This is a genomic window from Legionella qingyii (assembly GCF_003990155.1).
GTDB lineage: Bacteria > Pseudomonadota > Gammaproteobacteria > Legionellales > Legionellaceae > Legionella > Legionella qingyii.
On record NZ_RZGX01000023.1, the window covers coordinates 1 to 57,671 of the forward strand.

Below are 57,671 nucleotides of genomic sequence, written 5' to 3' on the forward strand. Positions count from 1 at the left end.
GGAAACGTAGGTGCCTGATTTTTATCACTTCTTATTTAAAGTGTCTATTTAAAATTCAATAAACATCTGGGAATTCTCATATCAATCTGTTCTATTCTTAAACTTTGATGAAATCGCCCTGTGATTTATCTTTGTGCCGGACAAAAAAACTGAGATATAGGAATAGATGTGGAATAACTCGCTGATAACAAAAGAATTTCATATAATCTTTTTGTCTAGAAAAGGTGTGAATATGAAATATATCAGCGAGTTACGAGAGATATTAGGTGAAGAGCTCCTTTGGCACAAGTCCCGAATAGATTGTTTTGCTCAGATGTTATTGGCTTTATTCACTGTACGAAGTGTTAATTTAATTGAAATTGCAGTAGCCATGCAAGGAGGGACTTTGATTGAGTCGCGTTATAAACGTGTGAAGCGGTTTTTTTCAGGCTTTAAATTTGATTTTACGTGTATTTCGCGGTGGATATATTATCTATTTTTTTCCGAAACCCAGCCTGTTTATCTAGCGATTGATAGAACGAATTGGTACTGGGGAAAATCAAAAATCAATATTTTTATGCTATCAGTCTGTTATGAGGGCATTGCTATTCCTTTATTTTGGGCGCTGTTAAATAAAGCAGGCAATACCACTGCCAAGGAGCAAGTTGCTCTGCTATCAAAATTTGTTAATACCTTTGGCAAACAGCAAATTCAAGGAGTTCTGGCGGACCGTGAGTTCCCTAATAAGAGGCTTATTGCCTGGTTGGTGGAAGAAAATATCCCATTTTATATGCGAATTAAAGGTAACATGGATGTGTGTATTGGTCGAAAAAAGTTTAAAAAATCAGCCCAGTTATTTGCTCATCTTGCACCTTATCAACAACACGTATTCGGCATGAAAGTACAGATGTTTGGCCCATCGTATTGGTGAGTGGAAGGCCGCTTTAAAACCCATTCCATTAAAAAAACTCCGAAACCCAAAAAGACCGCAATCGAGTTTCTTCCGGTTGGGGCTAGATTGTCTCAGGGATCTTCTAACCAATTCCAAAATTAAAATTAAATTGTTTTCAAAGCTCTCAAATTGGATTTTGTTTGACCTTTAAAAGACTCTCTTCTAAAAAATTGTCCGGCAAAAAGTGATTTATTTGCTTGTCTATATAATTAGAGGTCACGCGCCGCTAATATACTTACCTGCATCGTTCGTAGTTGAGGGAGGAAAAAAACTCATGTTTGATCTTAAAACTGAAGTAATTAAAGCAGAACATAGAATTCGTGCCTATATTCGTGAAACTCCTTTGGATTTCTCTGTCCCACTAAGTAAACTAACTGATGTAAATCTTCATTTAAAATGTGAGAATTTACAGTATACAGGTTCATTCAAAGTACGTGGTGCGTTTAATGCGTTATTGTCTTTAAATAAAGAGCAGCAAAATGGCATTGTAGCAGCATCAACAGGAAATCACGGTGCAGCGGTTGCCTATGGATTACATCAACTCAAACTTCCTGGAGTTATTTTTGTTCCTGAAAATGTATCTCCAGTAAAAAAAGAGAATATAGGTTTTTATAATGCGTCATTTAAACTCTATGGGCAGGATTGTGTAGAAACTGAGTTACACGCAATAGATTATGCAAAACAACAAGGCATGGTTTATGTATCACCCTATAACAATACGCAAGTAATTGCTGGCCAGGGCACCATCGCTGTAGAACTCATGCGCCAACTGGATTCAATTGATGTGATTTTTATACCCATTGGCGGAGGTGGATTAATTGGAGGGATTGCTGGATATATGAAAGCCGTTTCACCAAAAACCAAAATTATAGGGTGCTTACCAGAAAACTCTCCAGTGATGTCCGAGTCGATTAAAGCAGGAAAAATTATTTCCATGGAAACATTGCCAACCCTTTCCGATGCTACAGCAGGCGGCATAGAACCTGATTCAATTACTTTGGATCTGTGTCGCGACTATGTGGATGATTTTGTTTTGGTTTCCGAAAATGAGATTCAATCTGCAATCGTAACAATCATCAACACACATCATTTATTAATTGAAGGTGCTGCTGGTGTTGCCTTGGCTGCCTGTTTAAAATGTGCCAAATATTATCAAGGAAAAAATGCTGTAGTTGTTTTAAGTGGAGCTAATATTAGTCTGGAAACATTAAGAAAAGTAATTCAGTAGTTGATAAAATAACTCTGCTTGAGTTTGGCAAAGTACTCATCATCCCACAGATAAGCACTGCAAGATGATGAGTCAGAACAATTATGTTTTTAACAACCTAGCGACCAGCGCCCCCTTCTCCGCCATAACCTTTTTCATCACTTGTTGAAACGGGCTGATTTATATTGCAGGAACTGACAAATACAGTAACTCCTACCAAACAAAAAGCAAGGATCACTCTTTTCAATAGTTTAATTGTTGACATGGCTTTCCTTATTCATTATTTATTCCATAAATCGTTTATATGCCGATGTATTTTTAAAATCCTACTTTGTAGACTTAAAATTCATGCATCAATAAAATCTTAGTTGTCATTATTATAATCTGCAATTATCTCCTCAATTACCCCCCAAGATTTTGCAATATCCAGTGGATTAGTACCTGGTAATGCCGCACATACAATCAATGCTTTCCACAAGGCCCATCCTCGAGCACGCGCCCACGTTGCATTATCAAGTTGAAGTATCCTACGAAAAACTTCCCTGCTTTGCGCTTTTAAAAAGGTCCATGCAATCACCAAATCACAGGCAGGATCACCAATCGCCAATTGACCAAAATCAATTACAGCACAGAGACGACCTCCTTGAATCAATAAATTGCCTACAGCAATATCCCCATGAACCCAAACAGGATCTTTTTGCCAGGTTTGAGCTAACGCCTCAGACCATATTGAAGAAAGAGTTACTGTATCTGTTTGTTCCGCCAAAATTTTAATTGCCTCTTGAACTTCGGCATCATAAGTAATCAGTGGTCCTCCACGATAGAAACTGTGCTCACCTGCTAATGGACCACCTGCACTATCAATCGTTTGAAATTCCAGCAAAAATTTTGCAAGATCCTCGGCAAAGAGGCTCAGATCCTTAATGCGTTCAACTGATGCTGTTTGTCCCTCAATCCATCGATAAATTGACCATTGCCAAGGATAGCCCTCTGCTGGCTCTCCCTTAGCTATAGGTGAGGGAATGGGCAAAGTTAAATGAGGAGCAAGATAAGGTAGCCAGCGCTGCTCCTTTTCTACTTGAAGAGCATAAAACGCATCGCTTGGGAGGCGAACCGTCATTTCACTGCCCAGATGAAAGGTTCTATTATCCCAACCGCTGAATGCTACAGGTTTAATGGGTAAATTAGCCCATTGTGGAAATTGTGAATCAATTAAGCTGCGTACAAGTGAAACATCAATATGTACCGTCATCGCATCCCCCAAACAGTTGCAGTCTCGTAGTCACAAATTGAAAATCGTGGGGAAAAGTCTACACTTCAACATCATGCGCCAGTAAGCGTCTATTCGCACGGAAATAAGTTACTGGAGAGTATTCCAATAAATCCGACAATTTTTCCATATATATACACGCAAAGCGATCAACTTGATGGGCAAAATAGCTTTCCTCTGCCCCAGCGCGGAAAATACGTTCCCATTTTGGATTAAAATAAGTTTGTTGCTCTTTTAACAATTTGGTAAGCTGGGCATCAATTCTACTGATTTGCGCTTGCAATTCTTGTATTTCATGGCTGTATTGTTTTGAACCCTCATCAACCATTTTGGTATACAAATTGACGTATTTTTTTTCCAAATCCTTTTTTATGTCCATTGCCTTGCTGATTTCTTTCTCTATAGGCATGGCACGTGCTTGTGCCGCTATTTCCTCTCCAAGCTCTTCTACAACTAAAGCGGTGCGCCAATTGCAATCTTTTTTCAACCTTAAGATATCGCCATAAATGTGATCCCCGATATAAAGAATCTCATCACCACGGACATGTAAATCTTCGGTAAATTTTTTGGCATTCCCTCCTTGGTACACACCTGGAACTATTGGACCTATTGTATTAGTCATTGTACCAATAGCTGGATGAATTGATAAAAAACGAAGATTATCGTAAAAAAAACGTGGCTTATTGGCTAAAGTAATAACAAATTCAAATAAATTAATCCAACTCTCGCCCTTCTTTAGAAAGGGATTAATTGCATATTCCAGCAAAAGCTTTGTATAAGAAAAATCGGAGTTTGTTAGAATAAATATTTTTTTTCCATGATGAATGAAGTGCTTCAGCCCCTCAACTAAGGCGCGCTCTTTAATTACATATGCAGGCAAATTTTTGCTAATGATTGATTTTAAACTGCCATCAGAATGGACTTTATCCACACAAAATTGTACATCCTGCGCTATGGTTTGATAACTGGGTATTTCTTCAGGATACAAAGTATCCTTCAAATGAACCAATTGGCCATATAAAACACAAAACGCAATCGAAAAAGCGGTATCTATGGCCATGTAATTCGGATCACTTAAATCAACATAAATACTTCGATAAATTTTCTGTTGTTCAGCATAATCGATAGGTTTCGTGCCATGATAGCTTTGGCGAATTGCACCATATCGACTTAGCTTTAAAATATTGCCATTTTTGCTATCAATAACCAAGCCACGAATTGCATCATGATAGTTAAAATTTAATTTTTTAATCTGCTCAGGATAATGCTTTACTTCTACCAATTGCTCTTTGACAAGCTGATAAACCAAAGACTCAAAATTCTCAGAATTATAACGAATCAAGGTATGGTCCATGTCCAGGCCGATCAGCTTGATTTTTTTCATATTTAAAATTCGGTTTACATAAACTTTATGTTCATTCATTAGCCTAAAACCTATTTAGTTATAAAGTAGTAAGAGTAAAGTAGTGTTATTGTCATTAATTTAATGATTTTTGTCATTCCCACGAAAGCAGGAATCTATTCTTATACTAGCACTGTGCCTCGCTAGAAATAGGTTCCCGCCTTCGCGGGAACGACAGTGTTTTTCTTAAACGATTTCTGGACTCCATCGACAAGCCATAGAACATAGAGATGCTTGGTTCCTTAACTTGATGGTATTGAAACAAAGCATAATCCGAGAATATTCCAGTCGCCACATCATCCAGGAACCTTCGATTTAATCTACTTTATTTGCTTAACACCATCTGGAGAAGCAAGCAAAATAATATCTGCTACTCGATGCGCAAAAATCCCGTTTTCTACAACTCCAGTTATTCGGTTAATGCGATCTTCCATATCCATAGGTTCGTTGATTGTTAAATTAAACACATCAAGAATAATATTACCATTATCGGTAACAAAGCCTTCCCTATACTCAGGATCTCCACCCAATTGGACTAATTGTCGAGCAACCATACTGCGTGCGAGAGGAATTACTTCAACAGCTACAGGGAAATTTCCCAAATGCTTCACGAGCTTTGAATTGTCGACGATGCAAATAAACTTTTCTGCTACTTGGGCTACAATTTTCTCGCGCGTGTGAGCGCCGCCGCCGCCCTTAATCATTTCGCCATGCTCAGTCACCTCATCGGCACCGTCAATATAAATCGGTAAATCCTGTACCGAGTTTAAATCAATAACAGGAATACCTTCTTTCCGTAATAAAGCCTCTGTCGCCTTGGAGCTTGACACACATGCATCAATTCGATGTTTTATGGTAGCGAGCTCTTTAATAAAGAAATTCACTGTAGATCCTGTGCCTACGCCAACCACCATATCGTCTTCGATGTATTGTAACGCGGCTTTCGCCGCGTTTATTTTTAATTCACTCATTAAGAACCGCTCCCCTTTCTTTGCCTTATAATTTCATATAAAGAAACACCAGTGGCTACAGAAACGTTTAAACTTGTTACACTGCCTGACATGGGCAAAGAAAATAAGCCATCACAATGTTCGCGTGTCAGGCGGCGCAGCCCTTCACCTTCAGCCCCCATCACGATAGCGACATCACCAGTGCAATCTATTTGATATAGAGAACTGGTTGCCTCGCCAGCTGCACCATAAATCCAAACCCCATGCTCCTTTAAAAGCTTCATGCTACGGACCAAATTTGTCACCCTCACCAAGGGCACAGATTCTGCCGCACCACATGCGACTTTACTCACTACCGGAGTAATACTGGCACTTTTATCTTTAGGAATTACCACAAAATCAACGCCAGTTGCATCTGCAGTGCGCAAACACGCTCCTAAATTATGGGGGTCGGTCACTCCATCTAGAATAAGAATCAAGGTAGGCTGTTTACTCGCTTCCAATAATGCAAGCAAATGGGACTCATTATAATCAGGCAGCAAAGAAGCACTTGCAACGATTCCTTGATGGGCAAAATCAGCGAAGCGCTGATTCATTTTTTGGGTGCTTAATTTTTCAATATTAATATGCGCTTGTATGGCTTTATCAATAATATCCTGTAATCGCTTGTCTACACGGTCTTCACTTATATAAAGTTTTTTAGTCACTCGATGCGGATTAGTTAACAAAGCAGAAACCGCATGTACCCCATAAACATACTGCTCACTCATGACTTGCTGTTTCCTCTACCGGCTCAAAATCAATTTTACGCTCATCCAGATCAACACGGGCCACTAATACGGTCATCTTGTCCCCCAAGCGATACACATGCCCACCTCGTGTCCCAATCAAACGATGTTTTACAGAGTCAAAAGTATAGTAATCATTTTTTAATGAGGTCACATGGACTAAACCTTCGACGTAAATTTCATCAAGTTCGACAAAAATTCCAAAACTTGTCACTGCAGAAATTCGCCCTTTGAATACTTGCCCTAATTTATCTTGCATGTACTCACATTTTAGCCAAGAAATTACTTCCCTTGTTGCTTCATCTGCTCGACGCTCGGTCATTGATGCATGTTTGCCCAATCGGTTCATGTCTTCATGGGTGTAACTAAATTCATCTACAGGATTATTATCTAACAAATGACCAATTGCACGATGGATCAATAAATCAGGATAGCGTCTTATGGGTGAAGTAAAATGAGTGTACGCAGAATAGGCGAGACCGAAGTGTCCTTCATTCGCTTCAACATAGAGCGCTTGTTTTAAAGAACGGAGCATTACTGTTTCAATCAAGTGCTTGTCAGGCCGATCTTCTATGGCATTCATCGTGCGCTGAAAATCTTTGGGTCCAGGTTTTTTACCGCCGCTCAATTGCAATCCCAATTCGCCTAAAAACTGCCTTAATGCAGTAACCTTATCCTCTTCAGGAGCAGCATGCACCCGATAAAGAGTAGGAATCTCTGCTTTTTCCAAAAATCGTGCCGTAGCAACATTCGCAGCCAACATACACTCTTCAATCAATTTATGCGCATCATTGCGAATCACCGGGATTATATATTGAATTTTTTTATGTTCATCAAACTCAATTCGCGTTTCAGTGGTCTCGAAATCCATTGCGCCCCGAAGTTTACGGGTAACCAATAAAACGTGATACAAATCATGAAGAGCTTGCAAAGTAGGCCATAGGGAAACATGTTGTTCGTCTGTGGCACCCTGCTCAAGCCAAGAACCAACCTGCGTATAGGTCAATCGGGCGTGGGAATGAATCACCGCGCGATAAAATCGTGACCGCGATATTTTACCTTCGTTACTAATCGACATTTCAGCAACCATGCACAGGCGGTCGACATGAGGATTTAACGAACATAAGCCATTGGATAAAGCTTCAGGGAGCATGGGAATGACTTTGCCAGGAAAGTAAACCGAGTTGCCTCGACGCGCAGCCTCTTTATCCAATGCAGAATCTTGCATTACATAATTACTGACATCCGCAATTGCAACATATAACTGGAAACCGCCTTTGGGCTTTTTGTAACAATAAACCGCGTCATCAAAATCTTTAGCATCTTCACCATCAATCGTCACAAAAGGAAGACTGCGGAGATCCGTGCGTCCCTTGACTTGCTCTTCGGTGACATGCTGGGGAATTTTTGCAACTTCAACGCTCACATCTTCAGGCCATTCAAAAGGAATTCCATGTGCATAAAGTGCAACTTGAATTTCCATGCCTGGCGCCATGTGCTCACCTAACACATGGATCACTTTACCTATAGCTTGCGCTCGCTTACTAGGAAATGCAATTAATTCGACTAAAACGATTTGACCATTTTTTGCGCCGTTCACCATTTCTTGTGGAATAGAAATGTCCTGAGTCAAATGTTTACTATCTGGCAAGACGAAACTAACCCCATGATCTGTAAAAAATCGTCCCACTACAGTGGCATTAGCATGCTCAATTACTTCGTGAATTTTGGCTTCTGGTCTTCCACGTCGGTCTACACCAACTTGATAAGCAAGAACAACATCTCCATGCATCACCGCCCGCATTTCTTTAGCGGACAAAAACATATCCTCTGAACCATCATCAGGAATAAAAAAACCAAATCCATCAGCATGCCCTTGAACAATACCTCGAGATAAATTAATCCGTTGCATCAGACAAAAGCGGTTGCGCCGATCTTGCATAATTTGTCCATCACGCAACATGGCCTTTAGTCTAAATCCCATAGACTCTTGCTTGTGTTCATCACTTATCTTTAATTTGTCAAATAATTGATTGCGCGACATCGGTTTCCCGTATTCATTAAGAATTTCCATAATGAATTCGCGACTGGGGACTGGATCGGTATATTTTTCACTTTCCCGTTTATAAAAGGGATCTTTTGATTTTTTACTCAACGCTTATCCTGTTTATATGTTGTTGTCATATTTAAGTTATATCATTTGCCAAGTTCTAACACTTATCTATGAAAGTAGCAAGATAAGTAGTCCTTACTTAGGCACAGGAATCACAAACCCGCGAGCTCCTACCGCAGCTGTTAATGCAGATAACGACATATCTTCTGCGGCCCAAAACGTACTGTCTTGCCCATTGGCAGGAATTTTCACTCCTTTCCATTTACACACAGCAATGAGTCCTTCACAAGGAGCTTGTTGTTCATGACCAGGCTTAGATTCAATGCAATTTAAAGCAAAGGGGCCTTTATTCAAGGCTAATGCAGACCAATTTCCACCTTGTAATCGAGTTGTCCAACCTGCGCTAGCACTCGGATTAGTAACGGGATGGGTAATCCATAAATCGGCAGAAGTGAGGTTATGAATAAAAACCAGACTGCTTTTTTTGGCTTGCAGGGTCACTGATTCACCTTGAACAGCAACAGCCTGACACCCAACAGGCAAGGTTGATTCAGCAGCAACATAAAAAGATAACAGTGAAAAACAAACAAAAACCAAAATTCTCATTACTTTCTCCCAAAAAATAGAAAATTTGATTGTTCAAATCATGAAGGCAGCTTGCAAGGATAAAATTATATAATTAGCCTATATTACTTGTCAGCCTTACTTGCTAAAATCATTCTAACTTTCGCCTGACAATTTAAACAATATGCATATCTGGGTAGATGCCGATGCGTGCCCCAAAATAATTAAAGAGATCTTATTTCGCGCTGCAGTCCGTACAAAAACACGACTCACCTTAGTGGCTAATTCCTATCTTAATTATCCTAACTCACCTTTTATCGATGCAGTGCAAGTCGTGAAAGGCTTTGACAGTGCAGATCATTATATCACAACTCATTTAAAACCTTTCGATTTAGTTATTACCGCTGACATCCCTTTGGCAGCAGATGTTATTGCCAAAAAGGGATTGGCGATTAATCCTCGTGGAGAGGAGTACACTGAGAACAATATCAAACAGCGTTTAAATTTAAGAGATATGAACGAACAATTACGAGCCACAGGCCATTATGCTGGTGGACCTGCTGCATTAAGCATTAAGGAAAAAACTGCTTTTGCCAATGCCTTAGATAGGTGTTTAGCAAAGAACATATGTAAGTAATCATTAAATTCATATAGTTAAGTACAATTTGAACGCCATAACTTTTATGGCAAAAAAATCATCCTATGCGATGATCAGTCACTTGCAGTTAATTTATTAATTTGACAAATAATTATCAGCAACCTAGATTTTAAATAGGCTCAAGATGAAATGGTACAACGGCATGAAGCTGATAAGGCATTTCCTTTTTTTTATTCTGTTAGCAGGTACTACACTCGTTTATAGCAACAGCATTATAGTAGGCGTTTCAAAATCAGCCCCTCCTTTTTCTGCAGTAGATGGCAGCAATCACTATTTTGGTTTTTGTATCGACCTGATGAATGAAATTTGTAAACGTCTCAATATCATATGCGAATACAAACCAATTACCATGAAAAACCAACTGGATCAATTAAATGCAGGGAGCATTGATATTACTTTTCCGCCAAGCCCCATACCCCAAACCATATCACAAGATTATGTTTACAGTTTGCCCTTTATGACAAGTGATGGACAATTTTTAACCATGTCCTCAAATATAAAAACCATTGCAGATCTTAAAAACAAAAAAATAGGCACTCTAGAAGCAAGCCACCTTGAAGATACTCTTGCACTTTATACCAGCAGAGATAATATAAAAACCTATCCAAAAATTTCTTTAATGATTACGGCTTTACTCAATAATGATGTTGATGCAATTGTGTTGAACATCAATATCTTTAAGTATCTTACGATTAATAAAGTGATTAACTTTCAAACTGTAGGCAAACCGATCATTCTGGGAAATGGATATGGAATCCTGGCACTCCCCAAAAATACGGCGCTCATCAACAGCATCAACAAGGTTTTATTACAAATGGAAAATGATGGGGCTTATGAAAACATCTATAATAAATACTTCGGCTCCAATTTGTAGCGCTATGCGGTATAGGTTAAACTGGCATCTCTTATCAAAGAGACAGGATAAAACATGTCAGATCGTATTAATAGCGAAGAAATCATCAATCTACATAAAAACTCCATCATCCAATGGAAAGCCTCAGGTATAGTGCATCAACACCAAGAATTTTATCGCCTAGTTGAAGAAAATCATGCATTTAACTATCAGCTCTGGCATGCAGAAGATAGGGCGCGCCGTGATGATCAAGGGCATGAATTTGTATACCAGGCAAAGCGAGAAATTGACCGCTTCAATCAATTACGTAATAACCGTATGGAAGCAATGGACGAATGGCTTTTCAACCAATTGCAACCAGCAGATTATAATGTTTGTCCAGTCAACTCTGAATCACCAGGAATGATCATAGACAGGCTTTCTATTTTGTCTTTGAAATCTTATCACATGGGGCTACAAACCAAGCGCGAAGATGTTGCACAAGAGCATCGGAACAATTGTGCCCATAAATTAGAAATTATTGATCAACAATTAGAACAATTAGCCCAGTGTTTCAAAGAATTACTTGAAGAAGTACAAGCAAAAAAGCGTACGTTTAGAATCTATCATCAATTTAAAATGTATAATGATCCTACTCTAAACCCCCAATTGTACTCCCGGGAGAAGAATGGTAACGATTTAAGTTAGTCTCGCTCTTTGAATGAGGCAGTGTGGCGTCTTGTGAGGTTGTTTTATGATAAAAGAAATTCCAAAATGAAGAACCGCGTTTCGATAGGGAATCAGGGGCTTGGGGTTTCACAGGCTCACTTGATTCCCTTTGAGACTGGGTTTTCATTTTATCCATCGACACTTCGGCACCATCTGATTCTTTAGTTTTCGTAGAACCAACCTGGCCTAGAGGTGGACGCCCTAAGCCTTTTGCCAAAGCCCGAAGACCTAAAACTACTGAAAATAAGACGCCACTTGCGATTGCCAATACCCCCATTACAGGAGTATCGTGATAATGCCCATCAGAATCAGCCTCTTGGGAAAAAGTCATTGCAAAATTGGAGAAATTATTTCCCTTGGATAGACCTGAAGCAAAAGAGCGGAACACTTCAAACCACTCTTGGAAAAAAGTCTGTGGCGAAGGATCCAGTTTAAGACCATCTTGTAATGATGTTGCAAAAGTATCTGCAGTTAAAACATCCGTATCTGGGTTCGCCTCGATATGCTTCTTCATCTCCATGATTTGAGTGTAAGGAGATTCCTTTTGAACCTGTTCTTTGCGTCTCTGCATATGTTGATAATGAGCATTCAAGGTGTAAACGGTCATCCCTATCATAAGCACCAGGCCAGAAACGATAATTACTGCCAATAAAGCAGGAGGAAAGCTACTTGCAGTAATTAAAGAAAGCGAAGAAGCTGTAAATAAGATACTGGTCAAAACGCCATAAGCAAATAAACCATACTTCATGCCTAACAGACCGGCTGTTAAATAATTGTGGGTTGTTTGGTCTTGTAAGAATTGACGTTCTTCTGCAAATTTCTCAATTAAACGACAAACCTCACGCTTCAATCTACTGATTTCCTCTAGGTCTTCATTTCTAATGCTGTTACGTGCTTGTAACTCAAGTAATTTAGCATAGGTTAACTCCAATTCTTTAGTAGTTAACGCCAACTTACAGCGTGTTTGGGTAACCTCTAGACGCAACTGAAAATCATATTCTTCATAAATTCGTGAAATAACACAGGATAGCGTGTACAAAGCGCCAATAATTGTCAGCGCAAGAAGAAGAGGCGGCGAAAGGACCGAAAGACTCACTACACCAATATAAAGATATAACCCATCTAGAAATCCCCCGGTCGCTACAGCTAAATAGGCATAAACGCGAGTATCTATATCCTGATATTCAATTTTTGATAAATAGGATTTGTGGTCTAAGTGTGTTACGGAGCTCAACTGTTGGATTTCAAGTAAAAGCTCTTTATTCTTATCCATTTGCATTTTACGCCGCTCAACCATGCTGCGTATCCAAAGACGATTGGCAGCAGCAAATATACCTAATACCAATCCCACGGGGATGACCATATATTTGAGGTCCATCCCACTTAACAGGCTTAATACTTGCACTGTACTTCGCCATCCTTTATATGCGTTCTTTAAGCCTTTCATCAAATCACGAAAATAGGGCCATGCAGACGATATAAATTTTTTTACAGAATCCTTATCCTCTTTATCATAAACACTTGCTAAAAAAGAAAACGAAACTAAAAAAATTGCTTCTGCAGCAACCGCGGCGATTCCTTCGGGGGAAGTCAGTACTTTATGAATTAAATCAGGATCAGTCTTGGCGATAAATACTTCAAAAAAGTATTTAAACATACTGTAGGATGAGCTCAGAGAATCCATAACGGCATAAGCATGATAAATGTAACGATCTTTATCGAGCTTTTGAGCGAGAAGTCTACTTTGCGCGTCAATACGGCCGGCGATCGCCAAGAGAAAAACGAGGTCTTCAGATTTTAACGATGAATTTTCTTCGGCCTTAATAGTCATTCTTACACACAAAAATGGCCACCTGTTAGGATGCGCGAAGTATATAGATTATTGCTCTTGATGTCAATAATCGTTTCATCATGGGCTAAATAAGTACAATTTTTGGGTGGTTTATCATGATATCACATTCAGTTCGTACAAAAAATATTTCATTAACCCCACTTACGGGTTGTGACTTAGGATGCAAACCTGCTACGATATTGTCCTCATATAAAAACAACTCAGGAAAGAGGATTCAATGAGATCAATATTTGCTCTCTTTATTTTTGCAGCACTAATGACCGGACCCGTTATGGCATCGAATGAAGTACAAATTTATGGTTATGTCGAAAAAGTTTCGTTTCCCCAAAAAAATTTGACTCTATCAGCTAAATTAGATACTGGGGCTAAATCAGCATCTTTAAATGCAACCAACATTACTGAAATTACCAAAAATGGGGTTCCTTATTTACATTTTACCGTTCCTACCAAGACTGGCGATTATATATTTGAAGCCGAATACAAAGGCCGAGTAAAAATTAAAGTTCGCGATGGAGAGCATGGTTCAGAAATCATAGCACACGCCCCCATCAAACGCCCCGTTGTACTGCTTGATCTACAACTTGGAGATAAGGTTAGAACAATTAAAGTGAATTTAACCAACCGCAAACGGTTCCTCTATCCTTTGCTTTTGGGAAGAGATGCAATTATTGCCTTTAATGGTGCAGTTAATCCAGCACTCACATTTACGTTAAGAAATCAGAGTCTTAAGAAACAATGAAAAACAACACGCGTCATGTTTATGGATTAATCATTACACTATTTATCCTTGGAGCAGGAATTTTTTTGTATCGACACTTCGTACTCGATGTGCCATTAACTGATACTGAAACGATAAACAGTTGGATGGTTGAATCCAACTTACGTTTCGTTGCGGACCCGAATACGCCGATTAAAGCGAGTTTTAATATCCCTTATTTACCACCGCATTTTGCTATTCTGGATGAGTATTTCGTATCAAGAAATTATGGGGTAACGACTAACTTAAATGGCGATAACCGGGAAACCGTTTGGTCAATCCGGCGAGCGCATGGCGCGCAATCTCTGTACTACAGGGCAATTTTTCGCCAAGCAGAGGGCAATGAATCACCTTTAGCGACACCTCCTGCCGCCAAAACACAACCACTTGAAGAAAGTCAAAAATCCGCTGTTGAAACCATTACCAGTCAGGTACGACAATCTTCAGCAGATATTAAGACCTTTGCTCAGAGCACGATTAAAGAACTGAATAAAAAAGATGGGAATGCCAAGTTATTAACAAGTAATGACTTTAGTGATGAACACATTATTAATGCCGCCATTTTAATTTTAAATCAGTCTAAAATTTCTGCAATTCCAGTAAAGGGTATTTATTTATCTCAAAAAAGCAAAGCTGAATTAAGTTCATTTTTGGCTGTATTCAATGGTAAAAACTGGATTTATATTAACCCTAAAACAGGCGGGGCAGGCTTGCCTAAAGATTTCCTTATTTGGCAATATGGCAATGAGCCTGTATTTAACGTTGTGGGTGGCAAAAAGGCGCAATTTAATTTGACTGTATCGCCTACGCCCATTAATGCCTTAAGTATTGCGAAATCGCGAGGACTGCAATCCGATTCGCAACTGTTGCGATTCTCATTATTGCAACTGCCTGTCAATGCTCAGGCCACCTATAAGATTTTATTAACTGTGCCCATAGGTGCTTTTATTATCTTAATTCTACGAAATTTTATCGGACTTAAAACGTTTGGAACTTTTATGCCTGTTCTAATCGCTTTAGCTTTTAGAGAAACCCATGTAGTCTGGGGAATTTCCCTCTTCGTTATTATTGTATCCTTTGGCTTACTGGCTCGTTTTTATTTGGATCAATTGAGGTTGCTTTTAGTTCCTAGACTCGCGGCAATTCTTACTGTCGTGATTTTGCTAATGATCTTTATTAGTATCATCAGTCAAAATCTTGGACTTGATGCAGGGCTATCAGTTGCTTTATTCCCTCTGGTTATTTTAACCATGACTATAGAACGTATGTGCATTACTTGGGATGAACGAGGTGCATCAGAAGCCATCAAATCAGGCATAGGCAGTCTAATCGCTGCAGTTATCTCTTATTGGGCAATGAGTTATGAACCATTACAATACCTGGTGTTTGCTTTCCCAGAATTGATATTAGTTCTGCTCGCTTTAATCTTATGGTTTGGTCAATATCGGGGATACCGATTATTTGAATTGAAACGCTTTAAATCACTTGCGGGACACGTAAAATGATTACTCTGTTTCGCCGTTTAAAAAACCACGGAATATTAAGTATTAACCAGCGTAATTCAGATTTTGTGTTACGCTATAATCCAAGAAAACTATTCCCACTGGTTGATGATAAGTTAAAAACAAAAAAGCTGGCCCTAAAAGCAGGTATTGCGGTCCCACCTTTATACGATATCATTGAAACAGAACAACAAATAAAAACCATAGAGGAACGTTTAGAACCTTATAATGACTTTGTTGTTAAACCAGCTCGTGGTTCTGGTGGAGATGGTATTTTAGTTTTTAAAGATAAAGTTTATGGCCGTTATCGACAAATTAATGGCAAGCTCACCACAACCCAAGAGCTTAGCTACCATCTATCCTGTCTCCTTTCAGGAGCATATAGCCTCGGTGGTTCCTCAGATTATGCAATTATAGAGAAACGGGTTGTAGTAGACCCTGTATTTGCCGAAGTAAGTTATGAAGGCATCCCTGATATTCGCATTATTAGTTTATTGGGTTATCCCGCCATGGCCATGGTGAGACTCCCAACTCGTTTATCTGGTGGAAAAGCGAATTTACATCAAGGTGCTATTGGTGTTGGAGTAGATCTGGCCACAGGTAAAACCCTTGGTGGTGTATATCATAATGACATCATCGATTATCATCCGGATACCCTGAACACCATCGTAGGCATTGAAGTACCCTATTGGAATAAAATACTTGAGATTGCCTCCAGCTGCTATGATCTAACAGGCCTAGGCTATCTCGGTGTAGATATAGTTCTTGATAAAGAACACGGACCGTTAATGCTTGAATTAAATGCCCGACCCGGTTTAAATATTCAAATTGCGAACAGGGAAGGCGGATTAAAACGATATCGAATCATTGAAGCCCACTATCAGGAGCATCCTAAAGAATCAGTTGCTGAAAAAGTAGCTTTTAGCCGTGAACATTTCGCTCGTTTAAAGTAGAGCGTGCTGACTCTTACCTCGCTTGCCTGGTGCCTCGGCCTATCACTAAAATCCAGCTCGGCATCACTCTCTTGGAGATCGCCCCACGTTCGGGACGAGCGCATATTATATTCGGATTAACGTCTATTTTTCGAGATAACTTCTCCTGGTGAGCGCTTAATAATAAGCCCTCACCGTTCATAATGCCAATAGCAAAGCCTGGCTAATTAATGGAGGCGTAATTCTGTATCCAAAAGAGTTCCATCCTCTTTATATTCACCCGGTTCCATTTCTGTAATTTTCCTTTTTTTATGCCCGCTATTTTCGCTAAATTGAAAAGATGGACTCCAAGTCTTCCTTTTTTCATGGAGGCGTTCTTCATCTATTTGAAGCTCCTCCTCCGAACCACGAGAGAGGTCGGTGTCCACTACATCAACGCTATAACCAGGAGGGAGGATTTTTTCATCTTCTTCTAAATCATGACCAGGTGTTAAAATGTGCACATCTTCATCATAATCAGTTAGCGGACTCATTTCATTTGTATACTCTTGATCAGAAAACTCGGGGTAGATTGAGTCATCAACCTCATCTAAATTATAACCAGGGGTTTTGGGTATCACGTGCTCCATAACGACTTTATCGTTGCTCCAGGTAGCTTGGTAATAATATTGTGACTCATTAAAATCAGTGAACACTTTAGCCAAAGTCGTCGGGGAGGCTCCGAAATCATAACTCTGATAAAACGCCAAAATTTCTTCACCGGGTAGAATTTGTCGTGTCGTTATATAAGAATTTGTTGCAAAATCAAAGCGAACATTCATTTCATTTCGGTACTTTGCTCCTTCTATGCAATAGGCTTCTGATGCCTTGTCTTTAGTATAAAGATATCCGCCCTCGCCTGATTCCACTAAATAATTCGTATCAATATTACGCTGGGCCGCCCACAAGAGCATCTCTTGATTCTTTACCGGCACGCCTTCCATTTTCTGGCCAACTAGCTCGCATAGGGTTTTCTTCGCAGGAATTTTCTGACCACTAAATAATGAATAACGATATTCCCCATTCCCGCGTACTGTAGGAGCTATATATAAATGGTAAGGCGAGTTTCGCTTCAGCTCAATCTTTTGCTCTTTTTGAAAGCGCATTACATCTTCGAGGTTTCTCAAATCATAGATTTTAGGATCTAAATTTTTATCTAGATACATTCGTTTTTTTTGTTCTTCTTTGCTTAACATGGCGGCTCTTAATAAAGTGAAAAAATCTTTTATTTCATAACGAGTACTTATCTTACTTACTTCAACTGCTTGTGTTTTAGCAAGTTCATGAAGGATATCGACCAAAGTTTGAGGTTGACACATAACTTGAGGTCGCTCCACGGAAAAATAATCATCTCCATAAGAAATAGTCAGCTCATCAGCAAATGCAATATTTTTGACTGCAACATAATAGGCATGATAATCAAATAAAATTTGACCATACTCATCTTTACGTTGCTTGCAAATCACTTTTACTTCTAAATTAGGTTTATTTGCGTGGTTAACCCAACGAGTACCGGATCCTTCTTTCAACAAATCAATTAATACAGCATATTTGTCTTTATCATCTAAATTTAATTTCCAAACATAAGAGGAATCCTCTTGATACGCTTCGACCTTCCTGTCTATCTCAGCATTAGGCCGTATCCCAAATAAATCAGTGCCTTTTATTTCTCCGACAATGTCTCCAGCCTTAAATGATTTAGCAGCATAGACCCCTAGTTGCTTGGGGCCAAGATTGGGATTAGCGGCTATAATTACATCCTCATCATACTCTGTACATTGATAATTAAAATCTGGTTGGCTGCAATTATTTTTTACATAATTACATAACTTTATGCGAGAATCTTCTTCGTCAGGAAAAAAAATCAATTCCTCTTTTAGCATTTCCTCCATGGCTTGTACTCTGTCTGAGTTTTTTAAAAATATAATGGGTTTTTTCATATTGATTCTTCATAGTTCAATGATGGATGAATTTTAATAAAAAAAAGTAACCTGTCCAGCTACTTTTTAGACAAAAACACGGATTGGCTTGCAATTGGGGTAATTTCTTTCCATTTATTGAAATAACAATTAAATGTGTAATCGTATCTATCCCTAATAATAGAATAATGGATCATTTACTCATCAGATAAATAGCAGTTTTTTTAGCATAAATAATCGTGGAAAAAGAGGCGCTCCTAGTGTTACCCGCCTTGTGCATGTTGAATAAATAATCGTTTTATAGGCATCAATCGATTACATAAATTTAAACCTAAACCACGTAAGGTAACAACCGGCATAAAGGAATTACTGAATAATCGTTTGAAACCTTCCATCATCATAATAATTTGCCATACTGCATGTTTGCGCTCACGTTGATAAGCACCTAACGCTTTTTTAGATAACAGCTTATCCTGTACGGTATCCAAACATTGAATCCATGAGCGTACATCAGCCAGGCCAACATTTAAACCCAAACCAGCTAAAGGATGGATCGTATGTGCTGCGTCACCAAGAAGCAACCACCGGTCACCTGCATATTGTTTCACATGACGCATCTGTAAAGGGAACTGATGGCGTGTACTTATTACTTCAACCCGACCCAGTTTTTTAGCAAAAGCCCGGGTTAATGATTCATTAAACTCCTGCTCCGAAAGATTCATCAATTTTTTTGCATGTACTGGATCAGTAGACCATACGATAGAACATTGATGTGCATCGGCAAGTGGTAGAAATGCCAAAGGCCCATCAGCACGAAATACCTGATATGCGGTTTGTTGGTGCGGTTTCTCTACTGATACGGTGGCTACTAAAGCATGTTGTTCATAAGACCAGCTGTTTAATGGCACCTTAAGTTTTTGCCGTGCTGGTGAATTCGCTCCATCAGCAATCATTAACAGATGTCCTTCCCAAGTTTGCTGATTGCTTGATACTTTAACCCCAGCTTCATCACTAAAAACCTCTTCAACACGGCTGTCAGGGAATAAATGAATGGAACGCTGAGTTGAAACCTGGTGTAGTAAAGCCTGTTTCAACACAGATTCTTCAATGATATTCCCTAGATTCTGTTTGCCTATATAGCGTGAATCAAAATCAATATGAGCGTTACTTTCAGCATCCCAAACATACATACTACGGTAAGGAGAAAGACGTGGCTTATCTAAATGTTGCCAGGCGTTTAATTGGTGCAACAGTGTTTGTGATGCAAAATTAATTGCATAGACCCGAGTATCAGGTTGTGAGCTATCAACTTTTAATGAGCCTGCATCAATTACTGCTACAGAGTGACCACGCTGCGCCATAGCTAGAGCAGCAGTTAAACCCACAATGCCACCGCCAATTACTAATACGTTAAATTGCAGACTCATTTTTTTTCCTTCATAACTATTTTATCGCTTTGGCAATGCGATTTCACAAACCAAATCAGGAACCACTCCCCCAAACCCTCGTGCATATCGTGCTAAAAGGTTCTTCAATACAGGAATATTATCAAGAGCAATCAAGCCCAACCCTCGTGCCACCCCAAATCCTGGTAAACGACTGGTAAATACGTGAATTAAACCATCTGTTAAACGAGTAATAGCTTTTTGATCGTGGGCTCTTAATTGCACATAATGTTGCAACATCGCCGCGTTAATTCCTTGCTCAGCAATACATTGCGCTAAAGTCGCCACATCTCTAAGCCCTAAATTAAATCCCTGTCCCGCTACTGGGTGCAGGGTGTGCGCCGCATTACCTACAAAAACTACTGGCCATTTGGTTTGTATTGGCATTAAAACTTGCTGTAAAGGATAAGAAAAGCGCTTACCCACTTTGGCAAAGCGCCCCAAGCGATAGCCAAAAGCCTGTTGTAATTCCCGTAAAAAATCAGTCTCAGATAAAGACAATAAGTGCTCTGCTTCCTTAGGAGGAACGGCCCAAACTAAAGACATGCGATTATCTTGCATGGGTAAAAGTGCCAAAGGGCCATGCATTGTAAATCGTTCATAAGCACGGTGGCCATGGGACTTAAGTAACCCCACATTCGCTACAATTGCATGTTGACCATAAAGTTTGGTCTTGGCAGGTAATGAACAAAAACGACGTGCTGAGGATTGCGCACCATCTGCAGCAACAATTAAACGTGCAACAACATTAATTTCACCAGAATCAGTAAGAATTGTTGCCGAATGTTGTTCATAATCCAGGGACTTTAGGCTTGCTGGTGCAATAATCTGGTTATGCGGTAATAATTGATGCAAAGCCTGATTTATATGCTGCATTTCAGCAACATAGCCTAAAGGAGCATCTGCCCCCCCTTGCAGGCGTGATACCCCAAAATGATGTTGATCAGAAACATGGATCGTGTCTATAGCAGTTGCATGGTCTTTAAGAAGATCCCAAACGCCAAGCATGGTTAAAATACGCCGACTCGCTGGAGATAAAGCTAAAGATCGCGCATCAAAATCAGGGTTTACTTTGTCACTAAAAGGTTTTGCTTCTACCAACAAGGTGCTATAGCCCAATCCTTGCAGAGCAAGCATTAGGGTTGCCCCCGTCAATCCCCCACCAATGATCAGTATATCAATTTCTTTATTAATCACGCATTAACGCCTCAATTTCATCTACCTCTACAGGCAATGCCGCAGTTAATACTTCATGGCCTGTTTTCGTTACCACTACATCATCCTCAATACGCACACCAATATCCCACCAACGTTTATCAACCCCAGGAATATTTGAACTAATGTACAAACCTGGTTCAACAGTTAAAACCATTCCTGGTTCTAAAGGCCGCCACTCACCATTCACTTTATATAGGCCGCAATCATGAACATCTAATCCCAGCCAATGCCCTGAATTATGCATATAAAAAGGCTTATAAGCCTCTATTGCAACTAACTCATCCACATCACCTTGCAAAATACCCAACGCACAAAGCCCTTCCGTTAAAATGCGTATCATTATTTGTTGTACCGCATTCCAAGGAAGTCCAGGTTTAACTGCTGCAATTCCTGCTTTTTGTGCCTTGAGCACCAGTTCGTAAATGCTTTTTTGTTCCGGGCTGAATTTGCCATTGATTGGAAATGTTCTTGTGATATCCGCAGCATAATTCTCATACTCACCGCCTGCATCAATAAGCACTAAACTACCTCGGTGCAGGGGTTTATTGTTGTCTGTATAATGCAGTATGCAAGCATTTTCTCCACAGCCCACAATCGGATCATAAGCGACACTCCGACAGCCATGGCGGCTGAATTCATAAATCAGCTCGGCTTCCAGCTGATATTCATGCTCCAAATGCTTGCAACGACGCATTGCATGTTCATGAGCTTTAACAGAAATAGTTGCTGCTCGGCGCATTAAATCCAGTTCTGCATCACTTTTAAATAAACGCATCTCACCTAATATAGGCTCCAAATCACATAAATGGCCCGGTACTTTAATTCCACGCCGAACTTGACCTTTAAGCGCCACCAATGACTGCATGATGGTTTTTTCCAGATCTGAATTTCGCGCAAGAGCATAATAAACTGCTGATTTACCACTTAATAATTTAGGTAATTCTTCAGCAACACTGTCTATAGGAAAAGCCGCGTGCATGCCTAATACCGCTAGAGCCCCATCTTGTCCCAGGCGTTTTCCAGTCCATTGTTCCTCTGCCGGATTACGAGTACGGCTAAATAAAATACTCTGTGTATCCGCACCACAAATCAGAACCAACAATGCGTCAGGCTCGTTAAATCCAGTTAAATAATAGAAATTGCTGTCCTGACGAAAACGATAATGTGTGTCACCGTTACGTAATACTTCGCGAGCAGCAGGAATGATGGCAATGCTACCTTCGGGCAGTTTCTTTGCCAGTTGGTTTCTTCTTGTTAGATATTCTTGTTGAGAAATCATATTAACATCCTTATTAATGGGTCATTCCAGTATGGCCACCACGTTCATTTTCATTCATAACTAAATCACTGTATAAACGAAGCACTGCCATTCGTGCATATTCACTGACTTCCATTAATGCACGCTCATCCTCTTCGTCTACATCCAAGGTATCACAATCGAGCTCGGCAAATTCAACAAGATGTTGAAATGCATCTTGCGCTTCATCTTCATGAAATCGATTGGCAGTAACACCAGCTAAAGTCAACGCCTGAGTAAAACCTTCACACCATTCACTAAAAGCTTGCGCGCGGATCAACAGGGATTCCTCATCATCAGGGAGCAACATTTCAAACTCAAAATCCATAGTATTAATTTGCTGCTGACTTATAGAAAAAACAGAAAACATAGCTAAAACAGCATTACGACTGGCCTCATCTTTTTTATTATTTAATAAAGCACGTAAATACGCTTCGCCTTGACTGTCAGCGCCAGCACACAGGTAGCCACACATCATTCCATGTAATAAACTGGCGGATATATGCAACATCAAAATAGAAATCGTTGCAGAAAACTCATCATAATCGGGCAAATGCAAATGTGCTCTTTCTTCGGACATATTCAACTCATTTATAGAAAATACTCCATGATAACCGATTTAACGTAAGCGTTCACCCTACTAATTGCTGCTTGCGAGCAAAATTGTTACTATTCACATAGGCTCCCTATGGAATTGCAAAGGTCTTATTATCATGACGCAAATGAAATCGTGTACTGTTAAATTATTAAATAAAACTTATGACATAAAATGCCCTGAAGGCGAGGAACCCAATTTATTGCTTGCGGTGCAAAAATTAAACAACCAAATAGGGATTAATAAAAAGAAATCGAAGCAACTAGATGATTTCCAAACTTTATTACTTGCGGCCCTCGATATCAGTCATGAATTAATATTATGCAAAAACAAACAAGCACATCAACAGCATCAAGTAACACAATTTATTAACTCACTGGAAAATAAAATTAACAAAATGGTAGGTGGTGAGATGGTGGAACGATTTTCCGAAATAGATTAGTTTTATTGTTCATTTTATAAAAGAGACCTCCTCGTCTTTCGCGAGGAGACAATATATTTAGTGTATGCGCTCTGAACAAGAGAAAGCGAACCAATTTTGATTAAAAGGATTTAAAATGAGACGCCAATGGTATGTAGGCTTTGGAATAGCTTTATTAATTATACTTGCCTTCTTTGCGATGTTTCATAGCATCAAATGGTTTATCGCTTTTCTTATTCCCATTTTTGTGATTTGGATCTATGACTTGATTCAAAAGGAACATTCCATCCTACGCAATTTCCCGGTCTTGGGCCATGCACGCTATTTTCTCGAGTTTCTTCGCCCAGAGATTCAACAATATTTTATTGCCACCGATGAAAGTGAACTCCCCTTTAATCGTGAAACACGCTCTCTTATTTATGCACGTGCAAAAAATACTCGTGATACTGTACCGTTTGGTACGGAACGCGATATTTTAAGTGTGGGGTATACTTGGGCGCTTCATTCTCTAGCCCCAAAACATCATTCAGAAGTCGAACCAAGAATTACCGTTGGGGGACCCGATTGCCTGCAGCCTTACTGTGCCTCACGATTTAATATTTCCAGCATGAGCTTTGGCGCACTTTCTGGCAAAGCAATTATGGCCATGAATAAGGGCGCATTGATTGGTGGTTTTGCCCAAGCCACGGGTGAAGGGGGGTTAAGTACCTATCATTTACAAGGAGGCGATTTGATATTTCAATTTGGAACCGCCTACTTTGGTTGCCGCGACGCCCAGGGAAATTTCGATGATAAGGAGTTTGCTGCTGAAGCCAATCGTAAAGAAGTAAAGATGATAGAGATTAAACTGTCTCAAGGAGCAAAGCCCTCGCACGGGGGTATTTTACCTGCTGCCAAATTAACTGAAGAAATAGCTAAAGTAAGAAAAGTCTCCATGGGCAAGGACGTCATCTCCCCAATGGCCCACTCTGCGTTTAGTACTCCTGTAGAATTGCTCTATTTCGTAAAAAAATTACGCGACTTATCCCATGGCAAACCCATTGGGTTTAAATTATGTCTGGGGCGTAGAGATGAATTTCTGGCTATCTGTAAAGCCATGTTAAAAACCAATATCTTACCTGATTTTATTACCGTTGATGGAGCCGAAGGAGGAACAGGGGCGGCACCAGTAGAATATGTTAACTTTATGGGAACTCCTCTGGAAGCAGGATTAGTCTTTGTGCATAATGCATTAGTAGGGATTAATGTACGCGACAAAATACGCATCATCTGTAGCGGTAAAGTCGCGAATGGCTTCGATATACTGACCAATATCGCTTTAGGTGCCGATATGTGCAATTCTGCAAGAGCCATGATGATGGCGGCTGGCTGTTTGCAAACCAAACAATGCAATGCAAATACTTGCCCCACAGGAGTAGCAACACAAAACAAAAGGTTACAATATGGCTTAGTCGTCGATTTGAAAAAATATCACGTTGCCAATTTCCATAAAAATACCATGAAAAGCTTTTTGGAAATGGTAGGATCCCTCGGCTTGGATAACCCCAGCGATTTGAAACCCAGCCACATCATGAGACGAATAAGCTTACAAGAAGTTAAATGCTTTAATGAAATTTATGAGTATCTTTCACCTGGGCAACTACTAGGCCCTGATATCCCTGAGAGTTATAAAGCACATTGGGACAAGGCTGATCCGGACAAATTTTAATTTGAAAATCGTAGGGTAGCCTGGGTGAAGCACAGCGAACCCCGGGTTACGGTCCTTCAGACCGCCACCCAAGCCAGTTGTCTTATTTCCACTTAATATTACATCCCAGGCTTGGCTTTTGCTCTGGACTTACTGGCTTACCAGCGAGGATATTGTCCAGCGCATTTTGTAAGTGAGAGCCAGTCACGGGTTTATTGTTCCCAGGCGTTGACTCATCCAAACAACCACGGTAGACACAAAGCAGATCCTTATCAAAAATATAAAAATCAGGGGTGCATGCCGCATGATAAGCTTTAGCTACTTCTTGTGATTCATCATATAAATAAGGAAATGGATAATGAAATTTTTCTGCCTCAATCCGCATATTTTCCGGACCGTCTGCTGGATATTTTTCTGCATCATTAGAACTGATTGCAATGAATTGAAGTCCTTTTTTCTGATACGTTTCCGCCAACTCCACTATTTTTGTCTGAATATGTTTGACATAAGGACAATGATTGCACAAAAACATAATAACTGTTGCAATGGGTGATTTGATCTGTGCCAGGGAAATCCCTTGATCGTTGCGTGTATCAACTAAAGTAAAATCAGGTGCCTTACTTCCTAAAGGAAGCATGTTTGATGCAGTTGCTGCCATAATTACCTCTCGTTAATCAAAATATGTGCCACATCGACCTCCATTCAATCATGCAGCAGAATATCTATAAAATAGAACTTAGTGTAGGTTCATTGATTGTGTCGTTGCTCTTAATCTTGAATACAAATTCAAAAAAGAATTGGGGTAACCTTTAGTGATGACATGTTAAACGAAAAATTATGGGTAATCAAACGAGAGGCTGAATGCTCATCAGCATTTGCTATCTACTTCATCTAAGCTCAGGCTGAGAATGAGTCTCATTTTGCGGTTCTTCTTGCTCTTGAGATATATGCCCCTGCCGCAGTTGAGTTAATTGTTGCTTAAAATTGCGAGCAACAGCTTGCGGCGAGTCTTTCTTATAGCTTGTATATGCTATCGGTTGATCACGCAGTTCCTTATCCTTCATTTCCATTGGTTCAATAGGCTTATTGTTGCTTTTTATAACCGGGCTATCAAGTGTTACCATAGATTTTCGATAACTACTAATGCGTGTATCATTCGTTCGTTCTACCACTTGAGTTTTCGGACTCAATTCCGACATTACTACATCTTCTGTTGCTGACGATTTCATACGAAGATCGCTAAAAAATTGTTTAACACCCTGCCATGCGCTTTTTAGCCAAGATTGAACAGCTCTTTTTTCCAATTGCTGCTCTTTTTTTAAATTACCCAAGAGGGAATCTTGTTTTTGCTCGGGCGTTACCTCCTCTATAAGATCTTTATTTTTTTCATTAGTGAGGTAATTTTCAATAGTCCTTAATTGTTCTTCTAATTCTTTTTGTCTTGTTTGCATCTGCGAGGCTAAACTGAAATCTCCAAAATCTTGGAACATCTTAAAGTTGTGCTCGCATGTATTAATTCTTTCCCGCAAGTCGCTAACTTTCTCTTCGAGCTCTTTGGGATTGAGCGAAGGCAAGAATTGATATTTTTTATCATGATCTAATGCCTCAATTGGATGTTCTTCTCGAGCGATCGGAACCCGTATTTTATTTTGCTTTTCTAAAAGGTCCTCATACTCTTTTACTGCTTTATCTACTGCCTTTGTCGCTTTTGTTCGCCCCAATAAGAAATCAAGAAACGACACTTTTGCTTGCAACCTTTCTATCTCCTCACTCTTTGCTTTTAATTGCTCTACTAATGCTTCGCCTCGGATGGTATTGAATGGATTTGTATAACCATATACGTTTATGCTCCCATCCAAACGTACTCCAACAATCATATTCTGCAAAGTAGTTGAATGCCGATTAGTAAATGCGCTTAAATTTAAATGATATCCTTGCAGGGCGAATTCATTGGCCATCTCTTGCGCATAACAATTACCCTGCTTATTGATCAAACCTAACTCACAGCCGAAACACCGTAATCCTTTGATAACTCCTTTTTTTAATCCAGCTATTTCTCTAGCCTCATCAAAGGCTCTTACAAATTGTTTTGGGGAAAAATGAGATTCGCCGTAACTTTTAGAACCAGCATGTCCAACTACGGTTATTCGCGTAACATCAGCCGGACTTAAGCCAATCAAGCAATTCGGGGAAAAACGCTTTATTTCACTATTTGGGAGCTGCTTGGCGATACTTTGAGCCGAACTAAGAGTGGCCGAATCATCACCTAAAATGAGTATAATGTTTTTTGACTTCATTAAATAAATGGAAAACCAAAGGACTAATAATGTTAGTATAGTTCCATTTGTTTATTTTTTAGTCTATTTACTATAATTGAACTACACGGACTATAGAGAATACGATGATAGTATTGATGAGCAACAGCAAAGAGAATAGAACGGCTGCGACGAACTTACAACAATTGACTCATTTTGATGTTGTAACGTTAGATCAGCTAACTGACTTAAATAAAGCCAAAGAACCGCTTCTATTAGTTGATGTGGATGCTAATGATAAATTTTTACGTTACCTTGAGCCGGTTAGTTTCGCCAAAGCACTATTAAAACAACAGTTATCGGCTCAAATTCAATCCGTTGTTTTTCTCATTTCTGATAATAATAAACACAAAAACTTGTTTGAATTTGCCAGACCTTTTCTTGCCTGCTTGGAACAAGCCTTTAATCATCCAGTAATCGCTTATATCCCCTCCGATTTAAATTACTATGCCACCGTGCTCGTAGCGCCAGAGGAACAGAACTCAAATTGGCAAGTCTACGGCATCGACATTGAAGACTTCCCCAAGGGGGCATCGTTAAATTTAGAATTATTTCAAGGAATAAAAGGCAAACATCTATTATGGGAAGGACCCAACATATTAGAATGGATAGTCACCGACAACAAAGCCATTAGCAGCAGCCCTGCAGTGGCGGAAAATCTCCGCTTTCACTTGTGAAATAGAGCCAAACAGCGCCATTTCTTGACTTTCATCGAGAAGACCATGGTATAATTAACTTAACCCGATAGCGAGAGATTTTAGAACCAATGCTAACAGCATGGGAAGCATCCTGAAGTCGGCGTTGTGCAAGCCCACCCTGTAGTGGGAAGCCTGAACCGACTCATCCGCTACCCACTTGAACCCCAGGGTTCATAATCCATGTCTGTCGGGCTATCCTTTCATTAGTTGCTCTTTTAACAAAAGATATTCATCTCGAACCTTGGCTGCTGCTTCAAACTCCATATTTTTCGCATGCAAATACATTTGTTTTTCCAACGTATTGATGTGTTTCACTAATTCCTGAGTTGACCAATGTAAATATTCTGGGCTTGGTTCAGCAACTGCCGCATTACGTTTTCCTGAATAGGCGCCTTCCATGATATCTGTTATGGATTTATTAATCCCTTTGGGGATGATTCCATGTGCCTCATTGAATGCTTTTTGTTTTTCACGCCTTCTGCTGGTTTCATCCAAAGCCCTTTGCATGGAGCCAGTAATTTTATCAGCATAAAGAATAGCGCGTCCTTTCACGTTACGTGCTGCACGCCCTATAGTCTGAATCAGAGAACGATCAGAGCGTAAAAAACCCTCTTTATCTGCATCAAGAATCGCAACCAAAGCGACCTCTGGCATATCCAAACCTTCACGCAATAAATTGATCCCAACCAAAACATCAAAGACCCCCAGACGCAAATCACGGATAATTTCAACGCGTTCAACCGTGTCGATATCCGAATGCAAATAACGAACTTTAACACCATGCTCGTTCAGATAATCGGTTAAATCCTCTGCCATTCGTTTTGTTAAAGTGGTTACTAAAACCCGTCCATTTTGTTGAATCACCAAGCGAATTTCTGACATTAAATCATCGACCTGGGTACGCACCGGGCGAATTTCGACTTCTGGGTCAACAAGTCCTGTAGGGCGCACTACCTGTTCCGCAACATTATCAGAATGCTCTTGTTCATAAGGGCCAGGAGTTGCTGAAATGTAAATGGTCTGTGGAGAGCGTCCTTCAAATTCTTCGAACCGTAATGGCCGGTTATCCAGCGCCGAAGGCAGTCTAAAACCATACTGGACCAGTGTTTCCTTACGAGCTCGATCACCTCGATACATGCCACCAATTTGGGGTACAGTAACATGGGATTCATCGATAATAAGCAACGCTTCGGCTGGCAAATAGTCAAATAAGGTTGGCGGGGGTTCACCGGCTTCTCGCGCAGATAAATAACGAGAATAGTTTTCAATACCAGAGCAATAACCCAATTCCAGCATCATTTCTATATCAAAAAAAGTACGTTGCTCCAAACGCTGGGCTTCAACCAATTTGTTTTGCGCTTTAAACTCCGCCAAACGTTCTTGCAACTCTTCCTTGACCCAATCTACCGTTTGTAAAATACGATCACGAGGAGTGACGTAATGCGTTTTAGGGAAAATAGTCACCCGCGGCACCCGCCGCAGAATTTCGCCGGTAAGCGGATCAAACTGAGCAATATTCTCCACCTCGTCATCAAAGAGTTCAATGCGTATGGCTTCTCGTTCCGCATCAGCAGGGAAAATATCAATAATGTCGCCATGCACTCGAAATTGGCCACGCTCCAGAGCTAAGTTACTGCGTGTGTATTGCATTTCAGCAAGTCGTCTTAAAATTTTACGCTGATCGGATTGTTCTCCGCGGGAAAGATGTAATACCATACGCAAATAGGAATCAGGATCACCCAAACCATAAATTGCAGAAACTGTTGCGACGATAATCGCATCTTTACGTTCAATTAAGGCTTTGGTGGCAGACAAACGCATCTGTTCTATATGCTCATTGATGGATGAATCTTTTTCAATAAAGGTATCCGAAGCAGGCACATAAGCTTCCGGCTGATAATAATCATAGTAGGAAACAAAATATTCTACCGCATTATCGGGGAAATAGGCTTTAAATTCGCCATAAAGCTGGGCAGCAAGCGTTTTGTTAGGAGCCATAATTAAGGCAGGCCTGCGCATGGCTTGAATAACATGTGCTATAGTAAAAGTCTTGCCTGAGCCAGTAACCCCTAAAAGGGTTTGTTTGGATAAGCCTGATTTCAAGCCGTCAATTAATGAGGCTATGGCGGCCGGCTGGTCACCAGCAGGTTTATAATCGGCATAGAGTTTAAATAAATCTTTCATATCTTTTATAGTATATCTCACAGGAGCAACAAATGGATATCGCATTAGCAAAACGCGTGCAAAAAGTTAAGCCTTCACCTACTTTGGCCGTAGCAGCAAAGGCCACCCAAATGCGTGCTCAAGGGCATGATGTCATTAATCTGGGTACAGGCGAACCCGATTTTGACACACCCAATTACATTAAAGAAGCAGCTATCGCTGCCATTCATCAAGGTTACACCAAGTATACGGCTGTTGATGGCATTCCTGAACTTAAAGAAGCCGTTAAAAATAAATTCAAAAACGATAATAATCTTGATTACCAGGCCAATCAAATTCTAGTTTCAGTAGGAGGCAAACAAAGTTGTTACAACCTCTGCCAAGCCCTGCTTAATCCTGGTGACGAAGTCATTATTCCGGCACCATACTGGGTTTCTTACCCTGATATGGTCTTATTGGCTGATGCAATCCCTGTTATCATTTCTACAACTCCAGCACAAAGATATAAAATTAATGCCCAGCAACTCGAAGCAGCCATCACCCCCAAAACCAGGATGATCTTTTTAAATAGTCCATCCAATCCATCCGGAGTCGCCTACACGCTAGATGAATTAAAATCTTTAGCCGAAGTCTTGAAAAAGCATCCCCAGATTATTATTGCCACGGATGACATGTACGAGCATATCCTTTGGAGCCAACCCTTCGCCAATATTCTTAACGCATGTCCTGAGCTCTATGAGCGAACCATTGTCTTGAACGGCGTATCCAAAGCCTATGCGATGACTGGTTGGCGCATCGGTTATGCAGCAGGCCCTGCTCCATTAATGAATGCGATGAAAACCATCCAATCCCAATCAACATCAAATCCCTGTTCCATTGCCCAAAGAGCAGCTGTAGCAGCACTAACCGGTGGCAATGAAAGTGTATTGGAAATGGTAAAGGCTTTTCGCCAACGACACGATTTTGTAGCATCTCGATTGCAGGAAATGCCAGGAATTGAAGTCATTCCGGCTGATGGGACTTTTTATATTTTCCCAAGCGTGCAAGCAATCATAGAAAAGCGTGGATACAGCAATGACCTTGAATTTTCTGAAAAACTGTTAGTTGAAGCAGGGGTTGCCTTAGTTCCCGGCTCCGCATTTGGCAATGAAGGCTGCATTCGTTTATCCTTTGCGACCAGCATGGAAATATTAGAAGATGCTTTAAATCGCCTGCAACGTTTTTGCAGTTAACACAAAAAATCCCTTCTCCCCAATGGGGAGAAGGTGCCCACAAAGGCAGAAGAGGTATCCTAAAATAGGATAAAAAATAAAAATTTCCCAATAAATATTAAATTTTAAAAAATTATTACTAAATCTACTTGACCCCCAACCAGAATCGTTTTAAGATTCCGACCCTATTCCCCGGTAGCTCAGTCGGTAGAGCGGATGACTGTTAATCATTAGGTCACAAGTTCGAGTCTTGTCCGGGGAGCCAATCCCAGTCTGGGTTTTGGCGAAAATCAATCAAACCTTAAATTTTACGTGTCGAATATGTGTCGAAGTTTGGGATGACGTTCGGAGATAACACGCACCTGTGGTTTCCAAGTTTTTTAGGCTCTTCCCCCAACCCGGGCACTAATCAAGAACACAAAACTTTAAAGCTGCCCCTTATTTGGGGTAGAGCCGATATCATTATTTGAAAAATTATTCCATCTGTTTTCTAATGAATTTGTCATATAAAATTTCCGCTGTTTCTTTAGTTCTTTCATCGAGTGAGCTCAATAAATCGGCATAAACCAAAATGAAGGGTACATGGTTTTCTTTATGAGTTTTGGTATCAAAATTCCAGAATTTTTTTATTAGCTCTATATTCCCATTGTTATCTTTTTTTAACCTGCATTTATATTGTAATAGTGGTAATGCATCGTCTGCATAAAGTGTAATTATTTGGGGGCTTAGATAATGAGTTAACTTTGCAGCAGCTATTTCTCCTCCCCAAAGAAAATTAAATTCACAGGGATTTGTTTCTTTAAACTGTGCCAGATTATCTGTTGAAAATTTATCGATCATTAATTTTGGACGTAATCTCTCAGCATAGCCAATACACCATTTACTTAATAAGATATCTTTATTAACCAAATGCTTTTCACCACGATTTTTTTCTACGATATATCCATGCTTTTCTAAAATAAAAAGTGTTTTGCTAACACTTCCTAATGCCACATCACTCATTTTAGCAAGCTCACGATAGGTATGCTCTAACGTTTTTTTAATGACAAGCAATGTAAAAATAAGTTTTATACTGGCAACACTCAGTGTGAATTGGGTGATATCCGATAGACTTTTCTTTTGAGGCGTTTCTCCTTTAATAGAGATAAATACAGGGGGAGAATTTATATACATATTGCCAGAGAAATCAACGTACTCAATATTCGCCTTTTGCAATTTATCAGCCAAAACATTTATTAATGTGGTTGCTAATTAAAATGCTTTTTTTATTTAAATGTTGCATATATTGAACGATGGCACCAATATTCGAATTATCGATATTGCCAACGAGTTCAGGGTTATAGATTAGCTTATTATTCTTTTCAATTTGAAGGGTTAATTGATTTCGTTTTTCATCAAATTTACATTGAAGCTTTGATCTATCCTTTATGATCGATAATAGTTTATCTATACTCATCACAATATCCTCTTTGCCATGTTCATAATTATTGCTTGTTCAAATAAAATGAACAACATGAAAAAATGAACAAAATGAAAAAATGAACAAAATGAATGTACAGATTTGTGTTGAATAGCGGAATAATATATACCGTAATTATTACGCCTTCCATGCATTACTTGATGCTTGTATGATACAAAAAAAATCAGCCATGAAAGCTTAATATGAAAACAATCTGCGTGTACTTAGGAGCTAGTTTTGGAAACAATGTTGCATTTAAACAAGCTGTTAATAAGCTTGCTCATGAAATTGTTGATCACGGACTTACACTTGTCTATGGTGGCTCTAGTCTAGGGATGATGGGTTTATTAGCAACTACAGTTAAAGAATTGGGAGGCAAAGTAATAGGAGTTATAACTACTCATCTTTTAGACAAAGAAAAGCCGTTAGATACTCTAGATGAGCTTCATATAGTTGATTCAATGCAAGAACGTAAAAAAATGCTTCAACAATTGGCTGATGCATTTATAGTTATACCTGGTGGGCTAGGAACACTAGAAGAAGCAATTGAAACCTGGAATGCAATAAAAATAGGTGAACTTAACAAAAAGATAGGATTCCTTAATATAGATGAATATTTTGTAAAACTATTTAGTTTTATTGAACATTGTCAAGAAAATGGATTTATACACGCTAAGCAATCTACTATACCTATGATACACGCTGATCCTAGTAGTTTACTTAATAATTTAATTCAATCAGAAGAAGTTCTTGTAATGGATAAGAAACCTGAATTGGTTTGAAAATGTAATAGGTATCTTATGGATGGTATAAATTTAGAAAAACATCATGCTTTTCACTTTGAAATAGGCTAATTTTAAAGAATGTTAAAATTTGTGATGATCAATTTAAGTGAAGGAAGATCTCTTTTAATCAAATGCCAATGGAATTTGAATAATAAATCAAAATCAAACTTGATAAGGTTTAAACTATTATAACCCCATGCTAAAATCAAAATTTAATCTGTGAGGGATCTACTATGGGCATCATATCGCTTTTCGAACAACTGGCTAGCACAACTCACCATAAAATAAATCTTGATGAGCTATTAAAAGAAAAAGATGTTAACATACAGCAAGTATTTGCTAATAACGATGCCTCGTTTCTAAAAAACCTTTTCAATGAAAAAGCAATACTTGCTGATAGAACCACAATTTTTGATCTCTAGACCTTCTAAGTCTTTTAGCATTAGATATGCAAATTAATCCAAATACATCTTCACTGGTTGTTGTTGGATGTGGAATTAAGTTTTTCGCTCATTTAACAACAGAGACAATTGCTTATATACAACAGTCTGATATCGTTCTTTATTTGGTGAATGATCCTGTTCTGAAGTCATGGATACAAAAGCAAAATCAGAATACAGAATCGTTGGACTTTTTATATCGCTCATGCTCTCATCGTGCAGAAGCCTATCAGCGTATTACTAATTATGTTTTAGAGCATCTATACCAAATGAAACATGTATGCTTTGCCCTATATGGTCATCCAAGTGTTTTTTCCAAACCAGGATTAGAAGCAGTTAAGCAGGCGCAAAAAAAAGGTTATTTTGCAAAAATCTTACCTGCTATTTCTGCAGAGGCTTGTCTTTTCGCTGATTTATTGATAGATCCTGGCTCTTTAGGATGTCAATCATTCGAAGCATCGGATTTTTTAATTCACCAGCGACAATTAGATGCTTCGTCACACTTAATCTTGTGGCAAATTGATGCGGTAGGCATTATTGACCATGAATCAACAAATAATAAAAAAATGGGGATTTTGCTCTTATTGGATTATTTGCAGCATTTTTATAAGCCTATAGATGAAATTATTATCTATGAAGCCGCCCAATATCCTGGTTTAGATCCTAGAATAACCCGTACGCAGTTACAGTATTTACCGGATATTCAATTATCGACTATTTCAACCTTATATATTCCCCCTGTAAAAAAGACTCATTGTAATGAGGCAATATTAAGTGCACTCGGATTAATGTAAAAATGACGGATTATTTAACAACTTTGGCTAGAAAATACGCAGCAAATTATAAAGGATTATCAAAGCATTGTTGGCAGGGTATTATGCTTATTTGTATTAATACGCTTACTATTGGCATTTGCTTTTTCCTGTCGCTCTACTTTGTTACTATTAGGCAGTTTACTCCATCCATGGCTGGATTATTACTTTCTTGCTATGGTATGGGTACTGTTTTAGGAGGACTTATTACTGGTAAATTGTCAGATACGTTTTCACCTCATCTTATTTCAATCTCTAGCCTTTTAGTGCAATCTACAACGTTTTTTCTTTTAACTTACTTACATTCAGTCTTCGCATTAATGGCTAATATGTTCTTGCTTGGATTTGCAGCTTATGGATTTAAAACCTCCAATAATGTATGGATGCTTAGCTTATGTCGAAATGATACAAATTTACGGTACAAAACGATTAGTATTTCACATGTTGCTGCCAATTTTGGATTAGGATTATCAGGAGTTCTAATTGCTAGCATGACTACTTATGGATTTAAGTCAATTTTTTATTTATCAAGCTTATTGCTTTTGTGCTCTGCACTTTATCTTTTATTTCAGAAAAATACGAGCACTACTGTACTGTTACCAATCAAAGGACAGCATTACTACGAGTATTCAAATGCGTCTCAAATAATTATATTATTGGTTATTGCATGTGTTTTTCTTGTTGGGTTAATTATTGCCCAGTTAAGCACTACTTATCCTCTCTATATTCAAAAGTTATTTCCACATTTAGGTATTAGGGCCGTAAGTATTTTATTTATCTTAGATACTTTTCTAATTGTCTTTTTCCAAGCTCCATTGACTACCTTAGTAGGTGGGCAAAATAAATTATTAGTAACAGGAATTGGGGCTTTATTAATGGGAATAGGGATGTTGGTTTTAAGCTATTCTTCTGTATTTGTGCTGGCTATTTTCTCATGCATTATTTGGACAACTGGTGAAATGCTCTTTATCTCTACGGCCCAACTTTTATGTTATGAGCAAAGTAGCAATCAGAAAAAGGGACAAAGCTTAGGATTATTTCAAACTGCATTTGCAATAAGCAATGTCATTGGACCAGCCGTAGGAGGTATCATATATCAAAATTGGGGGGGAAATTTACTTTGGTATTGCAGCATGTTCATTGGGACAATGTGTTTTTTTCTGTGTTGGTATGGCAGCAGAACCTATACTAACACATCCTCTTAAGAAGGAAGCATCTGCTGCAAATAATGCTTCTGATGCATGTGGAAATAAAGTATCACTAAACCGCTTGTCACTATTTAGCAGCTCAAGAGAGTTTCTAAGAATGTTATGAGTATCTATAGAATTATGAAAGTAGCTGAACTTAACAAATTTTGCTATTTGTCCAACAACAGTATCAGAAGACAACGCTCCATCTTTTGATAATTCTTCAATGAAAATATTCATGATATGCTCTAGTTCGCGTACTTCATTTATTGTACTGGAGGCAAGGCGTGATCTTGGTGAGAATATACGAGTAGCAGGATGCTGTAATGAATAATATATTGGGAAATAATCTGTTTGAAAATTAAAATGTTTAGGTTGCATCACTGTTGGCCTATATTTTTTTAGGCCATAAGACTCCACAAAAGCTTGCTGCAAAATATCTACCGGCAAAGCATTATTATCTGTTGCAGGAGCATAACCAGGAGCAGCCCCTAAAGCAGTAGCAAATAAATGTTTCGCTGTATCGACAAGGTAAGGATTGGGTTTTAAATTACGATTTTTTTGTATGATCGAAAAAGTGATATCATAGTAAATTCTGTTTCGCTCATACTCATATCGATACCATGCCAATTCGTGCAAATATTGTTTCAAAGCTTTCCAACCCACATCATTATGCAAACTAATTAACCAATTTTCTGAGAAATAAACAATACAACAACGCCAATCAGTACTAATTACCTTACTATTGACTACCTCTCTAAAAACTTGCCAATGTTCATATAGTGATTTTGCTGGTCGACTTTTAATATTAAAATCTCGCTGTAAATTTGAGTGATTTAGAGTTGCTCCTATATTAGGTAACATAAATGTTGATCGCGCTCCGGCTGTTGAAGACAACAATCCATTGGGCGTATAAACATGACTCTTTCTTTTATTTAATATGGTTGAGAGAGGAAAAATATCCCCAGGTTTATAAACAAGCCAGGGAATTGTGATTTGTTCATTTTTCAAATCAATATAACACTCAAGCTCTTTCTCAAGAATCATGCCTAAAGGCGTGCCATTTAAGCTATATCCAAGATGCTGAAGAATATCTTGTGGAACATTGGGATCCGTGATTCGGTAGTAGTCTCCATTTATATTCGGAAATAAGGAGCTGCATGTGTCAGCATCGGTATCACCATAAAGATAATAGGCAATATAAAGAGGGTAAGATTGATTCGGCGATAACTGATCTACGATACTTGTGAATATAGGCTCTACTTTTGCAAAACGATGACGAATATCTGACCAAAAACATTTAACCAATCCTTTTCTTTCATCAACCGCTGTATACATCAATGCAACATCCTGTATTTTAGGTTGTGTCCTCATTTTTTGCCTTGAAACCAAATGAAGTCACGTTCTAGTATGATCTAGTAAAAACCTGCGATTTTAGTTCTACAAAATGAGGCATGTCAACAAATTAGATTCGCCACCCTGATCCTTTTTTAATTAATTTGATCATTATTAGGCCCTTAAATTTAAATGAAAATAAAGTAATTTTTTTCTTTAATATTCGATGTTTCAATTAATCGAGCTCAACCTTTAAGAAAAAACTTATTTTATAAATTTAGATATGAAATCCATCAGCTAAAAATAACTTTGGAAAAGGACTGATTTTTAATCAGAAGTATAGGATTAAATATGGAATTATTATGGAAGAAAAAAGCATCATTGAAGTCACTCTAAATACTCAGGAGAAGCAAAAACTAATACATGAGTTTAACGAGATTGTATATGACCCTTCAGGAGGAGAGCGTTACATCCAATTGCTCCGGAAAAAAATATACAAAGTTTTACCAGAAACATTAATTAATACACTGACAAGTCAGCGCAGTGCCGATAAATTGGCTTCTGCAATAGTAGTTAACAATGTTCCAATCGATGAAGCCATTTATGGAAGTCCAGACTTCGAACAAACAGGCAGATTATTTAAATCAGGAACCCTTAGTGAAAATATTATTACCGCCTTTGCCTCTCTAGTAGGTGAACCTTACTCCATATATTTCGAGGGGCAAGAACTTGTTAACAATTTAACCCCACAGAGAAAAACTCGATTTGATTATACTGGCTTGGGTTCAGAAGTTGAGCTTGATTTTCATATTGAAAATGCAGCGTTACAGTATATTTCTGAGGATGATTATTCCCCATCGGGTATATTCTTTCTAGGTATTAGAGTTGATGAAACCATTGAACCAACAAAAACATTCATCGCTGATACTCGAAAGGCCTTAAAATTACTAAGCACCTATGATTTGAAGATTTTATATGGCGCGAATTTTTATTTAAACCTCCCCTATCGCTGGCGAGAAATTTTCTCACATGACGCCATGGTAAAATGCTCTGTAATCAGAGGTACATTGAATAAACCTCGCATAAGTGTCGCTTTTTACTCGAATATGATACTACCAATAAATCATGCAGCTAAAATGGCGTTAGTTCATTTTCACCAGGCAGTCAAAGAAACATCTGAGGCCATTCAAATTACTCCGGGAAAATTAATCTATGTGGATAATCGTTTCACTCTGCATGCTCGAGAACGATTTACGCCAACCTACGACAACCAGGGTTGTCCTTATCGATGGATCCAACGCATCTTTGTAAGCCCCAGTTTATGGGCATTCAGGAATTTTCAAACTGTAGGAGGAAGAGTCTTTCTTCCACATTCTAATAAAGGAATACACAATCATGTTTTTTCACACATCACAGAAGTTGCCTAAAGGACTCTTTAAAGCATGTGTTGTTCCTAGGCCTATTGCCTGGATCAGCACTAAAGATACTGATGGCAATCCTAATTTGGCACCTTTTAGCTATTTTAATATTGTCTGTGAAGACCCTCCTATGATTATGTTTGCCACAACCGGCTCACATGGCAGCGGGGGAGCCAAGGATACGTTAAAAAACGTTGAGGAAACCAAAGAATTTACCGTCAATTTAGTGAGTTATCGCAGTAAAGAGGCAATGAATATTACGTCACTAGATTTTTCACGAGGAATTAACGAATTTCATATGGCGGAGGTGGAGCATTTACCTGGGGAGCTCATCCAAACCTATCGCGTTAATGGGTCTCCTATTAGTTTGGAATGTGTTTATCACCAATCGGTGCAATTACCGACACCTAATGACTCGGGTTTAATCAACAGGATGGTCATTGCGAAAGTCGTTGGTATTCATCTTAATCCGGACATCTTAACCAAGGATAAACGAATCGATACCAACAAACTTAATCTCATCGCAAGAGTAGGATACAACGCCTACACCAAAGTCAAAGCACACTTCGAGTTAAACAGACCTTGCGGCTGCTGTGATAAATTAATGGATTAAACATAATGAATAAGAAAACAATCAAAATAGGTATTATCGGTGGAATGGGGCCTTTAGCTTCATCAGCATTTGTTGAAACTCTTTATACGGTCTATCTAAGCAAGCATACTTTAAAAAAAGAATACCATCCTCCTTATGTGTATTTATATTCAGAGCCCTTGCAAACTCAATCAACAGCACTGATGTCTGTTCATCAAAGTAAAGCGGAACTCTTAGCAAAGCTGGAAAATAATATAGCTTATCTCTTACAGCAAAATGTCGACTACCTTATTATTTGCTGCTTTACTGCCCATGCATTACTTCCCCAATTATTACCTGAGCACCAGGCTAAAATTTGCTCCCTTGTAACATGGGTTTTAGAACATGTACTTGCACAAAATACTCAATTTATCGTTCTTTGTGCTTCTTCCGCCAAAGAGGCACAGGTTTTGGAGAACCATCCACTTTGGGTAAAGGCAGCACGGCAAATTACTTTTGTTGGGAGTGAGGCGCAAACACAACTCAATACGCTGATTAAGGCAGTGAAGGACAATCTCGTGGATGCACCGCTACTTGATGAGTTTTTAGAATTTATGAGCCGATTTCCAGAGCACCAATTTATTATTGCTTGTGCAGAACTCCATATCCTCCATAAAAAACTCCAGGACTACTCTCAAATGCAATTCGCCAACGTGTTTGATCCCTTTTATCACGTGTCGCAAAATATCTGGGGTTGATTAGCATGAAAAAACTAGATTTATTCCCCATTACAAGAGCAATGCAAGCCATTTGCCCAAGTGTTATAAGTGATTTAAAAGCAAATTGGGACGAGACTTTGTCCTCCTATATAAAACAAGTGTGGCAAAAACCGATTTCTTGTGTAAGCCCATTAGCACGTCAATCTAGAGCGAAATTCTATTCGGCATTGAGGCTTTTCTTTGGTTCTAACTATATTAATTTTGAACTCGCTTTTTCTGAATTTGACCGCTATCCCATTTTGCAAACTGGACCACATTGTCAGTTGTACGCCAATGAGATTGACTTTAATGCCATCTTGATGAGTTGGATGGGAAGCCAACTCCATCAGCTAAACCATATGTTTATCTTAAATAGCGTGACACGAACATTACAATGGAGTAAACAGCAAGGGCCAGGCTGGCTTAACTTAAAGCAAGGGGTAATTAATTTATTTGCATTAACGCCAAAACAGATGTCCAAACTGAGTGTTTGTTCCTCCTACCCTCGATTAACTTATTGCATTGATAATTTCATCCGATATTTGACTCAAGCTGATTCTTTAGAAAAAAAAGGAATAGAAAAATTACTTACAACCATTGATTCCAATGAATATAAAGGATTTATTCCAGCATTCACCTTATCGAATCGAAACTTACTCACGCAGTGTGATCATGCCCAAGAAGTCCAGCCAGTGATCCTAAATGATAACTTCACATCACTTTTAGTTGCAGAACATTTACGTGATCCTGAAGGAATTATTTACCAGCTTATTTTTTCCTCTAAACAACGCAGTAAGTTGAACTATTTAATTAATCTCTTAATGCATGAAAAGAGTCATTTATTCTTAAAACAGGGGACAGAATTTTTTTGGGGCGTCAGAGACAATAAGATACGTGCATTAAGAATTGTGGATAATGTTTTTAAAGAAGAGACAACCAATCTAAGTAAACAATTAAAAATACCATTAGATCCTCAATCTATTTGTGAGGCCCTTATCAATGGGCAATTAATTCCCAATATCTTTTTAAGTTTTCTAGTTTTATGCCTTATGCCCCAAATTCGAGTATTGGGTGGAACGCGACAAATTGCTTATCTTCCTTTAATCCAAAAAATCTTTGGCGAGCTACTCGGTCCGAATGTTGTTGATGAACAAGAGCTCCTGCAAGAGATGTTAAGTAATGATTTAAACGCATGGGGGACCAACTTTATTCAGGATACGTCTACACCCCTTGAATGGCTTGGTCGTTTATCTTCGGGAAAGGAGCTCTCTTCTCTCAGTACTTATTATCTAGATAAATCGGTATCAGAAATTACCCAAGAATTAGCAATTTTTAAGGAACATCCACTATGGAAGCATATGATATAAACTCATCTCCTTGTTTACTCGTCATCGGGGCACGAGAACATACATTACAAAAACTTATGACAATGCAAGTTCAATTTGTGCTGATTCAGTCGCAACTTGATCCTTTAACTGAGTATTTGGTTGAAAACATCGTATTCGTTGATACTTATGAGAATCTTTCTGAAATAAGTCAAATAGCAGAAAATTTACATCAAGCTCACCATTTTAGAGCGGTTGTTTCTTTTACAGAGTTTGGTTTATACCCGGCAGCATTAATCGCTGAACAATTGAACATTAAAGGCAATGCAGTATTTCCAGTGGATCATACACGCGATAAACTTAAAATGCGCTGTTTACTTAAGAAGCATCAGCTTGACTCCATTGTCTATCAAAACTGCCGCACTTTAGAAGATGTATATGCCTTTTATGAGCAAATAAAGGCTCCTTTTATCCTCAAACCTGCTCATGGCGCAGGAAGTCAAGGTGTTTTTTATGTTGACGCCGTTGAAAATATCACTAAAGCATGGAATTGGGCTACACAGCTCGACAACCAAGAGCTTATTGCAGAAGAGTTTCTTTTAGGTAAAGAATACAGTGTGGAATCCTTAAGTTTGGATGGGCAACATCAAATCATTGCCATTACTGAAAAGCTTACAACAGAAGTTCCCCATTTTATTGAATTCGGTCATTACACTCCTGCTCGCCTAACTCCAGATATGCAACAAAAAATACAGCAAATTATGCTTCGATTTTTAGATATTATTCAACACCAAAATGGTCCGGCGCATACTGAAATTAAAGTACATCAGGGTGAAATAAAAATGATTGAATCACAAACCCGAATGGGAGGCGATCAAATTTGGGAGCTAACCGAATTGACCACAGGAGTGGATGTCATTTCTGAAACGGTGCTCCATTTATTGGGATTATGTCAAAAAACAAGGAATAAAAAAGAAAATGCCGCTGCTGTTTTATTTTTTGCACGAGAATTTGAAGAAATTCTTGATATTAATGGCCTTGAGTCTGCAAACAATTTACCTGGAATTGTTCGTATTCATTGTACCCTGAAAAAAGGTCAGAAGTTTGGGAAACTAAGCTCTTCTCAATCCAGACAAGGATATATTTTAGGAACAGGACACGATATTGATGAAGCGATTTCTACAGTGCATTTGGCTATGAAACAGGTACAAATAACAACAAAAGTTCACCATGATTAGGGAAGTACTATGTCAGAATCTATGTATCTTAGTGCAACTCGATCAGGTAGAGCATTTTTTAACATTTCACTCTTTATAATCGCTTTTTTTATCATAAAATTAGGGCAATTTTTGATCGTACCTTTTTTAGCAATTTACTTGAACTATTTTTCACTATCGCCTATTTCTATAGGAGTTATTATTGCTTCCGGACAATTAAGCCACAGTCTGACAAGCATATTCATAGGACATCTATCTGATCGCTACCCTCCGCAGCAATTATTCATTATGACTTTATTTGGAGCAGGAATTGCCTATGAGGCCCTTTATCTAAGCCAATCTTTAGTGTGTTTTATTGTGTTAAATACCATCCTCGGCGTATTTCGAGCTATTTTTGATATTGCATCGAAAACGTTGTTAGCCACCAGTATCAATGAACAACAGAGAAGCGTTGCGTTTGGTTTACGTTATGCTGTTTTAAATTTAGCGGCGGCTTTAGGCCCATTATTCGGCGCACGTTATGCTGCTGAACAATCCACTCAGCTGTTTCAGCTCATCGCATACTGCTATCTTTCTACTGGTTTTTTATTGTCAATCTTCTGGTCAAAAAAGAACAATCTGCAGCTCTCAAAAGACTCTCATAGCTCCAAAAGCGTCTCCATCACAGATACCCTGCAACTTATCGCAACAAACACATCTCTGAAAAGACTCTTCCTCATTAGTTTCATCTGTTACAGCATGTACTCCCAAATAACCTCTTCGTTAGCCCAATATATTGTGCAACAATTTGACGATGGCGTTGTAGTGTACAGTAACATGCTAATCGTCAATGCAATAACCTGTGTTTTGCTGCAGATTTTTATTGGACCTCTTCTCCAAAAAGTAAATTATATGTTGCTTGCATCTATAGGGTTATCCTTATTAGCTATAGGCTTTATGGGATTTTGCTTTGCCCAAAATAGCTTAACACTGAATTGCTCCATGCTGATTTTATCCCTGGGCGAGGTGATCTTTTTCCCATTGAATGATGTGTTTCTTGCTAAAATTACACCACCTCATGTGATGGGTAGCTGTTATGGTGTTCTTAATGCCTCTGCAATTGGTTTGGCGGTTGGACCCATTTTAGGAGGTGCAATCTATCAGTTAGCTGACTATTATTCTTTATTTTTAATCTGCTCAATAGGTTCTCTACTTACGATTTTTCTTTATAGAAAATTGGTTGTTTTGAATGATACTGATTGAAACAACAAAAGTAAAAAGTAAAAAAGTCCCCAAAGTCCCAACATGAACAATTTATACTGGGACTGTTTTAACCCGGTATTAATATGGGTGCCCCACTCGTCCCTTTTGTCCCAGCATTTTTTACAAGTCTACAATAGATTGAACCAATCAATCCTCTTTTGCAGATTCATTTAATTCAGCCTCAATTTCTTCAACTGTCGGTAAACTACCTTTCAAATCAGTTGGAATTGATTTAGATAAGGTATATTCTGAAACACCTATAGGAGCACTAATGTTTCGCAATGCATATTCTGCAATGACTTTATTTTTCGATTTACATAGCAAGATTCCAATAGTTTGATTATCGCCGGGCTTTCGTAATTGATCATCAACAGCTGCTAGATAAAAACCCAACTGTCCGGTATGTTCTGGTTTAAATTTCGTATTTTTCAATTCGATGACAACAAATGCTCGTAATTCGAGGTGGTAAAACAATAGATCAACAAAAAACTCTTGATCATCAAAGGTTAGGGGGACTTGAGAACCCACAAAGGCGAAACCTTGGCCGAGCTCAATGAGAAAGTCACGAATATGGGTGATTAAAGCATTTTCAATACCACGTTCATGGGCTTTGCCTTGAATGGTCAGAAAATCAAAATTATAGGGATCTTTTAATATTTCATTGGCTAAATCGGATTGTAATTCGGGTAAATGCTTGTGGTAATTGGAGGTTTTATTGCTGGCAACGGCTTGACGTTCATATAATCCACTTTCGATCTGCATTTCTAGGATTGAGCGTGACCAGCCATTTTTGATGGTTTGAGTCGCATACCAATCACGCGCCGTATCATCTTTGACCATTTGCATTAAGCGGCTAATATGGCCCCAAGGTAATTGCGACACAGCTTGTGTCGTAATTGAAATATCGGAATATAGCGTGGCAAATTGCTTCATACGCTGTAGGTTTCGCACTGAAAATCCCTGCATTTCAGGGAATGCCTCACGCAGGTCATGCGAAAACTGTTCTAAAAATCCAGTACCCCACTGATGATTTTTTTGTTTCTCGATTAAATCAGTACCAAGCTCCCAATAGAACTTGATCAACTCACTATTCGCAGCAAGTGCTGCGCGAATCTGAGCTGCTTGTAACCGTGTTTTAATATCGGTTAAAAAATGCTTGTAATCTTGGTTTAAGCGTAATGCGTCATCTTGAACTTTAATTTCTTTACTCATGAACTGCTCCTTGTTGTTGGATTGCTATTAGTGTTGAGGATGGTTGGACACCCATACACTTCAAAAAATAATCGGTAATCTGCTGCATTGGTTTTCTCAGCCGTTCAACATCGGTCACGATGTACCCAGCAGTGATATCACCGTTCATTTTATGGTTCATCAAACGCTTTAAAGCATAAGCTGAGATATCCAGTCCCTCAGCAATAGTAATAAACGTTCGTCTTAAATCATGAACCGTAAAATGAATGCCTGAGAGCTTAGTTACATTGGCCATTTGCTTACGTGGCTCAATAATGTGACCTGCGGCTCCCGTGCCAGGAAAAACATACTCATTTATCCTTTTTTGGCTGCGTGATAATAGCAGTTCATAGAGGTAGGTAGAAAGGGGAAGGGTATGAGGCTCATGGTTTTTAGTATCAAGTACAGTTAAGGTTTTAGCGTTGAGATCCACTTGATCCCAGCGTAAAGTGGCTGCTTCCTGACGGCGCAATCCTGTTAGTATGATTAACAATAAGTAATCTCGTAAAACTTCATTTTGTAGTTGTTGTACACCAAGGTACCAAGCCGCCAATTCATGAGCTTTAATAAAACTTTGACGACGCTCAACCCGATACCAAGCTCTAGTTTGTGATAAACGTTTTACCGGGTTTTCGGTAATTAATGATTTACCTTGTGTATCCTCGTATTGGCCGGCTGCAAAATTGAAAAGGGCGCGCAGTAGACGCATGGCTAAATTGGCGTAAGCCTTGCCATGCTCTTGCCCTAATTTTTTATGATGCTTTGCAACGCTGTCTTTGGTGATGGTCAGCAAGGGTTTATTAATCCAGCTTGCAAATCCTGTGGCTAATACCTTTTTGTAATTATAAAGGGTATTGTGTTTTAGCGATTTACGAACTTGAATGTAATCATTAAATACATCGTTTAAGGTGATTTGCCGCATTTTTTCTGCGCGCTTTTCGGCAACTGGATCTATTCCTGTGGCAATTTGTCCAAGTAGTTTTTGGGCTTCCTTTCTTGCCATCTCAACTGTCAGTTCAGGATAACGGCCTAAAGTAATTCGGGACAGTTTATTTTTTATGAGTTTTTCAACAAAAAAAGCCTTAGTGCCACCGGAGGTAACTCTGATACCAAATCCCTTCATTGCGTCATCGTAATATCGTTTTTGTGCCGTTCTTCCCTGAGTCGTTGAAACAGGCAAAGGTAGTTTATCAACGGCCGATTTTGTGATTTTCATTTTCCCTCTTATTCAAACGTGTCGAATATGTGTCGAAGGAATGATTAAAACACAATAAAAGTAATTGTGCTATAAAAAAAGCCGATAGTCCTTATAAACAAAGGGTTATTGAGATAATTTAAAAGTTGGTAAAAGTAATTAAAAGCCGTAATCTTATAACTGTTAATCATTAGGTCGCGGGTTCAAGGCCTGTCCGAGAAGCCAATCTCAGTCTGGGTTTTGGCGAACATCAATTAAACCTTAAATGAGTTCTTCATTGCTAACGAACTGATTGAAACCCAATACCCGAATGCAATGGACTTGAAACAAGATTTTTCAATAGCTCGCTAGAGTCTGTTGACAATTGCTTCATTACCCTAGTGAACAATACCCTCTCAGAATTTTTAATCTACAGTAATGTTTTAGCATTGTCGCTAAATCGATCTTCAAATCAGTCTTCTTTGATAAGACTAATATTCATTGAGTTTCCCTCAATATCTTTTGATATAACGCTGACGTTAAGATTATCTATAAGAGCATTAATTTTCTTCTCAGTAAAAGGAGTTATTAGAATTCCTTTTTTAATAGCCCAGTTATTGATTTTATTTGATATTTTATCCAGAAATCCTTTTGTTTTAGGGTATAAAAGTACATTCAAAAAAATTGTGCCTTTAGGTTTTGTTACTCGCACCAGTTCGGCTAAAGATTTTTCAACTTCTGGGAAGCAATGAACTGAATTTGCAATAGAAACCGAATCGAAAAAGTTATTTTCATAGGGAAGAGATGCGGCATCTTCTTTTTCAAGAATAATATTTGGGTCTCTCTTAAATCTTTTTTTGGCTCCTGCAAGCATAGATTCTGCATAATCAAAACCATAGATGACATCATATTTTACATTTTTTAATTTGAGCCATTTTAAGATAACATATAACAATGAGCCAGAGCCAATAGCCGCTTCAAGATGAATTCCCTTTATGTTTTTACTAAAAAAGCTAATTTGATTCCATAAAGTCGCTTGATAAGCAAATGTGAGTATAAAGAGGCCTCTTAAGTCATAAAACCACGAAGGAGAATCATACGCCTTATTAACTTCTTCAGCTGTTTTGCTTTTGTTTACCATGCGACACCCATTCAAAAAATGAGATCTACCAAATTCATAATAGTCAACGAGCAATCACTATGCAAATTATTTGCGCCTTAAAAGTAATAAAGAATTAAATTGATGAGTAAGGGAGTTTGACTAAACTCCAATACGAATCCAAAGCTTAAAAATTAAACTAGAACAGCACCAAATCCAGAGTATCCTCTTCATTTTCATCTAAAGGAACATTTGAGAAATTATTAATTAAGCTTCTGAATATATGTATTAAAGAGACAATAGGAATAAGAGCAATGGTTAATGCTAAGGCCAGCGAATGTCTTAACACTTCAAGAGGAATTGCAATTGCCCAGGCTATTCCATTAAGTATGGGTGTATTTTTTCTCTCTTCTAACCAGGTATCAGCAATTAATTTACGTGCTACCAATGGAAAAATTAAAAAATCCAATGCCCCTTTGATCCCTGTTTTACGATTATAAACAGCATAGATTTCGGAACCCACTATTACGGGGATCAGATAGGGACGAAAGAAAGCTGTCATTATTTGCTCAAACACAGTTTTTTGAGAAGCAGAAGGCGAGTAATCATAATGATCACCGACTAAACATACGTATGTTGCATCGATAGTTTCATACCAGCACAAATCTCTATTCCACTGTAATTGAATAAATTCATGAGTTAACAGATCGGGTATTTCCTCAGGCATTAATATATTTAGCAAAGGCTTGTTACGATAGTTAATACCTGACGACTTGGATAAAGGGTTTAGCGCATTAAAAAAATGAGGCATACAGCTTTATTGCTTAATTTATTGATAAAATGACAAAATTATAGCAATCAATTCTAATAGATACTATATCTCGATTACTGCTTGCTAATCAAATGGGTATTAAGAGTGAAGATAATTTTGGGGTCATAGTTACATTAATGAAGCACAGTTCTTCTAATGCAACCAAGCGATCACAATAAATTTTAATAATGATTGTAATCAAAGTTTTTAAGCCAAATTCTAGCTTGTTCTAACTTCATCACGTTTAACTCAATATTTAATCCATATGCTACACTGTATAAGACTTTTGAGTTTATTGCATAGTTCGTGGATAAAGTAGTTCCAGTTTATTAAAAGAAACTGAAGAATCAGAATAAAAAATTCGATTAATGCATAGGTGAATATGCTAATTTTAAATTACGGAGAATAGTATGAAAATAAAAGGAATTAAAAGGGCTTTTATATCTACGTTCTTGATGTCAACGTTAATCGCAACATCTTCATTTGCCAGTTCAGAAGAAAGCGCCGTTGATAATAAAATAAATGCGGTTATTTCTCCCAAAATTTTTGAAAAAGCCAAAAATAATGAAAACTGGAAGTTAGCATTTATGACAGGTAAAGATGCTCAGGTTGTTTTTATGAGTATCACCCCCAAAACGAACCCCAACAATGAGATTGGGATGGAAATTCATAAATTTGATCAGGTCATATTTGTTGTTGAGGGTCAGGCAAAATCTGTTCTCAATGGAAAAAATGCAACGGTTACAGCAGGTGATATGATCTTTATCCCTCAAGGAGTTCCTCATAATTTTATTAATCTTAATGCAAAAAAACCATTCAAAATAATTAGCGTCTATTCAGCTACTGATATCCCTGAAAAGGCAGTATATAAGCACAAATCTGATATGCCACGAGAGTAACTTAGTGGCATTTCGCTCCAGACTTATTTCTCATAGGAGGTTTGTCGTTTATGCAACATAAAGAACATCATCGAATTGAACGAATTGGCTGGTTACGTGCGGCCGTCCTGGGCGCGAACGATGGCATTATATCTACAGCGAGCTTGTTGATTGGTGTTGCTGCTGCCCACACGCCATATAATGGAATACTTATAGCTGGGATTGCAGGATTAATTGCCGGTGCCATGTCAATGGCTGCAGGTGAGTATATATCAGTAAGCTCTCAAGCAGATACAGAACAATCCGCGCTACAACGTGAAAAGAAAGAACTTGAGACAAGCTTAGCGAATGAAATAGAAGAGTTAACCACAATATACATCAATCGTGGATTAGAACCCGCTCTTGCAAAAGAGGTTGTAAAACAACTGATGGCTAAGGATGCATTAGGTACACATGCTCGAGACGAGCTTGGCATTACAGAAATATCGAGTGCACGTCCGCTTCAGGCAGCAATGTTTTCAGCCTGCAGCTTTACTTTTGGTTCATTATTACCTCTATCAATCATATTTATTGTTCCCAGTACCTATCTTATTCTAACAATATCAGTGATGACGGTTCTATTTTTGGCATTACTCGGAGGAGTTGCTGCACAGGTTGGTGGCGCGCGAGTACTATTAGGATCAGTACGTGTTGTCGTTTGGGGAACACTAGCGATGGTTGTGAGTGCAGGGATTGGTTCATTGTTGGGCATAACCGTATAGATTAATTCTTATCCTCGCTTTAACCAACAACTAACGACCACAACTTGATAAGCAGGGCTGTTAATGATTAGGTCACCAGTTCGAGTCTTCTGCTAAAACCAATCTTAGCTAACTCTTAAGAGTATTTTTTTCTTCTTTACTGTTCTCATCAGAATATTGACTATCGATTTCTTGAATTTTCTCTTGTAAATTGGAGCGCCAAATACTGTTTTTAATCAGTTGACCATGTCTCTGTTGGGTCTCTTCTTTTCGCGTTTGCCAATCTTGCTGCCATTCTTTGCCTTCCCAAAAAGGAGGAACAGGCTTTAATGTGGTTACCTCAGAGTTTGTTTCAAGCCTTACAAACTTAACCGTATCTAGAGCAACTTTAGAAAATTCGGGACCAAATTCTGTTGCTAATTTATAGACTCTTCGTAGTTCTGTGAGCGTGACCCATTTATCGATAGGCCCCTCATCTCTTTGAGCAATTTGTTTTGGGTCATAACTCTCATCACTTTTTCCAACTACAAAAATTAAAGGAACTATTGGTTTACCTTCTTTTTGCCTCTTATAATTTTCAACAATTAAGTCGTTAATAATAAACTTAAAATAATTATATATAGAATAGGGGTTATTATTGGTTAGATCTGTGTTTTTGGTTTCATAATTATCAGAATGAACTGCATTTATTCCATTGCTTTTATTGAATGCATTACAGACCTCTTTATAGTTATATTTACCAAAACCGAATACAACAACTTCAGAACTGTTACCACATAGCTCCCTTATAGAATCCTCATCAATTTTCATATTAATCAATCAAAAAGTGAGATTAATGTAATTATAGATCAATAATTAATCTTTTTTTAATGAGAAGTCCGTGTTAACACCTCTTTATTCTTAGCCTAAAGGGGGTATTGGAATCCAACTTTTATGCGGTATTGCATGCCCCATCAATATGATAATAAATGAACTTCGTCTCATAACAAAAAACAAAGTTGACTTTTTTTGGACATTTTGGTCTACTGACTTTGATTCAACTTTATTCAAAGTTGAGTCAAAGAAGTATATATGGAAGGTTACAATTGCTTAGAATATTGCTATTAGTAGAGATACCCCTATCTGTTGCATGTTCTCCCTATAAAAAAAATACAAATCAAGAGTGCTGTCTGTGTATGGAAATTTAAACTAATGACACTCAAAGCTGTTGTGCCTGATGGAAATTTGACGAGTACCGTCTTCTATTAAAAAGCGGAATCTTAATAAAAACCAATCAATTGATTTTAGAAGCAAGTCACTGAAGATAGAAGATGGAGCCAAGAAATTAAGGATAAAAAAAAATGATGTCGAAAATTAGACTATTTAATCCTTCACTTCCGAAAAATAGCGTATCTGTTATTAAAGAAGTGCATGCAGAAAATAAGCCAAGCCTCATCAAAGGATCTTATACTGGTCAGAGATGGCGACACAAAAGCATGGAAAAAACCTTAGATTGGATCACTGATTTAAAAAAATCAGAGGAATTACACCGTATAGCACAAGATAATTTAAACCTATGGGCTAAACATAAATCAGCTTCACCAAAGTTAGTTGAAGTCATCCACAGAGATTGGGGGCTTGCAGCGCTTGAAGCAACCAAAAAATATGGCGTATTTTACTCGGTACTCAATATGGCAAGTCCGATGTTCCCTGGGGGGGCTGCCTTAGAAGGAGGAAGTGCCCAAGAGGAAAATATATGGCATCGAAGTAACTGTGCTCAATCTTTATTGGACAATATTATTTATTTAGACAAAGAAGCTAAAGCATTTTGCTACCGTGACACAGCAAAAAAGCTTTTAGAAGCCAAGATAAAAATGACTGAGGAAGAACGTGAGACATTGAAAAAACACGGTGGAGAAACGGACTCCCAAGGATATAAAGTATTTTTTAGCCCGGAACCCAGGGTATGTTTCAGAGGGCCTGAAATATCTTTTCCCACGGCTCCTGATGACTTTACACATGTACGCTATGTTGCAGATAGTGACATGAGTTATGCCTTTCTTCCTGAATCAGATATTTTCCCATTTTATGAATTAAGATCAGCTGCGCCGCAACTTCCCTCCACACCCCATGACTTGGATCTTGAAACCGAGAAACAATATATAGCGGATCTAAGAAGACGCATTGCCGCCCAGCTCGATACATTAATTCTTGCAAATCAACCCAATGCAATTTTAGGTGCCTGGGGTTGTGGTGAATTTAAAAATGATCCTCAAATAGTAGCAAGGGTATATAGTGAAGAAATTGAGAAACGAGCCCATTTCTTCGAGCATCTTGTGTTCCCAATAATTAATACCGGCTCACACAATAACTATGCGATATTTAATCAACAACTCTCGGGCATAAAACTTGGAAATACACTTTCTGTTGGTTCAGATTTAAGCCTTGATTAAATGATTTTATGACATATCAAAAACCGTTTTAAAAGCATGTCCATCCAAACCGCTAAATGTTCAAAGACTGAAACTTTAGCGGTGTCTTCATTATATCTGCCTTAATTCAAGCTACACTTGTTATATAACCTTATTTAAGGAAATAGTAAGAATGAGTAGCAAAGCACCCGTTGTAATTGGTGACGTGAAAATTAAACCTGGTACCCGCAAAACTGTTTTATTACCCATGCCCAAATTATATGACTGGACTCCCATCAGTTTGCCAATACATGTCATTAACGGGGTGGAAGAAGGACCTTCGTTATGCATTACTGCAGCCATTCATGGCGATGAAATCAATGGAGTTGAGATCATCAGACGCTTCTTGAAAAAAAAGGGGCTAAAAAATATGAACGGGAATGTCATTGCGATTCCTATTGTCAATGTATACGGTTTTTTATACCAGGAACGATACTTAATGGATCGAAGAGACTTAAATCGATCATTTCCTGGCAGTTCAAATGGTTCACTGGCCTCCATTCTTGCTAAAATTATCAGCAAGCAAATTTTATCTCAATCAACTCACGCCATTGATTTACACACTGGCTCCAATCATCGCTTTAATTTACCGCAAATTAGAGCAAATCTTGATATGCCAGGTGTCGAAGAATTGGCTCACGCTTTTAATGTCCCAGTCATTCTGCATTCAACATTTAGAGATGGTTCAATGCGGGAATATGCGAATGAGCAGGGCATTCCTATTTTGGTTTATGAGGGAGGAGAGTCTTTGCGTTTTGATGAATTATCCATCAGAACAGGTATTAATGGAATTTTAAGTGTTATGGGGGCCTTAGGAATGATTCAACCAGGGCGATACAGAGTAAAAAAATGTACCCCTACTGTATCCAGGAACAGCTATTGGATAAGAGCACCCATAAGTGGCATTTTAAGACACATTAAAAAATCAGGAGATCGAGTCACCAAAGGACAAGTAATTGCGGTTATCGCCAATCCAACCAGTACGGAAGAATACAAATTAAAATCACCACTTTCTGGCATTATTATTGGTGAAAATATGCTGCCGCTTGTGCATTCAGGACAGGCTTTGTTTCATATTGCCAGCTTTGAAAAATTAACGGTGGTTGAAGAGCAGCTGGGTAATTTGCAAGAAGCATTTGATCTGAGTGATTATGAAGAGTGACTACCTCAAAAATAATCCAGCCACAATCGTAATAATGCAGTGACCGCTTGTGGTGATTCCATAGGTGCCATGTGGCCAGAGTCCTCAATAATCGCTAATTTGGCATTGGGAATTTTGCCTGCCAACTCGGTATGAACGGCCAGAGAAAAATTTTTATCTTGGCGTGCATGAATGACCAAAGTAGGCATTGCAAGTGATGCAAGGAACGAGCTACATTCTTCGCGAGCTAACAGGATTTTTTGCTGAGAAAGAAAGGCCTGTTGACCAACACTTAGAAACATGGAAAGCACTTCCGCCTTAACCCGGTTATCGTACACATAATGATCTGCAAGTGCCGCAGCAACCGTCTGAAAATTTCCCTGCTCAACTTTTTGTATCATTTCTATTCTTTTTTGATGTTTTTCTTCAGAGTCTTGTTGGGCAGAAGTATTCAATAAGCATAATTTTAAAATGCGCTCCGGAGCCCTCCTGGCAAGTTCCAATGCCAACCATCCACCCATCGAATGTCCTGCCAGAAAAAAACTCCCTTCAACATGGTTTAACACCGTTTGGAGCAAATCCTCAGTAGTATTCCCATGAACGAGTGGAATGGTTTGACAACTCACCAGATCTTGCAAATGATGTGTTTGATAAGCCCATACGCGATGATCCGACAAAACCCCAGGTAAAAAAACCAATCGGCTGTTGGCGACTGTTGTTGGCTTTTCTTTTGCCGTTTTTATTATTGTTAGCGCATTCATCCGTTGCAGGTATTTAATTAATGTTTTTTTAGTTTAGGTGATAAGTTTAAATCCTGTAAACGTGTAATTTTCTATTTTTACTTATTTTAGATAACTAATTGTTAAATAAAGAAAATATATAAATTCAAGTCAATATGACCTTTTAAGACTCAAGTGATTTTAAAATAAAATGACCATCTTAAAATGATTCGATTAAATACTTTTTAATAAGAGGTTTTCGCACGAATTGCATCCGTTGGTCCAGCATGTGTTTTTTGCCATTTATGCTTATAATATATTATTGGTCAATAAATAATCATGGTGCATTTATATGGCTCAATCAAACTTAGAAAATACATCTTTGGCTTCGACAACAAACATTATTGATACAATGATTAAAGACCCTATTGGTGCTTTAAAAATTGCTAAAGAAGTAGTTTTGCAAGCTGTTGATTCTACTGGGGAAGATTATGAGGAAATGGCAGAGGAAATTAAAGATATAGTGAAAAATAAAAACTATTTCTCTTCATTAAACGTGGTTAATAATTATACTTATTATTATAATGCAATATCTAATTGGCCACCTGAGTGTAGTTTCGAAGAACAGCCAGCAGCGGCAGCGTTTCAATGTGCGTTATTAGATGAACTAGAAACGATATTTATTAGCCAGCTGAATGAAAATAAAGAGGGAATACTTCAAAAGATTGATTCTCTAGGTGATGAGAGCGCTAAAGAATCTTTTAAGGAATTATACGGTATTATAAATGGCGATGAGAAGGAATATGATTTTTTTGCAAAAAGAGAAGCTGCAATAAAAATTTCTAAGTTAATAAGCGATGTTGAGCATAATGAGCAAATAATAGTTAAATTAATCGAAAAACTTGATGAATATATACAGCAATTAGAACAGTTGGAGGTCCAACTTACTGATGAGTGTGTAAAACAACAAAAAAAACTAATCCCCCAAGATAGTAAAGCCTTACAGCTTGGTCTTAAAGCAGCAAATTTAGAATTGGCTATTGATAGCGCAAAGGACCTTAAAACAATCATAGAAAATAAATCATTATCACTCGAAAGAAGGGTCGATAAATTTAATGAGTTATTGACAGCTAGTGAAAAAAAATTTAATGAGGCTTCTACAAAAGTAAGCGAGGGTATTTTATGGGATATAGTTGAATTAGTTAAGGAATTAATTTTTCCAACTCCTCAAAAACCTAATAAAGTACAAGAATTTAAAAACTCCATTATGCAAATTAAAAAAACTGATCTAGATAATCAAGAGCAAGAGCAAGACCCTTCATGTTCGTCTAAATATGGTTCTAGCTAGCTTTTTTCACTAAGTCTGACGTCAGGCTTAAGGATTATGCGCGGAATTACAGATACCCTTCTCTAAGACGAAAAACGTTTTGTAAACCACAAAACCAAATCATCATCCAGACAAACCATAGCTCCCGGTGCAACAGTTTGCTCAGCATAAGTGACTCATTAATTCATTGGTTAACTCTCAAAATCGGAACAAAAAACATATTGGCATTGATCATTCATTACAGATAATATCAATAAAAAAAGAGAAAAACAGTGGATAAAATTATCCCTTTTTAATCCTAATGAAGGTTGTGTTGATGGCCAATAAATCTCTGGATACTTATTTAAACTTATGCACCCAGGTCTATGATCTGAGTAAGCCGCATCCGCCACAAGATGCTTGGAATTTCTATTTGAGTTATGCAAATGAGACCGAGGGGGATATTTTAGAGCCCATGTGTGGTACTGGGCGTTTTCTGCTTCCTATGTTGAGGGAAGGGTTTGCGATTGAAGGATTTGATGCCAGTAAATCGATGCTGGATGCGCTACATGCCAAAGCAAAAGTACAACAGTTAGAACCCAAGATCTGGCACGGGTATCTTGAAGAACTCTGCCAGGCAAAGCAATATGGATTAATCTTTATTCCGAGCGGTTCATTTGGCTTAATCATTGATATAGAGGCGATTAAACGGTCATTAAAAGCTATTTATCATCATTTAAAAAATGGGGGTATTTTCGTATTTGAAGCGGAAACCTCATATGCTGTTCCCAAAGAATTGGGGATTTGGCGTGGCTCGCGTTGGCATCGTGCCGATGGACAAACGATTTTGCTTAGTCAACTGGCCCTGGTTGAGGAGTCCATTTGTTACTCGATTGGCAAATATGAGTTAATTGAGGCAAATCAACTTATTAGAACTGAAATCGAGGAATATAAGATCCGTCTTTATGATGAGCCCTCTCTTTTACTCGACTTACTTCATGAAACCGGTTTTAGAGAAATTCGCTTGCTCAAAGCATTTGATAGGTCCGCATCGCCTGACGAACAGGATGAAACAATTCTCTATGAATGCAGAAAATGATTCAGCGCTTCTTTGGGCGCAAAACCATCTGAATCAACAGGGTTATTCCATACAAGGATCGTCTAAATTAATACAAAACACATCCTGGGCCAAGGTATATCAATTAGCCACAACAAGAGGCTATTTGTATTTAAAACAAATCCCTGAGTCATTTGCCATTGAGCCTAATTTATTATTATACCTGCGGAGTTTTTTCCCAGCCCTAGTGCCGGAAGTGCTTGCCCATAATCCAAATTTACGCTGTTTTTTGATGAGTGACCGAGGAACACCTCTTAAAAAACAATTGGCCATCAATTTTCAGGTTGATTTGGCCAGAGAAGCACTTAAATCCTGTGCGGAAATCCAAATGGGTCTTATAAGCCAAATTGATTCGCTACTAGCACTTGGAGTCCCTGATTGGCGTTTGCCGAACCTCCCTGAGTTATATTTCAAATTACTGGATGACACCGAGTTTTTGATCCACGATGGTTTCACCTCAAATGAGCGGCAACACCTCATCTCGCTGCACCCCAGATTTGCGGGGCTTTGTCAGCAGCTTGGCCAATATTCTATTCCAGAAACAATTGAGCATAGTGATTTTCACGAAAATAACATCCTCTGTCAGGCACAACATCTTACAATTATTGATTGGGGTGAAAGTGTTCTTTCCCACCCTTTTTTTTCGCTAATTTCTTTTTTGGTGAACATGATGCGCGCTCATCAAATGAATGATCAAAATAAAACTTATCGTCAATTACGTGATAGCTATTTGGGTTATTGGCACGCTTTTGAATCTCAGGAACGATTGTTAAATGCATTTGCTTTGGCAAAACGTTTAAGCCCAATTAAATACTGCTTAAGTTTTTATCGGTTAACTCAATGTCCAGGATGGCAAGCTGGCAAACGTCATCAAGGGCGAATAGCACATGTGCTACGCACATTCCTCCAGTCAGAATTAAAAACAGATACAAGTTAATACAATCGACTATTTACTTGGATGC

The 57,671-nt window shown here is 38.5% G+C and carries 54 protein-coding genes, 1 tRNA gene and 1 other RNA gene; 31 read left to right on the top strand and 25 right to left on the bottom strand.

The window, feature by feature from the left end:
* Positions 1-232: 232 nt before the first annotated feature.
* Positions 233-910, top strand: a complete 678-nt coding sequence (locus ELY20_RS14455; RefSeq protein WP_127059503.1) for a hypothetical protein — start codon at positions 233-235, stop codon at positions 908-910.
* Between the two features lie 295 nt (positions 911-1,205).
* Complete coding sequence (locus ELY20_RS14460; protein WP_110143613.1) at positions 1,206-2,159, top strand: threonine/serine dehydratase; 954 nt, start codon at positions 1,206-1,208, stop codon at positions 2,157-2,159.
* Between the two features lie 97 nt (positions 2,160-2,256).
* On the opposite strand, the gene ELY20_RS16920 is transcribed toward ELY20_RS14460, so the two are convergent.
* The 7 genes from ELY20_RS16920 to ELY20_RS14490 all read right to left on the bottom strand — a co-directional run bounded on the left by ELY20_RS16920 (position 2,257) and on the right by ELY20_RS14490 (position 9,267).
* Positions 2,257-2,403, bottom strand: coding sequence for a hypothetical protein (locus ELY20_RS16920; protein ID WP_165831632.1), 147 nt, complete (start codon positions 2,401-2,403; stop codon positions 2,257-2,259).
* A 99-nt stretch (positions 2,404-2,502) separates the two neighbouring features.
* A complete protein-coding gene (locus ELY20_RS14465; protein WP_110143614.1) occupies positions 2,503-3,390 on the bottom strand; it encodes an aminoglycoside phosphotransferase family protein in 888 nt (295 codons plus the stop codon).
* Between the two features lie 58 nt (positions 3,391-3,448).
* Positions 3,449-4,831: an HAD-IG family 5'-nucleotidase gene (locus ELY20_RS14470; protein ID WP_110143615.1), complete on the bottom strand. Its 1,383-nt coding sequence runs from the start codon at positions 4,829-4,831 to the stop codon at positions 3,449-3,451.
* Between the two features lie 299 nt (positions 4,832-5,130).
* Positions 5,131-5,781, bottom strand: coding sequence for a ribose-5-phosphate isomerase RpiA (rpiA, locus tag ELY20_RS14475; RefSeq protein WP_110143616.1), 651 nt, complete (start codon positions 5,779-5,781; stop codon positions 5,131-5,133).
* Positions 5,781-6,530, bottom strand: coding sequence for a 23S rRNA (guanosine(2251)-2'-O)-methyltransferase RlmB (rlmB, locus tag ELY20_RS14480; RefSeq protein ID WP_110143617.1), 750 nt, complete (start codon positions 6,528-6,530; stop codon positions 5,781-5,783). The genes rpiA and rlmB overlap by 1 nt, the downstream gene beginning before the upstream one ends.
* Positions 6,523-8,703: a ribonuclease R gene (rnr, locus tag ELY20_RS14485; RefSeq protein ID WP_110143618.1), complete on the bottom strand. Its 2,181-nt coding sequence runs from the start codon at positions 8,701-8,703 to the stop codon at positions 6,523-6,525. The genes rlmB and rnr overlap by 8 nt, the downstream gene beginning before the upstream one ends.
* Before the next feature lie 93 nt (positions 8,704-8,796).
* Positions 8,797-9,267, bottom strand: a complete 471-nt coding sequence (locus ELY20_RS14490) for a hypothetical protein (RefSeq protein ID WP_110143619.1) — start codon at positions 9,265-9,267, stop codon at positions 8,797-8,799.
* A 142-nt stretch (positions 9,268-9,409) separates the two neighbouring features.
* Here ELY20_RS14490 and ELY20_RS14495 point away from each other — a divergent pair, with 142 nt between their 5' ends.
* The 3 genes from ELY20_RS14495 (at position 9,410) to ELY20_RS14505 (ending at position 11,423) form a co-directional block, all read left to right on the top strand.
* Entirely contained in the window at positions 9,410-9,862 is a 453-nt protein-coding gene (locus tag ELY20_RS14495) for a YaiI/YqxD family protein (protein WP_110143620.1), read from the top strand.
* 163 nt (positions 9,863-10,025) lie between these two features.
* Positions 10,026-10,757 carry a transporter substrate-binding domain-containing protein gene (locus tag ELY20_RS14500; RefSeq protein ID WP_110143621.1) on the top strand — a complete coding sequence of 244 codons (732 nt, stop codon included), beginning with the start codon at positions 10,026-10,028 and terminating at the stop codon, positions 10,755-10,757.
* A 54-nt stretch (positions 10,758-10,811) separates the two neighbouring features.
* Positions 10,812-11,423 (top strand): DUF4254 domain-containing protein, encoded by a 612-nt coding sequence (locus tag ELY20_RS14505; RefSeq protein ID WP_110143622.1) that lies wholly within the window; start codon positions 10,812-10,814, stop codon positions 11,421-11,423.
* Here the strand turns inward: ELY20_RS14505 and ELY20_RS14510 are convergent.
* Positions 11,368-13,275 carry a hypothetical protein gene (locus tag ELY20_RS14510; RefSeq protein ID WP_110143623.1) on the bottom strand — a complete coding sequence of 636 codons (1,908 nt, stop codon included), beginning with the start codon at positions 13,273-13,275 and terminating at the stop codon, positions 11,368-11,370. The two genes, ELY20_RS14505 and ELY20_RS14510, sit on opposite strands and share 56 nt — an antisense overlap.
* Before the next feature lie 238 nt (positions 13,276-13,513).
* On the opposite strand from ELY20_RS14510, the gene ELY20_RS14515 reads away from it, so the two are divergent.
* Genes ELY20_RS14515 through ELY20_RS14525 form a run of 3 tightly spaced genes read left to right on the top strand, consistent with a single transcriptional unit; the run spans position 13,514 to position 16,508 of the window.
* On the top strand, positions 13,514-14,035 hold the full coding sequence (locus ELY20_RS14515) for an ATP-dependent zinc protease family protein (protein WP_110143624.1): 522 nt from the start codon (positions 13,514-13,516) through the stop codon (positions 14,033-14,035).
* On the top strand, positions 14,032-15,558 hold the full coding sequence (locus tag ELY20_RS14520; RefSeq protein WP_110143625.1) for an inactive transglutaminase family protein: 1,527 nt from the start codon (positions 14,032-14,034) through the stop codon (positions 15,556-15,558). Before ELY20_RS14515 ends, ELY20_RS14520 begins: the two co-directional genes overlap by 4 nt.
* Positions 15,555-16,508, top strand: coding sequence for an alpha-L-glutamate ligase-like protein (locus ELY20_RS14525; protein ID WP_110143626.1), 954 nt, complete (start codon positions 15,555-15,557; stop codon positions 16,506-16,508). Before ELY20_RS14520 ends, ELY20_RS14525 begins: the two co-directional genes overlap by 4 nt.
* Positions 16,509-16,714: 206 nt before the next feature.
* Here ELY20_RS14525 and ELY20_RS14530 read toward each other — a convergent pair whose 3' ends face one another.
* The 5 genes from ELY20_RS14530 to ELY20_RS14550 all read right to left on the bottom strand — a co-directional run bounded on the left by ELY20_RS14530 (position 16,715) and on the right by ELY20_RS14550 (position 22,985).
* Positions 16,715-18,466, bottom strand: a complete 1,752-nt coding sequence (locus ELY20_RS14530; RefSeq protein ID WP_110143627.1) for an SET domain-containing protein-lysine N-methyltransferase — start codon at positions 18,464-18,466, stop codon at positions 16,715-16,717.
* Positions 18,467-18,708: 242 nt separating this feature from the next.
* A complete protein-coding gene (locus ELY20_RS14535) occupies positions 18,709-19,872 on the bottom strand; it encodes a UbiH/UbiF/VisC/COQ6 family ubiquinone biosynthesis hydroxylase (RefSeq protein ID WP_110143628.1) in 1,164 nt (387 codons plus the stop codon).
* Between the two features lie 21 nt (positions 19,873-19,893).
* Positions 19,894-21,087, bottom strand: coding sequence for a 2-octaprenyl-6-methoxyphenyl hydroxylase (gene ubiH / locus ELY20_RS14540; protein WP_110143629.1), 1,194 nt, complete (start codon positions 21,085-21,087; stop codon positions 19,894-19,896).
* On the bottom strand, positions 21,080-22,387 hold the full coding sequence (gene pepP / locus ELY20_RS14545) for a Xaa-Pro aminopeptidase (RefSeq protein ID WP_110143630.1): 1,308 nt from the start codon (positions 22,385-22,387) through the stop codon (positions 21,080-21,082). The genes ubiH and pepP overlap by 8 nt, the downstream gene beginning before the upstream one ends.
* A 13-nt stretch (positions 22,388-22,400) precedes the next feature.
* Complete coding sequence (locus ELY20_RS14550) at positions 22,401-22,985, bottom strand: UPF0149 family protein (RefSeq protein ID WP_110143631.1); 585 nt, start codon at positions 22,983-22,985, stop codon at positions 22,401-22,403.
* Between the two features lie 133 nt (positions 22,986-23,118).
* Between ELY20_RS14550 and ELY20_RS14555 the strand changes: the two genes are divergently transcribed.
* Complete coding sequence (locus tag ELY20_RS14555) at positions 23,119-23,442, top strand: cell division protein ZapA (RefSeq protein ID WP_058467636.1); 324 nt, start codon at positions 23,119-23,121, stop codon at positions 23,440-23,442.
* Between the two features lie 115 nt (positions 23,443-23,557).
* Positions 23,558-25,129 carry an FMN-binding glutamate synthase family protein gene (locus tag ELY20_RS14560; RefSeq protein ID WP_110143632.1) on the top strand — a complete coding sequence of 524 codons (1,572 nt, stop codon included), beginning with the start codon at positions 23,558-23,560 and terminating at the stop codon, positions 25,127-25,129.
* Positions 25,130-25,211: 82 nt separating this feature from the next.
* On the opposite strand, the gene ELY20_RS14565 is transcribed toward ELY20_RS14560, so the two are convergent.
* Together ELY20_RS14565 and ELY20_RS14570 are read right to left on the bottom strand one after the other, a co-directional pair.
* A complete protein-coding gene (locus ELY20_RS14565; protein ID WP_110143633.1) occupies positions 25,212-25,766 on the bottom strand; it encodes a thioredoxin family protein in 555 nt (184 codons plus the stop codon).
* 229 nt (positions 25,767-25,995) lie between these two features.
* Complete coding sequence (locus ELY20_RS14570; protein ID WP_110143634.1) at positions 25,996-27,405, bottom strand: hypothetical protein; 1,410 nt, start codon at positions 27,403-27,405, stop codon at positions 25,996-25,998.
* Positions 27,406-27,509: 104 nt separating this feature from the next.
* Between ELY20_RS14570 and ELY20_RS14575 the strand changes: the two genes are divergently transcribed.
* Together ELY20_RS14575 and ssrS are read left to right on the top strand one after the other, a co-directional pair.
* Positions 27,510-28,100, top strand: coding sequence for a hypothetical protein (locus tag ELY20_RS14575; RefSeq protein WP_110143635.1), 591 nt, complete (start codon positions 27,510-27,512; stop codon positions 28,098-28,100).
* A 58-nt stretch (positions 28,101-28,158) separates the two neighbouring features.
* Positions 28,159-28,319, top strand: a non-coding RNA gene (ssrS, locus tag ELY20_RS14580) — 6S RNA.
* On the opposite strand, the gene uvrB is transcribed toward ssrS, so the two are convergent.
* Complete coding sequence (gene uvrB, locus ELY20_RS14585) at positions 28,314-30,305, bottom strand: excinuclease ABC subunit UvrB (protein ID WP_110143661.1); 1,992 nt, start codon at positions 30,303-30,305, stop codon at positions 28,314-28,316. The two genes, ssrS and uvrB, sit on opposite strands and share 6 nt — an antisense overlap.
* 32 nt (positions 30,306-30,337) lie before the next feature.
* On the opposite strand from uvrB, the gene ELY20_RS14590 reads away from it, so the two are divergent.
* Positions 30,338-31,516: a pyridoxal phosphate-dependent aminotransferase gene (locus tag ELY20_RS14590; protein ID WP_110143636.1), complete on the top strand. Its 1,179-nt coding sequence runs from the start codon at positions 30,338-30,340 to the stop codon at positions 31,514-31,516.
* 168 nt (positions 31,517-31,684) lie between these two features.
* Positions 31,685-31,760: transfer RNA gene (locus ELY20_RS14595), tRNA-Asn, on the top strand.
* A gap of 209 nt (positions 31,761-31,969) precedes the next feature.
* Here ELY20_RS14595 and ELY20_RS14600 read toward each other — a convergent pair.
* Positions 31,970-32,668, bottom strand: coding sequence for a type IV toxin-antitoxin system AbiEi family antitoxin (locus ELY20_RS14600; RefSeq protein ID WP_233590613.1), 699 nt, complete (start codon positions 32,666-32,668; stop codon positions 31,970-31,972).
* Positions 32,669-32,714: 46 nt separating this feature from the next.
* Entirely contained in the window at positions 32,715-32,951 is a 237-nt protein-coding gene (locus ELY20_RS17030; protein WP_233590615.1) for a hypothetical protein, read from the bottom strand.
* A 206-nt stretch (positions 32,952-33,157) separates the two neighbouring features.
* On the opposite strand from ELY20_RS17030, the gene ELY20_RS14605 reads away from it, so the two are divergent.
* The 4 genes from ELY20_RS14605 (at position 33,158) to ELY20_RS14620 (ending at position 36,196) form a co-directional block, all read left to right on the top strand.
* A complete protein-coding gene (locus ELY20_RS14605; RefSeq protein WP_110143637.1) occupies positions 33,158-33,736 on the top strand; it encodes an LOG family protein in 579 nt (192 codons plus the stop codon).
* Positions 33,737-33,972: 236 nt separating this feature from the next.
* The gene (locus tag ELY20_RS14610) at positions 33,973-34,161 is read left to right on the top strand and encodes a hypothetical protein (protein WP_110143638.1); all 189 of its coding nucleotides are present in this window, start codon (positions 33,973-33,975) and stop codon (positions 34,159-34,161) included.
* A gap of 26 nt (positions 34,162-34,187) precedes the next feature.
* Complete coding sequence (locus tag ELY20_RS14615) at positions 34,188-34,973, top strand: SAM-dependent methyltransferase (protein ID WP_110143639.1); 786 nt, start codon at positions 34,188-34,190, stop codon at positions 34,971-34,973.
* Between the two features lie 2 nt (positions 34,974-34,975).
* Positions 34,976-36,196 (top strand): MFS transporter, encoded by a 1,221-nt coding sequence (locus tag ELY20_RS14620; RefSeq protein ID WP_110143640.1) that lies wholly within the window; start codon positions 34,976-34,978, stop codon positions 36,194-36,196.
* On the opposite strand, the gene ELY20_RS14625 is transcribed toward ELY20_RS14620, so the two are convergent.
* Positions 36,107-37,552: a hypothetical protein gene (locus ELY20_RS14625; protein WP_233590617.1), complete on the bottom strand. Its 1,446-nt coding sequence runs from the start codon at positions 37,550-37,552 to the stop codon at positions 36,107-36,109. The genes ELY20_RS14620 and ELY20_RS14625 overlap by 90 nt on opposite strands.
* A gap of 323 nt (positions 37,553-37,875) precedes the next feature.
* On the opposite strand from ELY20_RS14625, the gene ELY20_RS14630 reads away from it, so the two are divergent.
* The 6 genes from ELY20_RS14630 to ELY20_RS14655 are packed head-to-tail and all read left to right on the top strand — an operon-like array spanning position 37,876 to position 44,044.
* Positions 37,876-38,940 (top strand): Fe(II)-2OG oxygenase family protein, encoded by a 1,065-nt coding sequence (locus ELY20_RS14630; RefSeq protein WP_110143642.1) that lies wholly within the window; start codon positions 37,876-37,878, stop codon positions 38,938-38,940.
* Positions 38,909-39,544 (top strand): flavin reductase family protein, encoded by a 636-nt coding sequence (locus tag ELY20_RS14635; protein ID WP_110143643.1) that lies wholly within the window; start codon positions 38,909-38,911, stop codon positions 39,542-39,544. Before ELY20_RS14630 ends, ELY20_RS14635 begins: the two co-directional genes overlap by 32 nt.
* A gap of 5 nt (positions 39,545-39,549) precedes the next feature.
* Positions 39,550-40,260, top strand: a complete 711-nt coding sequence (locus ELY20_RS14640) for an aspartate/glutamate racemase family protein (RefSeq protein WP_110143644.1) — start codon at positions 39,550-39,552, stop codon at positions 40,258-40,260.
* Positions 40,261-40,265: 5 nt separating this feature from the next.
* A complete protein-coding gene (locus ELY20_RS14645; protein ID WP_110143645.1) occupies positions 40,266-41,627 on the top strand; it encodes a hypothetical protein in 1,362 nt (453 codons plus the stop codon).
* On the top strand, positions 41,609-42,823 hold the full coding sequence (locus ELY20_RS14650; protein WP_110143646.1) for an ATP-grasp domain-containing protein: 1,215 nt from the start codon (positions 41,609-41,611) through the stop codon (positions 42,821-42,823). Before ELY20_RS14645 ends, ELY20_RS14650 begins: the two co-directional genes overlap by 19 nt.
* A gap of 9 nt (positions 42,824-42,832) precedes the next feature.
* Entirely contained in the window at positions 42,833-44,044 is a 1,212-nt protein-coding gene (locus ELY20_RS14655; RefSeq protein ID WP_110143647.1) for an MFS transporter, read from the top strand.
* 147 nt (positions 44,045-44,191) lie between these two features.
* Here the strand turns inward: ELY20_RS14655 and ELY20_RS14660 are convergent, their stop codons facing one another.
* The 4 genes from ELY20_RS14660 to ELY20_RS14675 form a co-directional block, all read right to left on the bottom strand.
* Entirely contained in the window at positions 44,192-45,256 is a 1,065-nt protein-coding gene (locus ELY20_RS14660; protein WP_110143648.1) for a PDDEXK nuclease domain-containing protein, read from the bottom strand.
* Positions 45,249-46,490, bottom strand: coding sequence for a tyrosine-type recombinase/integrase (locus tag ELY20_RS14665; RefSeq protein ID WP_110143649.1), 1,242 nt, complete (start codon positions 46,488-46,490; stop codon positions 45,249-45,251). Before ELY20_RS14665 ends, ELY20_RS14660 begins: the two co-directional genes overlap by 8 nt.
* Positions 46,491-46,920: 430 nt before the next feature.
* A complete protein-coding gene (locus tag ELY20_RS14670) occupies positions 46,921-47,589 on the bottom strand; it encodes a class I SAM-dependent methyltransferase (protein ID WP_110143650.1) in 669 nt (222 codons plus the stop codon).
* 157 nt (positions 47,590-47,746) lie between these two features.
* Positions 47,747-48,358 carry a hypothetical protein gene (locus ELY20_RS14675; protein ID WP_110143651.1) on the bottom strand — a complete coding sequence of 204 codons (612 nt, stop codon included), beginning with the start codon at positions 48,356-48,358 and terminating at the stop codon, positions 47,747-47,749.
* Positions 48,359-48,768: 410 nt separating this feature from the next.
* Here ELY20_RS14675 and ELY20_RS14680 point away from each other — a divergent pair, with 410 nt between their 5' ends.
* Both ELY20_RS14680 and ELY20_RS14685 read left to right on the top strand, forming a co-directional pair.
* Positions 48,769-49,257 (top strand): cupin domain-containing protein, encoded by a 489-nt coding sequence (locus ELY20_RS14680; RefSeq protein ID WP_110143652.1) that lies wholly within the window; start codon positions 48,769-48,771, stop codon positions 49,255-49,257.
* Between the two features lie 50 nt (positions 49,258-49,307).
* Positions 49,308-49,997 (top strand): VIT1/CCC1 transporter family protein, encoded by a 690-nt coding sequence (locus tag ELY20_RS14685; RefSeq protein WP_110143653.1) that lies wholly within the window; start codon positions 49,308-49,310, stop codon positions 49,995-49,997.
* A gap of 108 nt (positions 49,998-50,105) precedes the next feature.
* Here ELY20_RS14685 and ELY20_RS14690 read toward each other — a convergent pair whose 3' ends face one another.
* The gene (locus ELY20_RS14690; protein WP_110143654.1) at positions 50,106-50,786 is read right to left on the bottom strand and encodes a hypothetical protein; all 681 of its coding nucleotides are present in this window, start codon (positions 50,784-50,786) and stop codon (positions 50,106-50,108) included.
* Positions 50,787-51,316: 530 nt separating this feature from the next.
* On the opposite strand from ELY20_RS14690, the gene ELY20_RS14695 reads away from it, so the two are divergent.
* Both ELY20_RS14695 and ELY20_RS14700 read left to right on the top strand, forming a co-directional pair.
* Entirely contained in the window at positions 51,317-52,408 is a 1,092-nt protein-coding gene (locus ELY20_RS14695; protein ID WP_110143655.1) for a poly(ADP-ribose) glycohydrolase domain-containing protein, read from the top strand.
* Positions 52,409-52,559: 151 nt separating this feature from the next.
* A complete protein-coding gene (locus tag ELY20_RS14700; protein ID WP_110143656.1) occupies positions 52,560-53,588 on the top strand; it encodes a succinylglutamate desuccinylase/aspartoacylase family protein in 1,029 nt (342 codons plus the stop codon).
* A 5-nt stretch (positions 53,589-53,593) separates the two neighbouring features.
* Here the strand turns inward: ELY20_RS14700 and ELY20_RS14705 are convergent, their stop codons facing one another.
* Positions 53,594-54,328 carry an alpha/beta fold hydrolase gene (locus ELY20_RS14705; RefSeq protein ID WP_110143657.1) on the bottom strand — a complete coding sequence of 245 codons (735 nt, stop codon included), beginning with the start codon at positions 54,326-54,328 and terminating at the stop codon, positions 53,594-53,596.
* A 310-nt stretch (positions 54,329-54,638) separates the two neighbouring features.
* Here ELY20_RS14705 and ELY20_RS14710 point away from each other — a divergent pair, with 310 nt between their 5' ends.
* The 3 genes from ELY20_RS14710 to ELY20_RS14720 all read left to right on the top strand — a co-directional run bounded on the left by ELY20_RS14710 (position 54,639) and on the right by ELY20_RS14720 (position 57,646).
* Positions 54,639-55,634 (top strand): hypothetical protein, encoded by a 996-nt coding sequence (locus ELY20_RS14710; protein WP_110143658.1) that lies wholly within the window; start codon positions 54,639-54,641, stop codon positions 55,632-55,634.
* Positions 55,635-55,929: 295 nt separating this feature from the next.
* Complete coding sequence (locus ELY20_RS14715) at positions 55,930-56,691, top strand: class I SAM-dependent methyltransferase (protein WP_110143659.1); 762 nt, start codon at positions 55,930-55,932, stop codon at positions 56,689-56,691.
* A complete protein-coding gene (locus ELY20_RS14720; RefSeq protein ID WP_158618892.1) occupies positions 56,660-57,646 on the top strand; it encodes a phosphotransferase in 987 nt (328 codons plus the stop codon). Before ELY20_RS14715 ends, ELY20_RS14720 begins: the two co-directional genes overlap by 32 nt.
* Positions 57,647-57,671 lie beyond the last annotated feature (25 nt).

What these genes read in the sequence shown, in the direction of transcription:
- ELY20_RS14590 (WP_110143636.1), top strand. Translation starts at nt 30,338, where the DNA reads ATGGATATCGCATTAGCAAAACGCGTGCAAAAAGTTAAGCCTTCACCT.
- ELY20_RS14470 (WP_110143615.1), bottom strand. Translation starts at nt 4,831, where the DNA reads ATGAATGAACATAAAGTTTATGTAAACCGAATTTTAAATATGAAAAAA.
- ELY20_RS14720 (WP_158618892.1), top strand. Translation starts at nt 56,660, where the DNA reads ATGAAACAATTCTCTATGAATGCAGAAAATGATTCAGCGCTTCTTTGG.
- ELY20_RS14665 (WP_110143649.1), bottom strand. Translation starts at nt 46,490, where the DNA reads ATGAAAATCACAAAATCGGCCGTTGATAAACTACCTTTGCCTGTTTCA.
- ELY20_RS14650 (WP_110143646.1), top strand. Translation starts at nt 41,609, where the DNA reads ATGGAAGCATATGATATAAACTCATCTCCTTGTTTACTCGTCATCGGG.
- rlmB (WP_110143617.1), bottom strand. Translation starts at nt 6,530, where the DNA reads ATGAGTGAGCAGTATGTTTATGGGGTACATGCGGTTTCTGCTTTGTTA.
- pepP (WP_110143630.1), bottom strand. Translation starts at nt 22,387, where the DNA reads ATGATTTCTCAACAAGAATATCTAACAAGAAGAAACCAACTGGCAAAG.
- ELY20_RS14700 (WP_110143656.1), top strand. Translation starts at nt 52,560, where the DNA reads ATGAGTAGCAAAGCACCCGTTGTAATTGGTGACGTGAAAATTAAACCT.
- ELY20_RS14625 (WP_233590617.1), bottom strand. Translation starts at nt 37,552, where the DNA reads ATGAGGACACAACCTAAAATACAGGATGTTGCATTGATGTATACAGCG.
- ELY20_RS14705 (WP_110143657.1), bottom strand. Translation starts at nt 54,328, where the DNA reads ATGAATGCGCTAACAATAATAAAAACGGCAAAAGAAAAGCCAACAACA.
- ELY20_RS14675 (WP_110143651.1), bottom strand. Translation starts at nt 48,358, where the DNA reads ATGCCTCATTTTTTTAATGCGCTAAACCCTTTATCCAAGTCGTCAGGT.
- ELY20_RS14465 (WP_110143614.1), bottom strand. Translation starts at nt 3,390, where the DNA reads ATGACGGTACATATTGATGTTTCACTTGTACGCAGCTTAATTGATTCA.
- ELY20_RS14610 (WP_110143638.1), top strand. Translation starts at nt 33,973, where the DNA reads ATGGGCATCATATCGCTTTTCGAACAACTGGCTAGCACAACTCACCAT.
- ELY20_RS14555 (WP_058467636.1), top strand. Translation starts at nt 23,119, where the DNA reads ATGACGCAAATGAAATCGTGTACTGTTAAATTATTAAATAAAACTTAT.
- ELY20_RS14635 (WP_110143643.1), top strand. Translation starts at nt 38,909, where the DNA reads ATGTTTTTTCACACATCACAGAAGTTGCCTAAAGGACTCTTTAAAGCA.
- ELY20_RS14520 (WP_110143625.1), top strand. Translation starts at nt 14,032, where the DNA reads ATGAAAAACAACACGCGTCATGTTTATGGATTAATCATTACACTATTT.
- ELY20_RS14710 (WP_110143658.1), top strand. Translation starts at nt 54,639, where the DNA reads ATGGCTCAATCAAACTTAGAAAATACATCTTTGGCTTCGACAACAAAC.
- ELY20_RS14490 (WP_110143619.1), bottom strand. Translation starts at nt 9,267, where the DNA reads ATGAGAATTTTGGTTTTTGTTTGTTTTTCACTGTTATCTTTTTATGTT.
- ELY20_RS14460 (WP_110143613.1), top strand. Translation starts at nt 1,206, where the DNA reads ATGTTTGATCTTAAAACTGAAGTAATTAAAGCAGAACATAGAATTCGT.
- ELY20_RS14455 (WP_127059503.1), top strand. Translation starts at nt 233, where the DNA reads ATGAAATATATCAGCGAGTTACGAGAGATATTAGGTGAAGAGCTCCTT.
- ELY20_RS14535 (WP_110143628.1), bottom strand. Translation starts at nt 19,872, where the DNA reads ATGAGTCTGCAATTTAACGTATTAGTAATTGGCGGTGGCATTGTGGGT.
- ELY20_RS14605 (WP_110143637.1), top strand. Translation starts at nt 33,158, where the DNA reads ATGAAAACAATCTGCGTGTACTTAGGAGCTAGTTTTGGAAACAATGTT.
- ELY20_RS14565 (WP_110143633.1), bottom strand. Translation starts at nt 25,766, where the DNA reads ATGGCAGCAACTGCATCAAACATGCTTCCTTTAGGAAGTAAGGCACCT.
- ELY20_RS14495 (WP_110143620.1), top strand. Translation starts at nt 9,410, where the DNA reads ATGCATATCTGGGTAGATGCCGATGCGTGCCCCAAAATAATTAAAGAG.
- ELY20_RS14690 (WP_110143654.1), bottom strand. Translation starts at nt 50,786, where the DNA reads ATGAAAATTGATGAGGATTCTATAAGGGAGCTATGTGGTAACAGTTCT.
- ELY20_RS14645 (WP_110143645.1), top strand. Translation starts at nt 40,266, where the DNA reads ATGAAAAAACTAGATTTATTCCCCATTACAAGAGCAATGCAAGCCATT.
- ELY20_RS14525 (WP_110143626.1), top strand. Translation starts at nt 15,555, where the DNA reads ATGATTACTCTGTTTCGCCGTTTAAAAAACCACGGAATATTAAGTATT.
- ELY20_RS14655 (WP_110143647.1), top strand. Translation starts at nt 42,833, where the DNA reads ATGTCAGAATCTATGTATCTTAGTGCAACTCGATCAGGTAGAGCATTT.
- ELY20_RS17030 (WP_233590615.1), bottom strand. Translation starts at nt 32,951, where the DNA reads ATGAGTATAGATAAACTATTATCGATCATAAAGGATAGATCAAAGCTT.
- ELY20_RS14680 (WP_110143652.1), top strand. Translation starts at nt 48,769, where the DNA reads ATGAAAATAAAAGGAATTAAAAGGGCTTTTATATCTACGTTCTTGATG.
- ELY20_RS16920 (WP_165831632.1), bottom strand. Translation starts at nt 2,403, where the DNA reads ATGTCAACAATTAAACTATTGAAAAGAGTGATCCTTGCTTTTTGTTTG.
- ELY20_RS14640 (WP_110143644.1), top strand. Translation starts at nt 39,550, where the DNA reads ATGAATAAGAAAACAATCAAAATAGGTATTATCGGTGGAATGGGGCCT.
- ELY20_RS14600 (WP_233590613.1), bottom strand. Translation starts at nt 32,668, where the DNA reads ATGTATATAAATTCTCCCCCTGTATTTATCTCTATTAAAGGAGAAACG.
- ELY20_RS14570 (WP_110143634.1), bottom strand. Translation starts at nt 27,405, where the DNA reads ATGAAGTCAAAAAACATTATACTCATTTTAGGTGATGATTCGGCCACT.
- ELY20_RS14510 (WP_110143623.1), bottom strand. Translation starts at nt 13,275, where the DNA reads ATGACTATTAAGGCCGAAGAAAATTCATCGTTAAAATCTGAAGACCTC.
- ELY20_RS14530 (WP_110143627.1), bottom strand. Translation starts at nt 18,466, where the DNA reads ATGAAAAAACCCATTATATTTTTAAAAAACTCAGACAGAGTACAAGCC.
- ELY20_RS14500 (WP_110143621.1), top strand. Translation starts at nt 10,026, where the DNA reads ATGAAGCTGATAAGGCATTTCCTTTTTTTTATTCTGTTAGCAGGTACT.
- ELY20_RS14660 (WP_110143648.1), bottom strand. Translation starts at nt 45,256, where the DNA reads ATGAGTAAAGAAATTAAAGTTCAAGATGACGCATTACGCTTAAACCAA.
- ELY20_RS14630 (WP_110143642.1), top strand. Translation starts at nt 37,876, where the DNA reads ATGGAAGAAAAAAGCATCATTGAAGTCACTCTAAATACTCAGGAGAAG.
- uvrB (WP_110143661.1), bottom strand. Translation starts at nt 30,305, where the DNA reads ATGAAAGATTTATTTAAACTCTATGCCGATTATAAACCTGCTGGTGAC.
- ELY20_RS14620 (WP_110143640.1), top strand. Translation starts at nt 34,976, where the DNA reads ATGACGGATTATTTAACAACTTTGGCTAGAAAATACGCAGCAAATTAT.
- ELY20_RS14550 (WP_110143631.1), bottom strand. Translation starts at nt 22,985, where the DNA reads ATGTCCGAAGAAAGAGCACATTTGCATTTGCCCGATTATGATGAGTTT.
- ELY20_RS14515 (WP_110143624.1), top strand. Translation starts at nt 13,514, where the DNA reads ATGAGATCAATATTTGCTCTCTTTATTTTTGCAGCACTAATGACCGGA.
- ELY20_RS14685 (WP_110143653.1), top strand. Translation starts at nt 49,308, where the DNA reads ATGCAACATAAAGAACATCATCGAATTGAACGAATTGGCTGGTTACGT.
- rpiA (WP_110143616.1), bottom strand. Translation starts at nt 5,781, where the DNA reads ATGAGTGAATTAAAAATAAACGCGGCGAAAGCCGCGTTACAATACATC.
- ELY20_RS14695 (WP_110143655.1), top strand. Translation starts at nt 51,317, where the DNA reads ATGATGTCGAAAATTAGACTATTTAATCCTTCACTTCCGAAAAATAGC.
- ELY20_RS14575 (WP_110143635.1), top strand. Translation starts at nt 27,510, where the DNA reads ATGATAGTATTGATGAGCAACAGCAAAGAGAATAGAACGGCTGCGACG.
- ELY20_RS14615 (WP_110143639.1), top strand. Translation starts at nt 34,188, where the DNA reads ATGCAAATTAATCCAAATACATCTTCACTGGTTGTTGTTGGATGTGGA.
- ELY20_RS14505 (WP_110143622.1), top strand. Translation starts at nt 10,812, where the DNA reads ATGTCAGATCGTATTAATAGCGAAGAAATCATCAATCTACATAAAAAC.
- ELY20_RS14715 (WP_110143659.1), top strand. Translation starts at nt 55,930, where the DNA reads ATGGCCAATAAATCTCTGGATACTTATTTAAACTTATGCACCCAGGTC.
- ELY20_RS14560 (WP_110143632.1), top strand. Translation starts at nt 23,558, where the DNA reads ATGAGACGCCAATGGTATGTAGGCTTTGGAATAGCTTTATTAATTATA.
- ELY20_RS14670 (WP_110143650.1), bottom strand. Translation starts at nt 47,589, where the DNA reads ATGGTAAACAAAAGCAAAACAGCTGAAGAAGTTAATAAGGCGTATGAT.